The organism is Aminobacter sp. AP02 (assembly GCF_003148805.1).
Classification (GTDB): domain Bacteria; phylum Pseudomonadota; class Alphaproteobacteria; order Rhizobiales; family Rhizobiaceae; genus Aminobacter.
Window position 1 is genome coordinate 288,358 of sequence record NZ_QGGX01000004.1, and the last position, 55,133, is coordinate 343,490.

Annotated in this window: 52 protein-coding genes and 1 pseudogene (1 of these 53 running past the window's edge); 41 read left to right on the forward strand and 12 right to left on the reverse strand. The window is 62.2% G+C overall.

Annotated features, from left to right (window positions below; all coding sequences use genetic code 11):
• The 3 genes in view from C8K44_RS07035 to C8K44_RS07045 are tightly spaced (each overlapping or abutting the next) and all read right to left on the reverse strand, a layout consistent with a single transcriptional unit that may run on beyond the window.
• Positions 1 to 1,848 carry the 5' portion of a hypothetical protein gene (locus tag C8K44_RS07035; protein ID WP_245417392.1) on the reverse strand. Its footprint begins 672 nt before the window's first position, so 1,848 of the gene's 2,520 nt are visible here — the first part of the coding sequence; its start codon is at positions 1,846 to 1,848; its stop codon lies off the left edge, out of view.
• Positions 1,845 to 2,678: a 5-dehydro-4-deoxy-D-glucuronate isomerase gene (kduI, locus tag C8K44_RS07040; protein ID WP_109575041.1), complete on the reverse strand. Its 834-nt coding sequence runs from the start codon at positions 2,676 to 2,678 to the stop codon at positions 1,845 to 1,847. The genes C8K44_RS07035 and kduI (C8K44_RS07040) overlap by 4 nt, the downstream gene beginning before the upstream one ends.
• Positions 2,675 to 3,775: a glycoside hydrolase family 88 protein gene (locus C8K44_RS07045; RefSeq protein ID WP_199227036.1), complete on the reverse strand. Its 1,101-nt coding sequence runs from the start codon at positions 3,773 to 3,775 to the stop codon at positions 2,675 to 2,677. The genes kduI (C8K44_RS07040) and C8K44_RS07045 overlap by 4 nt, the downstream gene beginning before the upstream one ends.
• A gap of 75 nt (positions 3,776 to 3,850) precedes the next feature.
• Here C8K44_RS07045 and C8K44_RS07050 point away from each other — a divergent pair, with 75 nt between their 5' ends.
• Positions 3,851 to 4,945, forward strand: a complete 1,095-nt coding sequence (locus tag C8K44_RS07050; protein ID WP_109575042.1) for a LacI family DNA-binding transcriptional regulator — start codon at positions 3,851 to 3,853, stop codon at positions 4,943 to 4,945.
• Here C8K44_RS07050 and C8K44_RS07055 read toward each other — a convergent pair.
• Both C8K44_RS07055 and C8K44_RS07060 read right to left on the reverse strand, forming a co-directional pair.
• On the reverse strand, positions 4,918 to 5,457 hold the full coding sequence (locus C8K44_RS07055; protein WP_245417393.1) for a flavin reductase family protein: 540 nt from the start codon (positions 5,455 to 5,457) through the stop codon (positions 4,918 to 4,920). The genes C8K44_RS07050 and C8K44_RS07055 overlap by 28 nt on opposite strands.
• A 16-nt stretch (positions 5,458 to 5,473) precedes the next feature.
• Positions 5,474 to 6,631: an LLM class flavin-dependent oxidoreductase gene (locus C8K44_RS07060; protein ID WP_109575043.1), complete on the reverse strand. Its 1,158-nt coding sequence runs from the start codon at positions 6,629 to 6,631 to the stop codon at positions 5,474 to 5,476.
• A gap of 191 nt (positions 6,632 to 6,822) precedes the next feature.
• On the opposite strand from C8K44_RS07060, the gene C8K44_RS07065 reads away from it, so the two are divergent.
• Both C8K44_RS07065 and C8K44_RS07070 read left to right on the forward strand, forming a co-directional pair.
• A complete protein-coding gene (locus C8K44_RS07065) occupies positions 6,823 to 7,494 on the forward strand; it encodes a GntR family transcriptional regulator (RefSeq protein ID WP_245417405.1) in 672 nt (223 codons plus the stop codon).
• Positions 7,495 to 7,505: 11 nt separating this feature from the next.
• Positions 7,506 to 8,615, forward strand: coding sequence for a Gfo/Idh/MocA family oxidoreductase (locus tag C8K44_RS07070; protein ID WP_109575045.1), 1,110 nt, complete (start codon positions 7,506 to 7,508; stop codon positions 8,613 to 8,615).
• A 38-nt stretch (positions 8,616 to 8,653) separates the two neighbouring features.
• Here the strand turns inward: C8K44_RS07070 and C8K44_RS07075 are convergent, their stop codons facing one another.
• Genes C8K44_RS07075 through C8K44_RS07085 form a run of 3 tightly spaced genes read right to left on the reverse strand, consistent with a single transcriptional unit; the run spans position 8,654 to position 12,338 of the window.
• Positions 8,654 to 9,679 carry a Gfo/Idh/MocA family oxidoreductase gene (locus tag C8K44_RS07075; protein WP_109575046.1) on the reverse strand — a complete coding sequence of 342 codons (1,026 nt, stop codon included), beginning with the start codon at positions 9,677 to 9,679 and terminating at the stop codon, positions 8,654 to 8,656.
• Positions 9,679 to 10,869 carry a mannonate dehydratase gene (gene uxuA, locus C8K44_RS07080; RefSeq protein WP_109575047.1) on the reverse strand — a complete coding sequence of 397 codons (1,191 nt, stop codon included), beginning with the start codon at positions 10,867 to 10,869 and terminating at the stop codon, positions 9,679 to 9,681. The genes C8K44_RS07075 and uxuA overlap by 1 nt, the downstream gene beginning before the upstream one ends.
• Positions 10,866 to 12,338 (reverse strand): mannitol dehydrogenase family protein, encoded by a 1,473-nt coding sequence (locus C8K44_RS07085; RefSeq protein ID WP_109575048.1) that lies wholly within the window; start codon positions 12,336 to 12,338, stop codon positions 10,866 to 10,868. Before C8K44_RS07085 ends, uxuA begins: the two co-directional genes overlap by 4 nt.
• A 185-nt stretch (positions 12,339 to 12,523) precedes the next feature.
• Here C8K44_RS07085 and uxaC point away from each other — a divergent pair, with 185 nt between their 5' ends.
• From uxaC to C8K44_RS07130, 9 genes are all read left to right on the forward strand, one after another.
• The gene (gene uxaC / locus C8K44_RS07090) at positions 12,524 to 13,933 is read left to right on the forward strand and encodes a glucuronate isomerase (RefSeq protein WP_109575049.1); all 1,410 of its coding nucleotides are present in this window, start codon (positions 12,524 to 12,526) and stop codon (positions 13,931 to 13,933) included.
• Positions 13,934 to 13,984: 51 nt separating this feature from the next.
• Positions 13,985 to 14,962, forward strand: a complete 978-nt coding sequence (locus C8K44_RS07095) for a TRAP transporter substrate-binding protein (RefSeq protein WP_109575050.1) — start codon at positions 13,985 to 13,987, stop codon at positions 14,960 to 14,962.
• Positions 14,963 to 15,056: 94 nt separating this feature from the next.
• Entirely contained in the window at positions 15,057 to 15,647 is a 591-nt protein-coding gene (locus C8K44_RS07100; RefSeq protein ID WP_245417394.1) for a TRAP transporter small permease, read from the forward strand.
• Between the two features lie 58 nt (positions 15,648 to 15,705).
• Entirely contained in the window at positions 15,706 to 16,986 is a 1,281-nt protein-coding gene (locus tag C8K44_RS07105) for a TRAP transporter large permease (RefSeq protein ID WP_109575051.1), read from the forward strand.
• Positions 16,987 to 16,993: 7 nt separating this feature from the next.
• Positions 16,994 to 17,770: a FadR/GntR family transcriptional regulator gene (locus C8K44_RS07110; protein WP_109575052.1), complete on the forward strand. Its 777-nt coding sequence runs from the start codon at positions 16,994 to 16,996 to the stop codon at positions 17,768 to 17,770.
• Positions 17,771 to 17,792: 22 nt separating this feature from the next.
• Positions 17,793 to 18,632, forward strand: coding sequence for a 5-dehydro-4-deoxy-D-glucuronate isomerase (gene kduI / locus C8K44_RS07115; protein WP_109575053.1), 840 nt, complete (start codon positions 17,793 to 17,795; stop codon positions 18,630 to 18,632).
• Complete coding sequence (gene kduD, locus C8K44_RS07120) at positions 18,632 to 19,393, forward strand: 2-dehydro-3-deoxy-D-gluconate 5-dehydrogenase KduD (RefSeq protein WP_109575054.1); 762 nt, start codon at positions 18,632 to 18,634, stop codon at positions 19,391 to 19,393. The genes kduI (C8K44_RS07115) and kduD overlap by 1 nt, the downstream gene beginning before the upstream one ends.
• A 1-nt stretch (position 19,394) precedes the next feature.
• Positions 19,395 to 19,742: a cupin domain-containing protein gene (locus C8K44_RS07125; protein ID WP_109575120.1), complete on the forward strand. Its 348-nt coding sequence runs from the start codon at positions 19,395 to 19,397 to the stop codon at positions 19,740 to 19,742.
• 30 nt (positions 19,743 to 19,772) lie between these two features.
• On the forward strand, positions 19,773 to 21,284 hold the full coding sequence (locus C8K44_RS07130; RefSeq protein ID WP_109575055.1) for an altronate dehydratase family protein: 1,512 nt from the start codon (positions 19,773 to 19,775) through the stop codon (positions 21,282 to 21,284).
• 668 nt (positions 21,285 to 21,952) lie between these two features.
• Here C8K44_RS07130 and C8K44_RS07135 read toward each other — a convergent pair.
• Complete coding sequence (locus C8K44_RS07135; RefSeq protein WP_109575056.1) at positions 21,953 to 23,431, reverse strand: PLP-dependent aminotransferase family protein; 1,479 nt, start codon at positions 23,429 to 23,431, stop codon at positions 21,953 to 21,955.
• A 160-nt stretch (positions 23,432 to 23,591) separates the two neighbouring features.
• Between C8K44_RS07135 and tauA the strand changes: the two genes are divergently transcribed.
• The 8 genes from tauA to pta all read left to right on the forward strand — a co-directional run bounded on the left by tauA (position 23,592) and on the right by pta (position 32,203).
• Complete coding sequence (gene tauA / locus C8K44_RS07140; RefSeq protein WP_109575057.1) at positions 23,592 to 24,611, forward strand: taurine ABC transporter substrate-binding protein; 1,020 nt, start codon at positions 23,592 to 23,594, stop codon at positions 24,609 to 24,611.
• Between the two features lie 79 nt (positions 24,612 to 24,690).
• Positions 24,691 to 25,503, forward strand: a complete 813-nt coding sequence (locus tag C8K44_RS07145) for a taurine ABC transporter ATP-binding protein (protein WP_109575058.1) — start codon at positions 24,691 to 24,693, stop codon at positions 25,501 to 25,503.
• Positions 25,496 to 26,323 (forward strand): ABC transporter permease subunit, encoded by an 828-nt coding sequence (locus C8K44_RS07150; RefSeq protein ID WP_109575059.1) that lies wholly within the window; start codon positions 25,496 to 25,498, stop codon positions 26,321 to 26,323. Before C8K44_RS07145 ends, C8K44_RS07150 begins: the two co-directional genes overlap by 8 nt.
• 157 nt (positions 26,324 to 26,480) lie before the next feature.
• The gene (locus C8K44_RS07155) at positions 26,481 to 26,867 is read left to right on the forward strand and encodes a nuclear transport factor 2 family protein (protein ID WP_109575121.1); all 387 of its coding nucleotides are present in this window, start codon (positions 26,481 to 26,483) and stop codon (positions 26,865 to 26,867) included.
• 23 nt (positions 26,868 to 26,890) lie between these two features.
• Positions 26,891 to 28,291, forward strand: coding sequence for an FAD-binding oxidoreductase (locus C8K44_RS07160; RefSeq protein ID WP_109575060.1), 1,401 nt, complete (start codon positions 26,891 to 26,893; stop codon positions 28,289 to 28,291).
• A gap of 45 nt (positions 28,292 to 28,336) precedes the next feature.
• Positions 28,337 to 30,112, forward strand: a complete 1,776-nt coding sequence (gene xsc, locus C8K44_RS07165) for a sulfoacetaldehyde acetyltransferase (RefSeq protein WP_109575061.1) — start codon at positions 28,337 to 28,339, stop codon at positions 30,110 to 30,112.
• A 67-nt stretch (positions 30,113 to 30,179) separates the two neighbouring features.
• A complete protein-coding gene (locus C8K44_RS07170; RefSeq protein WP_109575062.1) occupies positions 30,180 to 31,211 on the forward strand; it encodes a YeiH family protein in 1,032 nt (343 codons plus the stop codon).
• On the forward strand, positions 31,211 to 32,203 hold the full coding sequence (gene pta / locus C8K44_RS07175; RefSeq protein WP_109575063.1) for a phosphate acetyltransferase: 993 nt from the start codon (positions 31,211 to 31,213) through the stop codon (positions 32,201 to 32,203). Before C8K44_RS07170 ends, pta begins: the two co-directional genes overlap by 1 nt.
• Before the next feature lie 402 nt (positions 32,204 to 32,605).
• Here the strand turns inward: pta and C8K44_RS07180 are convergent, their stop codons facing one another.
• A complete protein-coding gene (locus C8K44_RS07180) occupies positions 32,606 to 32,842 on the reverse strand; it encodes a hypothetical protein (protein WP_109575064.1) in 237 nt (78 codons plus the stop codon).
• Between the two features lie 17 nt (positions 32,843 to 32,859).
• Here C8K44_RS07180 and C8K44_RS07185 point away from each other — a divergent pair.
• From C8K44_RS07185 to C8K44_RS07280, 19 genes and pseudogenes are all read left to right on the forward strand, one after another.
• Positions 32,860 to 33,108, forward strand: a pseudogene (locus C8K44_RS07185) (transposase); the annotation flags it as partial.
• A 430-nt stretch (positions 33,109 to 33,538) separates the two neighbouring features.
• Entirely contained in the window at positions 33,539 to 34,510 is a 972-nt protein-coding gene (gene trbB / locus C8K44_RS07190; RefSeq protein ID WP_109575065.1) for a P-type conjugative transfer ATPase TrbB, read from the forward strand.
• Positions 34,500 to 34,877 carry a TrbC/VirB2 family protein gene (locus tag C8K44_RS07195; protein WP_109575066.1) on the forward strand — a complete coding sequence of 126 codons (378 nt, stop codon included), beginning with the start codon at positions 34,500 to 34,502 and terminating at the stop codon, positions 34,875 to 34,877. Before trbB ends, C8K44_RS07195 begins: the two co-directional genes overlap by 11 nt.
• Positions 34,870 to 35,169: a conjugal transfer protein TrbD gene (locus C8K44_RS07200; protein WP_109575067.1), complete on the forward strand. Its 300-nt coding sequence runs from the start codon at positions 34,870 to 34,872 to the stop codon at positions 35,167 to 35,169. The genes C8K44_RS07195 and C8K44_RS07200 overlap by 8 nt, the downstream gene beginning before the upstream one ends.
• A 12-nt stretch (positions 35,170 to 35,181) precedes the next feature.
• Positions 35,182 to 37,659 (forward strand): conjugal transfer protein TrbE, encoded by a 2,478-nt coding sequence (locus C8K44_RS07205; protein ID WP_109575068.1) that lies wholly within the window; start codon positions 35,182 to 35,184, stop codon positions 37,657 to 37,659.
• 25 nt (positions 37,660 to 37,684) lie between these two features.
• On the forward strand, positions 37,685 to 38,440 hold the full coding sequence (gene trbJ / locus C8K44_RS07210; protein ID WP_245417406.1) for a P-type conjugative transfer protein TrbJ: 756 nt from the start codon (positions 37,685 to 37,687) through the stop codon (positions 38,438 to 38,440).
• 8 nt (positions 38,441 to 38,448) lie between these two features.
• The gene (gene trbK / locus C8K44_RS07215) at positions 38,449 to 38,661 is read left to right on the forward strand and encodes an entry exclusion protein TrbK (RefSeq protein WP_109575070.1); all 213 of its coding nucleotides are present in this window, start codon (positions 38,449 to 38,451) and stop codon (positions 38,659 to 38,661) included.
• Positions 38,643 to 39,833 carry a P-type conjugative transfer protein TrbL gene (gene trbL, locus C8K44_RS07220; protein WP_109575071.1) on the forward strand — a complete coding sequence of 397 codons (1,191 nt, stop codon included), beginning with the start codon at positions 38,643 to 38,645 and terminating at the stop codon, positions 39,831 to 39,833. Before trbK ends, trbL begins: the two co-directional genes overlap by 19 nt.
• A 17-nt stretch (positions 39,834 to 39,850) precedes the next feature.
• Positions 39,851 to 40,513, forward strand: a complete 663-nt coding sequence (locus tag C8K44_RS07225; RefSeq protein WP_067969568.1) for a conjugal transfer protein TrbF — start codon at positions 39,851 to 39,853, stop codon at positions 40,511 to 40,513.
• Positions 40,510 to 41,382 (forward strand): P-type conjugative transfer protein TrbG, encoded by an 873-nt coding sequence (gene trbG, locus C8K44_RS07230; RefSeq protein ID WP_245417395.1) that lies wholly within the window; start codon positions 40,510 to 40,512, stop codon positions 41,380 to 41,382. Before C8K44_RS07225 ends, trbG begins: the two co-directional genes overlap by 4 nt.
• Position 41,383: 1 nt before the next feature.
• Positions 41,384 to 41,818 (forward strand): conjugal transfer protein TrbH, encoded by a 435-nt coding sequence (gene trbH / locus C8K44_RS07235; protein WP_109575072.1) that lies wholly within the window; start codon positions 41,384 to 41,386, stop codon positions 41,816 to 41,818.
• 25 nt (positions 41,819 to 41,843) lie between these two features.
• Complete coding sequence (gene trbI / locus C8K44_RS07240; RefSeq protein WP_245417396.1) at positions 41,844 to 43,127, forward strand: IncP-type conjugal transfer protein TrbI; 1,284 nt, start codon at positions 41,844 to 41,846, stop codon at positions 43,125 to 43,127.
• A gap of 448 nt (positions 43,128 to 43,575) precedes the next feature.
• Positions 43,576 to 44,277, forward strand: coding sequence for an autoinducer binding domain-containing protein (locus C8K44_RS07245; protein WP_109575073.1), 702 nt, complete (start codon positions 43,576 to 43,578; stop codon positions 44,275 to 44,277).
• A gap of 228 nt (positions 44,278 to 44,505) precedes the next feature.
• The gene (locus C8K44_RS07250; protein WP_109575074.1) at positions 44,506 to 44,985 is read left to right on the forward strand and encodes a transposase; all 480 of its coding nucleotides are present in this window, start codon (positions 44,506 to 44,508) and stop codon (positions 44,983 to 44,985) included.
• Between the two features lie 160 nt (positions 44,986 to 45,145).
• Positions 45,146 to 45,775 carry a hypothetical protein gene (locus C8K44_RS07255; protein WP_109575075.1) on the forward strand — a complete coding sequence of 210 codons (630 nt, stop codon included), beginning with the start codon at positions 45,146 to 45,148 and terminating at the stop codon, positions 45,773 to 45,775.
• Positions 45,776 to 46,354: 579 nt separating this feature from the next.
• Complete coding sequence (locus C8K44_RS07265; RefSeq protein ID WP_109575076.1) at positions 46,355 to 47,371, forward strand: YihY/virulence factor BrkB family protein; 1,017 nt, start codon at positions 46,355 to 46,357, stop codon at positions 47,369 to 47,371.
• 179 nt (positions 47,372 to 47,550) lie between these two features.
• On the forward strand, positions 47,551 to 48,372 hold the full coding sequence (locus C8K44_RS07270; protein ID WP_245417397.1) for an N-formylglutamate amidohydrolase: 822 nt from the start codon (positions 47,551 to 47,553) through the stop codon (positions 48,370 to 48,372).
• Positions 48,369 to 50,237, forward strand: coding sequence for a flavohemoglobin expression-modulating QEGLA motif protein (locus tag C8K44_RS07275; protein WP_109575078.1), 1,869 nt, complete (start codon positions 48,369 to 48,371; stop codon positions 50,235 to 50,237). Before C8K44_RS07270 ends, C8K44_RS07275 begins: the two co-directional genes overlap by 4 nt.
• A gap of 11 nt (positions 50,238 to 50,248) precedes the next feature.
• Positions 50,249 to 51,295, forward strand: coding sequence for a glutathione synthetase (locus C8K44_RS07280; protein ID WP_109575079.1), 1,047 nt, complete (start codon positions 50,249 to 50,251; stop codon positions 51,293 to 51,295).
• Positions 51,296 to 51,415: 120 nt separating this feature from the next.
• Here the strand turns inward: C8K44_RS07280 and C8K44_RS07285 are convergent, their stop codons facing one another.
• Positions 51,416 to 51,649 (reverse strand): hypothetical protein, encoded by a 234-nt coding sequence (locus tag C8K44_RS07285; RefSeq protein WP_109575124.1) that lies wholly within the window; start codon positions 51,647 to 51,649, stop codon positions 51,416 to 51,418.
• Positions 51,650 to 51,903: 254 nt separating this feature from the next.
• On the opposite strand from C8K44_RS07285, the gene C8K44_RS07290 reads away from it, so the two are divergent.
• On the forward strand, positions 51,904 to 52,158 hold the full coding sequence (locus C8K44_RS07290; protein WP_109575080.1) for a hypothetical protein: 255 nt from the start codon (positions 51,904 to 51,906) through the stop codon (positions 52,156 to 52,158).
• A gap of 857 nt (positions 52,159 to 53,015) precedes the next feature.
• Here the strand turns inward: C8K44_RS07290 and C8K44_RS07300 are convergent.
• The gene (locus C8K44_RS07300) at positions 53,016 to 53,870 is read right to left on the reverse strand and encodes a succinylglutamate desuccinylase/aspartoacylase family protein (RefSeq protein ID WP_158282715.1); all 855 of its coding nucleotides are present in this window, start codon (positions 53,868 to 53,870) and stop codon (positions 53,016 to 53,018) included.
• A 397-nt stretch (positions 53,871 to 54,267) separates the two neighbouring features.
• On the opposite strand from C8K44_RS07300, the gene C8K44_RS07305 reads away from it, so the two are divergent.
• A complete protein-coding gene (locus C8K44_RS07305) occupies positions 54,268 to 55,032 on the forward strand; it encodes a FadR/GntR family transcriptional regulator (RefSeq protein ID WP_158282716.1) in 765 nt (254 codons plus the stop codon).
• Positions 55,033 to 55,133 lie beyond the last annotated feature (101 nt).

Genomic DNA, 55,133 nt, shown 5'->3' on the forward strand with positions numbered 1-55,133 from the left:
ATAGAGCCGGGCGAAGCGATCCTGTCCCTGGGCGAATATCCATTCCCAGTGTTCGTCGCCCGCCACCGAGGCAATCGCGGCGAGTTCGCCGGGGATCTCCATGCCATGGTCGCGCAGGCAGAGCGCCAGCTGGGGCAGGGCATGGAAGCGCATGCCGTAATTGCCCGCGCCCCAGATCATGCGGCAAATGCCCGAAAGTTCCAGCGAGCGCGAAGCGCGTAGCGTGTGCTCGTAGGAGCGGCCCTGCGCACCGGTCATCTGGCCGTGGTGGGCGGAGCGGGCGATGATCTCGAGCAGGCGGACGATCGCCTTGCCGGCACGGCCGCGAATATCGGCGTCAGGGGCCAGTGCGTAGAGCGCGCAGAGGCCCTTCAGGTCGATGGGGAAATAGGGCGCCGAGTTGAACTCGGCCATTTCCCATTGCTCGAAATGATCGAGCCAAGCGCGCACGCGCTGCGCTCCGACGGCCGATTGCTGCGCGCCCGTCCGGCCCGAGCGCTCGAACCGCGCCTCGGGAAGGATGTACCCGGCAAGATAGGCCGCGGTGTGGAAGAGCAGGGCGTGGTTTTCTGAGAAGTACCACTGCACGTCGTTGCCCGGCTCATCCATCCAGTAACGATAGCCGAGGATGGCGGCATCAATGCGTTCGACCAGCGCGGGGTCGATGTCGCGCGCATATGCTGCGCGCGACCACAGCAGCGGCACAAGGATGAAGTCGGCGCAGTCGTGGCAATCCTCGATGGCCGGCAGCGAGGCGGCGATCATCCTGTCGGTCTTGTCGCCGCCACGTCCGGTCGAAAGGCGCGCGAGCGCGCAGACCGTGTCCATCTCGGCGTGCTCGGCGACCTGGTTCAGCGCCTCGTCGATCCGCGCCGCAAGATCCGCGGGCGCAGTGCCCTGTTGCGTTGCGTGGCAGATTTCGACGCCGAAGACGCGCGATACGGCAAAACCGCCGATCTCGAGCGTGACCTTAAAATGGCGAAAATCCGCCGGCAGGTCGTTGGCGTTCGCGATCGGCAAGCGCGTCGCGCCCGCTTTCAGCGTGAATTCGCGGCGCAGCGGTTCGTCGATGGACATGAAGTCGCCTTCGATCACCGCGGTGACACGGGCATCGGCAGGCAGAGCGACGCCCGAGACGAGAGCGACCTCGCCATCGTCATAGGTCGCCCGCTCGAAGCGCATGGAATCGAGGGCCGCCTCCATTCGGTCGGCGACCGGTGCGTCTACGGGGAGGGGCAGTGCGTGCGTCGCCGCGGGGCCAGAAACATAGTCGAGCTGGAAATAGTAGCGCGCGTCGCGCTCGGCCAGGTCGTCGAACCAGATGCGGATGTCGTTGCGGCCGGCCTCAAGCTGTGTGGCGAAATGCTCGGCGGTTTCGAGGTTGCGGCCGTAGGGAGCCATCCAGCCGATTTCCCGGCCGTTGACGAACAGGATGGCGCCACCGCAGGTGCGCAGGCGCAAGGTGGCGTCGCCGGACGCGGCACAGTCGATGCTCGTCTCGGCCCATGTGCCGATCACGGTTGGCCTGAACCAGAAGCCGGACAGGTCGACGCGCGGCGAGGCGAATGGCAGCCAGACCCGCTCCATGTCCGCTTCAGAGCCCGGCTGCGGACGCTTGCCGCGTCGCTCGGCCGCGAACTGCGTGCGGCAGGGATATTCGTGCGGAATGAAGTTCTTGTGCTTGGTCAGGAAGAAGAAGGGATCCATTTCCCCCTTCATCGGCTGATCGGGCACGTCGTAGCGCGCCTCCGAGGTTCCGCTCAGCCGCCAATAGGTCACCGGTTCGCCCGCCGCCAGGGGCCGGTGGAGGACATGACCCGGATGGGTGGACTTCGCGGGAGCCGTCATTTCAGCTCCTTGAGCGCGACCGGGCTGACGTCGTTGTATGCCTGGTTTTCGCCGGTCATGCCCCACACAAATGCGTAAGGTCCGGTGCCGGCGCCCATGTGGATCGACCAGGCGGGAGAGAGCACCGCATTGCCGTTGGCAATGATCAGGTTGCGGGTCTGGTCGGGCCGGCCCATCAGATGGATCACGCGGTCGTCGTCGGAAAGGTCGAAATAGCAATAGGCCTCCATGCGCCGCTCGTGCAGGTGCGGCGGCATGGTGTTCCAGACGCTGCCGGGCGCGAGGTCCGTGATGCCCATCAGGAGCAGGCACGAGGGCGCCACTTCCGGATGGATGTACATCACCAGGCGGCGCTTGTTCGACCGGGCCGCGTCGCCGAGATCGAGCGGCTTGCCCTCCGCGCGCGGAATGAGGCGATGGGGGATGTCGGCCCCGGCGGGAACGGAGTTCATGTAGAACCGCGCCGGCGTCGCCGCATCGTCGCTCGTCAGCGTGACGGAGCGCGCGCCGCGCCCGACATAGACGATATCGCGATTGGCGACAGGAAAGCGCCGGCCGTCGATCTCGACGATGCCCGCCCCGCCGAGGTTGGCTATGCCCATTTCGCGCGCGGTGAAGAAGTACTCGGTTCCGACGTCGGCACCGTCGCCGAAGCGCAGCGGGGTCGACAGGGGCATCGCGCCCCCAAGGATCATGCGGTCGACATGGGTGTAGACGAAACTGATCTCGCCCGGGGCAAACAAATCCTCGACAAGGTACTCGGACCGCAGGCGGTCGGTATCCATGGCTGCGACTTCGCTGGGGGATGTACCGTAGAGCACGCGCATCATGTGGCCTCCCGCATTTTACCGAGCGTTTCCAGCCCTTCGGTCAGACACAGGATGGCCAAGGCCTGGCCGTAGCCGGTCGGCTGGATCGGAATGTCACGGTAGAACTGCAAATCATGCCCCATGCGAGTGCCGTATGAAACATTCGAGACGACGCCGTCGGCGCTGATGTTCGACACGACGGCGTCCAGTGCGCGCAGGCCGGCCTGGCGGTGCTCGGGGCCGACGAGGCCAAGCCTTGCCGCCTTCATCAGGCCGTAGCCAAAACCGGCGGTGGCTGAAATCTCTTCATAGGACGACGGATCGTCGAGCAGCGTATGCCATGCGCCCGAGGGCGCCTGCAGCTTCAGCAGCGCATCCATCTGCGCACCCAGCACGCCGAGCAGGAAGTCGCGCACCGACGGTGAAATCTCAGCCAGTTCGATCAGGTCCAGAATACCGACGGTGATCCAGCAGTTGCCGCGGCCCCACAGGGCGCGGGCGAAGTTGTGGCGTCCGGCGAATGTCCAGCCGTGAAACCAGAGGCCGGTCGTGGGATCGGCGAGGTAGCGCGCATGGACGAGGAACTGCCGTTCGGCTTCATCGACAAATCGACGCTGGCCCGACGCCTGGCCGAAGGATGCCAGGAACAAGGCGACCATGAACAGCGTGTCGTCCCAGAGCTCGTCGTCGTTGATCTTGTCGGAGACGTTGTGCTGGAAGCCGCCTTCGGGCGTGCGCGGCATCGTGTCGGTTACGCGCGTGGCCCAGTCCTGCAGGATCGACTCGAAACGCGGCTGGCGCTTTCGCTGCCAGATGCGGCTCAAGGCCAGCAAAGGTGCTGTGGTGTTGACGTTCATCTCGGGCAGGCCGGCCGCGACGCGGCGGTCGTACCAATCCTCTATGGTGGCGAGCAGCCTTTCGTCTCCGCTGCCCTCGCAAAGGCGTGAAAGACCGTAAAGGCCCACGCCCTGTGGCCATTCCCAGCTGTCGAAGCTGACGTAGTCTCCGGGCGTGCCGTCGAGGTTCGGCTCGTGGAAGCGCCCATCGGCGCGCAGGCCGGTCATGCCTTTAACAAGGCTGGCCAGCGCCGTCTCAACCTGCTGCATGGAAAGCGGCATGGCTCCTCCCAAGGGCTTCCTTGCAAGAAGGTTCCACACGGCAACTTCTTGCGCAATCTGAAAACTTTTTGCAGAATGCGCAAAGGAGCAGAGGTGTCTATGGAAGGCAAACGCGGAAGGCCGAACCGCAGGGTGCGGCTTGAAGAAGTCGCCAAGCGTTGCGGCGTTTCGGTCAGCACGGCCTCCCGGGCCCTGACCGGTGCCGCAGGCGTGCGCGAGCCCATGCGCGCCGCGATCATCGAGGCCGCGCGCTCCCTCAGCTATACGATTCCCACCTCCGTGGTCGGGCGCAAAGTGATCGTAGCGGCGAGCAGCGCTGCCATGATCGACAATTCGCGCGCCCAGTTCACCTTCCACGTGCTCGACGGTCTCAACGAACGCGCCCGCGTGCTCGGCGTGGAGCTTGCGACGCGGCCGGTCGCCGGCGCCGAAGACGAACTTGCCCTGTTGCGCGAAGCGGAAGCCGATCCCTCCGTTGCCGGCTGCCTGTTCCTCACGCTCGAGGACGACATGCTGCCGCTGACTGAAGGGTTCTCCAAACCCATCGTGCTCATCAATGGCGACGATCCGACCATGCGCCATTCGAGCGTCACGCCCTGCAACAGAGCGGCGGCGCAATTTGCGACGACCCGCCTCCTGCAACTCGGCCATCGTCGCATCCTCTTCCTGATGCGACGCGGGCGGCGCACAATCGAGCGGCGGTTCGAGGGCTGGCGCGACGCGCTGACAGCCAGCGCTGAAGGCCGTGTCGAAGACCTCGTGGTGGAGGTGGACGACTGGCTGCCCGAACTTGCTGCGGCGGCGATCGCGCGGCGCATCGATGCCCGCGGCGTCGATTTCACCGCCGTTCTCACGGCGGGCGACAGCCTGGCCTATGGCGCCATCATCGGGCTGGAACAGAAGGGCGTCGCAGTGCCCGAGCAGGTTTCGGTCATCGGCATGGACGACCTGCCGCAATCGGCCTTCTGCAATCCGCCGCTGACGACCATGCACATCCCCATGCGCGAACTGGGGTCGGCGGCGCTCACCTTGCTGCTGGAGCATCTGAGCGGCGGCCCCTGGCTGGCGCGGCGCGTCGAACTGGCGTGCAGGCTGGTCGAGAGGCAGTCGACGGCACCGGTGCGCGCGCATCGCCTCGACCTTCAGGCGTCAGGTGCGAAGAGCCGGTAGCGTCCGGCCGAAAACACCATCGGCTCGCCCTCGCGCGAGGTCATGCGCAACACCTGGCCGAGCAGCATCTCGTGATCGCCGCCGGTGAACCGGTTGGCCGTCCTGCATTCGAAACGCGCCAGCGCACCCGGCAGCAGCGGCGCACCCTCATTGCTGTAGGCGAGATCGACTCCCGTGAAGTCATGGCCGGAGCGGGCGAAGCGCCAGCACAGGTCGTGCTGCTCCACGGCAAGGACATGGATCGCAAAATGCTCGCATTCGGCAAAGGCGGCAAATCGGCTGGAATGGCGCCCGATACCCCAGATGACCAGGGGCGGGTCGAGAGACACTGAAGAGAAGCTGTTGGCTGTGATGCCAAGCGGGCCTTTCGGCGTTTGTGTGGTGACGATTGTCACCCCCGTCGTGAAGCGCCCGAATGCACTCCTCAGCGGCCGCGGATCGTCCGGCTGGGGGACAAGCACGGGCGGCATGTGGCAAGTGCCGGCAGTAGTTCCCGTCAGTTCGGTGTGCATTACGGAATTTCCCTCCTCATTGACGGATTCCGGTTCCCAGCGGCGTTGCCGGCACCGTCGCCGGAACGCGGCCGTAGACATGCGGCAACGAACAGGTCTTGAGGTGCGGCAGGACCTTCGTCCCGAAATGGCGGCACTCGTCGAGATGCGGGTAGCCGGAGAAGATGAAGGCGCGGATGCCCATCTTCTGGTAAGCCTCGATCTCGCTCATCACCTGATCGACCGAGCCGACGATGGCTGCGCCGCAGCCCGAGCGCGCGCGACCGATGCCGGTCCACAAATGCGGTTCGATGTAGCCTTCCTGGTCGGCCAGGTCGCGGTTGCGCGCCTGTTGCGCCACGCCCAGCGACCTGGCGTCGAGCGCACGTGCGCGGATCGCGTCGCCCTGGTCGGCGTCCAGTTTCGAGACCAGCTCGCGGGCGTATTCGCGCGCCTCAACCTCGGTGTCGCGAACGATCATGTGGACGCGCAGGCCGTAGTCCAGCGTGCGGCCATGGCGCGCTGCCCGATCATGCACGGCCTTCATGTGCTGCGCCAGCTCATCCTTCGTCTCTGGCCACATCAAGTAGACGTCGCATTGTTCGGCGCAGAGCTCGAGTGCGTCGGGCGAATAGCCGCCGAAATAGAGCAGGGGGCCGCCGTTCTGCTGAAAGGGCTTGGCCGGCGCGGTGGTCAGGCCCTTGAACCGATAGATCTCGCCCTCATGGTCGAAGGCGTCCTGGGTCCAGGCCTGCCGCAATATCTGCACGACCTCGCGCGAGCGCCGGTAGCGATAGGCACTATCGGCCGTTTCGCCGGGAAAGTCCGACGAGATGATGTTGACCGTCAGGCGCCCCTGCAACATGTGGTCGAGGGTAGCGACGGTGCGCGCCAGCATGATCGGGTGCATCTCGCCGCATCGCACCGCCGCCAGCATGTTGATGGCCGAGGTGATGGGTGCGCAGCCGGCGACGAAGCTCAACGTATCCTGCCCGACCTGATAGGACGAAGGGCACAGGATGTTGCGGAAGCCGAGTTCCTCCGACAGCTTCACGATGTCCGAGCAGTGCTCCCAATTGGAACGCAGCGCGCCATCCGGCACGCCGAGATACCTGTAGTCGTCCGAGCAGAGAGCCGCGAACCACGACACTTCGGCGGCGTCGAGATCGGCGGAGGTGATTGGCACGATGGTCATGGGTGGCCTCTGTGCAGAGCGCCGGTCGCGACGCCAATTCCCCTATTGCTTATCACTCGGAATGTTGTAGATCAATACTGTATCAATTTGCTGGCGCGATGGGCAAAGTGGCTGGAGCGAATAAGGGTGATGCCAAGGGACGCGCCCAGCCCGGCGCGGCTGCAACCCTTCGCGGTGCGCTGCCGGCGCACATGCAGATAAGCGAGATGCTGATCCGCGAGATCATGGCCGGCCGCCTGGCGAATGGCGCTCGCCTGCCGCCGGAGCGCGAAATGGCGGCGAGCCTCCAGGTCGCCGTCGGCACGTTGCGGCGCGCGCTGCAGGATCTTCAGGACAAGGGCCTTCTCGAGCGCATCCAGGGTTCGGGAAACTATGTGCGCGCCCGCGAGAAACTGCTCGGCGTCTACGCCTTCTTCCGGCTCGAACTGGTCGAGGGAGGGGGGCTGCCCAGTGCTGCGATCCTGTCCGTCGAGACCATGCCCAAGGCGGCGGACCTGCCGCCGTTCGGACCCTCCGCTCATGGCCATCGCATCCGCCGCCTGCGGCGGTTGGGTGGAAAACCGGCAGCGGTGGAGGAGATCTGGGTCGATGGCGCACGCACGCAGGGCCTGCGGGCCGAGGACCTCTCCGAATCGCTCTATCTGCACTATCGGCTGGCCCTGGGGTTCACCGTCACGCAGGCCGAGGACCGCGTCGGCATCGGCCTCACCCCCGATTGGTCGCCGCCGGAATTCGCGCCCGGGTCGGGTGCGACGGTCGGCTACATAGAACGCTTCGCCACCGCCGATGACGGCCAGGGCGTGGAGTACTCGCAAACTTGGTTTGACACTGACGTGGCGCGATACGTCACGCGGTTTCGTTGAGGAGAGGCTGGATGGCGAGGTCGATCGGCTACGGGATCATCGGCTGCGGCATGATGGGCCAGGAGCACATCCGCAACATCAACCTGCTCGGCGATGCTCATGTGGCGGCGATCTACGAACCCGATGCCGGAATGATGGCGAAGGCGCTGGCGCTCGCCCCACTTGCGAAGCCGGCGGCCTCGATCGCCGAACTGCTTGCCAGGCCAGACATCGATTGCCTGCTGATCGCCAGCCCGAACTTCCTCCATGTCGAGCACCTGGAACAGATCGCCGCGACACGCCCGCTTCCGGTAATCGTCGAAAAGCCGCTGTTCACCGACCTTGGCGATGCCGATAAGCTGGCGGGGATTGCAGGGCGTCTGCCGCTCGTCTGGGTGGCGATGGAATATCGCTACATGCCCCCCGTGGCGGCGCTCATCGCCGATGCCGAGAGCGCCACTGGCGGAATTCGCATGCTCACCATACGCGAGCACCGTTTTCCCTTCCTGTCCAAGGTTGGCGACTGGAACCGCTTCAACCGCAACACCGGCGGCACCCTGGTCGAGAAATGCTGTCATTTCTTCGACCTGATGCGGCTCATCCTGCAATCTAATCCGGTGCGCGTGATGGCGAGCGCGGGGCAGGCGGTGAACCATCTGGACGAACGCTACGATGGCGAGACGCCGGACATCTGGGACCATGGCTACGTGCTGGTCGATTTCGCAAGCGGGGCCCGCGCCATGCTGGAGCTCTGCATGTTCGCCGAAGGCAGCCGCTATCAGGAGGAGATTTCGGCGGTTGGAGCAAACGGCAAGATCGAGTGCCGGGTTCCGGGGCCGACCCGGTTCTGGCCGGCGCATCTCGGTGCACCGCCGACCCCCCAGGTGATCGTCAGCCCACGCAATCCGCCCGGTCCGCGCGCACTCGACATTCCCGTCGAACAGGCGCTGCTCGCCGCGGGAGACCACAACGGATCGACCTTCTTCCAGCACCGCAAGTTCGTGGACGCAGTCCGCGCCAATGGTGCGGCGGAGGTGTCGTTGGCAGACGGCTGGTGGGCAGTGGCGATGGGCAAGGCGGCGCAGGTTTCGGCCCAGGAGGGGCGCGTCATCACGCTGGATGACGGTCCGCGCCTGAGATAATCTTGCTGCGCGCCGTCCGACGCCGCGCAGGCTGCCGCTCACAAGGTGACGCGCGACCCGGTCTCCGACGAACGCAGGATCGCATCGATCAGCCTGTGCGCCTCCAGCGCCTCGCGGCCGGAAACCTTCGGGTCGCGGCGGTCGCGCAGGGCGGCCAGAAAGTCCGCCAGAACGGCTCGGTGGTTGTCGTTCGAGAAGGCCATCGGGTCGGCTCCGGCGCCGCTGCCGCGGGTGCCGTCGGACACCGTCCGCTCCGTGCCGTCGAGAAAGCTCAGCAAAGCCCCGGATGGGCCGAGCCGCGCCGAACCCTTCGTCCCGAGTATGTCGATCCCGTCGGGAAATCCGGGATAGGCGGCGGTGGTGGCGCTGATCGCGCCGATCGCGCCATTGGCGAAGCGCATTACCGCATGCGCCACGTCCTCCGTCTCCATGCGATGCGCCTTGCTGGTTGCCGCATACGCGGCAACCTCGCTCGGCAGGCCGGTCAGGGCGATCATCTGGTCGAGCGTGTGGATCGCCTGGGTGAGCAGCACCCCGCCGCCGTCGCGAGCCTTGGTGCCCCGCCCGGGCTGGTCGTAATAACTCTGAGGCCGCCAATTGTTGAGCCTGGCCGAAACGCTGACGATCTCGCCGAGTTGGCCTTCATCCAGAAGGCGCCTGACTTCGGCGATCGACTTGCGAAAGCGCAGTTGCAGGACGACCCCGAGCCGGATGCCGGCGTGCTCGGCAACATCCACGAGTTCGCGCGACCGCTCGTGCGTGATCTCCAGTGGCTTTTCGAGAAGCACGTGCTTGCCGGCGGCGGCGGCCCGGCGGACCAGGTCGAGGTGACTGGAAGGGGGCGTCAGCACGAGAACGGCCGCGATGGACCCGTCGTCCAGGATCGTGTCGATGCTGCCGGCGACTGGAAAGAAATACTTGCCGCCGAAGGCCGCTCGGCGCTCCGGCGACGGGCTGAACACGGCGGCCACCTCGACCTCGTCGCGCAGGTCGATGAGGCTCTTCGCATGTGGCGCCGCCGCCATGCCGAGGCCGATCATTCCGATACGCAGGCGTTCGGCCATCAGGCGTCCTCCGGGATGCCGTAGGTTTCGAGCGTGCGCGTGATGCCGCGGAGTTCGGCCAGCCCCTTGAGCCGGCCGATGCAACTGTACCCCGGGTTCACCTTCTTGCCGATGTCGTCGACGATCGCATGCCCGTGGTCGGGCCGCATCGGAATCTGCCAGTCGGCGCGGCCGCTTTCGCGCCTGCGCCATTCCTCGCTCATCAGCGCGGCGACCACGCGCACCATGTCGGTGTCGCCGCCGAGATGCTCGGCCTCGTGGAACGATCCGTCCTCTTCCTTGGTCACGTTGCGCAGATGGGCGAAATGGATGTGGGGGGCGAGTTCGCGCGCCATCCCGACAAGGTCATTGGCGCCGTTCGAGCCAAAGGAACCGGTGCATAGCGTCAGGCCGTTCGCAGGCGATGGCACCCCCTCGACGATGGCGCGGGCGTCCTCAGACAGCGACACCGCGCGCGGCAGGCCGAAGATGGGAAAGGCGGGATCGTCGGGGTGGATGGCGAGCCGCACCCCGCACTCTTCGGCGACCGGGACAATCTCCTTGAGGAAATCGAGCAGGTTTGCGCGCAGGCCTTCCTTGCTCAGTTCCCGGTAGCCGTCGAGCGCCTTGCGGAAGCTGTCGCGGTCGAAGATGAATTCGCGTGCCGGCACCCATCCGATCAGGTTCTGTTCGAGCCGGGCGAGTTCGCTCTCGCTCATTGCGGCGAGGCGCCTTTCCGCAGCCCGAACGCGTTCCGGCGGATGGTCGGACTCGGCGCCCTCGCGCTTGAGAACGAGCACGTCATAGGCGCAGAAATCGACGATGTCGAAGCGCAGCGCCGTGCCGCCGTGCGGCATCGGCGCATCGAGATCGGTGCGGGTCCAGTCGGTGATCGCCATGAAATTGTAGCAGATTGTGCGAACCCCGGCGCCGGCGACGGCACGGATCGACTGCCTGTAGTTGTCGGTCAGCTCGCGGTAGCGGCCGCTGCGGGTCTTGACGTCTTCGTGCACGATGATGCTCTCGACGACATCCCAGGTCAGGCCGGCGGCCTCGATCTCGGCCTTGCGCCTGGCGGCCTCGTCGACAGGCCAGGCGCGACCGTCGTTGAGGTGGTGAAGCGCGGTGACCACACCGCTGGCGCCTGCCTGACGCACATGCGAGAGCCGGACCGGATCGTCCGGGCCGAACCACCGCCAGGTTTCCTTCATGAGCCAAGCTCCTGCAGGGTGGCCGCGGCTCCGTTGCGCCGCAGCGACGCGAGATGGCGGGCTGCCGTTCGCTTGAGCGTGGCTAGGTTGTCGGAGCCGGCGGCGAACCCCGCGGCCCCGAAGACCTCGTCGACGGTCTCGGCCGCACCGAGGGATTTTGCAAAGATTGCGCCCAGCGCCGCATCGAGTGGGTCGGTGAAATGGCCGGCCGGCAGCGAATTGCCGCGCGCCTCGCAGGCGGCGATCCAGGCCGCGGGCGCAAGCATCAGGTGGTCGGCGCCGGCACCGGTGCGGAGCCGGTCGATTGCGGTGGCGATGATGCGCTGCGGTAGCTTCTGGCTGCCGTCATTGGCGATCTGCGCGGTGCGGTGCTTGAGGGCGGGATTGTCGAACCGCTTGGCGAGTTCATCGATGTAGGCCTCGGGCCGCAACCCGGCATCGGTGGGCAAGGTCGGGATCGCCTCGCTCCAGAGCCTGCCGACGAAGGATCGGATCGCCGGATCGCCAAAAGCTGCCGCGACGGTTTCATGGCCGCTCAGCAGTCCGAGATAGGCGATGGCCGAATGCGAGCCGTTGAGCAACCGCAACTTCATGTCCTCGAAGGGGGCGACGTCCTTGACCATCTCGACTCCGAAGCGCTCCAAGGCAGGCCGGCCGCCAGGAAAACGGTCTTCGATCACCCATTGACGGAACGGTTCGGTCGTCACCGGCCAGGCGTCGGTCGCGCCGAGGGCGGCTGATATACGCTCGCGGTCTGAATCGGTCGTCGCCGGCACGATGCGGTCAACCATGCTCGAAGGGAAGGCGATGTCCTCCGCGACGTAGCGCCCTAGCTCGCGATCCCGCATGCCGGCGAAGGCGACCAGTAATTTCCTCAAGGTCGCGCCGTTGGCCGGCAGGTTGTCGCAGGAGAGGATCGTGAACGGGACTGTTCCGGCTGCCCTGCGGCGTGCAATCGCTTCGGCGAGAAAACCGTAGAGGCTCTTCGGTCGGTCCGGATTGGCGAGATCCCAGACGACCTCCGGATGGCGTTCGTCCAAATTGCCGGCTGAATTGCGCAGGTACGCCTTCTCCGTCACCGTTAGCGTGACGATGCGCGTGCGCGGGTCGCACAGGGCGTCGAGCAATGCCCCGGGGTTCTCGGGTGCGACGAGCGTGGACAGGATCGAGCCGACGACGCGCAACCGTTCGCCGGAGCCGTCGACGACGGACAGGGTGTAGAGCCCGTCCTGGGGCGCAAGGGCGTTGCGCGTATCGGCGCTGCGCAGCGACGCCCCGACGATGCCCCACGTGCTTTCTCCGGCGTTCAGGCAGTCGTCGACGAACACGGCCTGGTGGGCGCGGTGGAAGGCGCCGAGCCCGAGATGGACGATGCCCGGAGCGACTGCGGAGCGATCGAAGCCAGGGGTCTCGACGGCAGAAGGCAGCCGCGGGAGAAGGGCATCTGCCAGACGCGGTCCGGCGGTCATGTCAGCCACATGATCTCGACCAGTCATGTCTCCTCCATCACGCGGTTCCCGACATACTTCCTGCCCGACCCTGCAGGTCCCGGTCAAGGCATAGTCATCATACAAGTGATGTTTTTTCGTATGTTGACATTATCACTTTCGGAGCTTAGCGATAGTTGAAGACCGAAGGAGGAGCGGTCCGGAGCATGTCCAAGCTGGTTGCGGACGATCTGCTGTTCCCCGTCGATGCGTCGGCACGCCAGGTGGCGCGCGATCTGTTCGCTGCCGTCGAGCACCTGCCCATCATCAGCCCGCACGGGCACACCGAGCCGCGCTGGTATGCCGAGAACAGCCATTTTCCGGATCCGGCCCAGCTTCTGGTCGTGCCCGACCACTACATTTTCCGGATGCTGTTCAGCCAGGGCGTGCGCCTCGAGGAACTCGGCGTTCCGACGCTCGATGGTTCGGCCGTGGAGACCGACGGCCGCAAGATCTGGCGGCTCTTCGCCGACCGCTACTACCTGTTTCGCGGCACGCCCACGCGGCTGTGGCTGGACTATACCTTCCTGAACCTGTTCGGCCTGTCCGAACCGCTCGGACCCGCCACCGCCGACTTCTACTACGACACGATCGCCGAATTGCTGCATCGTGACGACTATCGTCCGCGAGCCCTGTACGAGCGCTTCAACATCGAAGCGATCTCGACCACGGACGGTGCGCTCGACGACCTCAAGTGGCATGCCAAGATCCGCGAGAGCGGCTGGAAGGGCAGGGTAGTGCCGGCCTACCGGCCGGATGCGGTGGTCGATCCCGATTTCGACGGCTTCGCCGGAAGCCTGGACAGGCTGGGCCAAGTGAGCGGTTGCGACACCGTCAACTGGCAGGGCTACCTCGATGCGCATCGGGCGCGCCGCGCCTATTTCAAGTCGTTTGGCGCGACGTCGACGGACCACGGCCACGCAACGGCCAATACCGCAAACCTGTCCGGCTCCGAGGCCGCCGCCCTCTATGACAGGGTGCGGGGCGGAACGGCCGACGCTTCGCAGCGCAAGCTGTTCCGTGCCCAGATGCTCACCGAATTTGCCAGGATGAGCGTCGACGACGGCCTTGTGATGCAGATCCATCCCGGCTCCTGGCGCAATCACTCCGGGCCCGTCCACAAGCGGTTCGGCTGCGACAAGGGCTTCGACATACCGACGCGGACCGACTATGTCGGCGCGCTGAAGCCGCTGCTCGACGCGGTTGGAACCGCGCCGGGGCTCAGCGTCATCGTCTTCACTCTGGACGAGACCAGCTATGCGCGGGAACTAGCGCCGCTGGCAGGCGTCTACCCCGCGTTGAAGCTCGGCCCGGCCTGGTGGTTCCACGATAGTCCGGAAGGCATGCGGCGCTTCCGCGAAATGACCACCGAGACGGCAGGCTTCTACAACACCGTCGGCTTCAACGACGACACCCGAGCGTTCCCATCCATACCGGCCCGCCACGACGTGGCGCGTCGCGTCGACTGCGCTTTCCTGGCCGGCCTGGTCTGCGAGCATCGCCTCAGGGAGGACGAGGCCCATGAGCTGGCGCACGACCTGGCCTACGGGCTGGCCAAGAGAGCTTACCGACTTTGATTTTCGAAAGGGCATAAGCGGGGCCAATGGCCCATCAACTGGGAGGAACTGATGTTGCATATTGCGAAATTCCTGACCGGCATTGCACTGGCGTCGTCGCTGATGGTGGGCGCAGCGGCCGCGCAGACCGTTCTCAAGTCGTCCGATACCCATCCCGACGGGTATCCGACCGTCGAGGGCGTCAAGTATTTCGGGGAACTCATCAAGGAGCGCACCAAGGGTCGCTACGCGCTCGAGGTCTATCACTCCGCGCAGCTCGGCGAGGAGAAGGACACGATCGAGCAGGTGCGCTCAGGCGTGATCGAGCTCAACCGCGTCTCGATGGCGCCCTTCAACGGCACCGTGAAGGAAACGATCGTGCCGGCGCTGCCCTATCTGTTCCGCTCGGAAGATCACATGCACAAGGTGATGGACGGCCCCATCGGCGACCAGATCAAGAAGGCTTTCGAGCCCGCCGGCCTGGTGGCGCTCGCCTTCTACGACGCCGGCGCGCGTTCCTTCTACAACAAGACCAAGCCGATCAACTCGGTGGCCGACATGCAGGGCCTGAAGTTCCGCGTCATCCAGTCCGACATCTTCGTCGACATGGTGGCAGCGCTGGGGGCCAATGCGACGCCGATGCCCTATGGCGAGGTCTATTCGTCCATCGAGACCGGCGTCATCGACGGCGCGGAAAACAATTTCCCGAGCTACGATACGGCCAAGCATTTCGAGGTGGCCAAGAACTACGCCCTCGACGAGCACACGATCCTTCCGGAGGTCTTCGTGATGAACAAGGCGGCCTTCGACAAGCTGACCCCGGAAGACCAGGAGATATTCAAGCAGGCCGCCAAGGACAGCGTCGCCAAGCAGCGTGAGCTGTGGGCCGCCAAGGTGGCGGAGTCGCGCAAGATCGTCGAGGCCGCAGGCGCGCAGATCACTACGCCGGACAAGCAGGGTTTCATCGACGCCATGAAGCCCGTCTACGACAAGCACGTCACCGACGAGGTGCTGAAGAAGATGGTCGCGGACGTGCAGGCGGTGCAGTGACCTTGCGCTGATCGGCGCCCCTCTCGTCCAGCATCGCCTGTCCCCGGGGGGCGGGCGGTGGAGAGGGGCCACCTCGCCAATTGCGGAGGAAATCGTGTCGAGCACCCCAGACATAGGCGTTCCGTTCCTGTCTCGCCTCAACACCGCCGCCCTCTACCTGGCGGGATTCGGCCTTGTGCTGATGACGGCCTTCGTCGCCTGGCAGGTCTTCTGCCGCTATGTCCTGAACGACTCGCCGTCGTGGACCGAGCCAGGCGCGGTCATGCTGATGAGCTGGTTCATCTTCCTCGGCGCGGCCGTGGGCGTGCGCGAAAACAACCACATGGGCTTCGACGTGCTGCTCTACGTGCTGCCGCCCTCTGCCAAGAAATGGCTCAGGATGATCTCGGACATCGTCATCCTTGCCTTTGGCGCCGGCATGGTCTGGTACGGCGGAGCGCTGGTCAGCCTGACCTGGAACACGACGCTGCCCGCTTTGAACATCTCGGGCGGCTGGGACTACGTCCCGATCGTCGCCGGCGGGCTGCTCGTGATGCTCTTCGCGCTCGAGCGCATCGTGTTGCGCCTGCTGGGCCTGCCGATCGACGAGGCACTGGACGAGTTGCCGCCACCCGAAACAGCCGTCGAACTCGCCAACGTCGAAGCGGTCCGCAAGGACGCGGCGGAACTGGGAATGAAGGGATGAGGCCGATGTCCCCTCAGGCCGGCAATTCCGGCAGCGTGAAGTCTGGAAAGGCGATCTGATGGAACTCTGGGTCCTGTTCGGTTCCTTCACCCTGCTGATGCTGATCGGCACGCCGATCGCGTTCTGCCTCGGCGTGGCCAGTTTCGCCACCGTCCTCTACATGGGCCTGCCGCCGCTGGTCGTGTTCCAGCGGCTGAACTCCGGCATGAGCGTGTTTTCGCTGCTCGCCATCCCCTTCTTCATCTACTCCGGCGACCTCATGGTGCGCGGCGGCATCGCGCAGCGCATTGTCGCCTTCGCGGCGTCCTTGGTCGGCCACATCAGGGGCGGTCTGGGCCAGGTCAATATCGTGACCGCCACGCTGTTCGGCGGCATTTCCGGCTCGGCCGTGGCCGAAGCCGCTGCGGTGGGCGGCCTGATGATCCCGCAGATGAAGGCGAGAGGATACGGCGCCGACTACGCCGTCAACGTCACCTCGATGGCGGCACTCATCGCGCTTTTGCTGCCGCCGTCGCACAACATGATCATCTATTCGATCTCTGCGGGCGGCAAGATTTCGATCGCCGATCTGTTCACGGCGGGCGTCATCCCGGGCCTCCTGCTGGCCGGTTCGTTGATGGTCACCGCCTATCTGGTGGCACGCAAGCGCGGCTATCCGACCGAAGCGTTCCCCGGGCTCATGGCGGTAGCGCACCTCCTCGCCGTGGCAGTGCCCGGCCTGCTGCTGATCGCCATCATCTTCGGCGGGGTGCGCTCGGGTATCTTCACAGCCACCGAAAGCTCCTGCATCGCTGTGATCTACGCGCTTTTGGTGACGCTTTTCGTCTATCGGCAGCTGAGCTGGAGCGATTTCGTCCACGCCACGATGGGGGCGGTGCGAACCACCGCGATGGTGCTTCTCATCATCGGCACGGCCGCCGCCTTCTCCTGGCTCATGGCGTTCCTGCGCGTGCCGGCGAGCCTGGTCGCATGGATGCAGACGATTTCGGACAACCCGATCATCATCCTGCTGCTGCTCAACCTGATCATGCTGCTGCTCGGCACCTTCATGGACATGGGGCCGACCATCATCATCACCACCCCGATCTTCCTGCCGATCGCGCAGGCCTACGGCATCGACCCCGTGCATTTCGGTGTCATCATGATTCTGAACTACGGTATCGGCCTGAACACGCCGCCGGTGGGAGGGGTGCAGTTCGTCGCCTGTGCGGTGGGCAAGATCAGCGTCTGGGAAGCGATGCGATCCATCTGGCCGTTCTATGGTGCCGGCCTCGTGGTGCTGCTACTCGTGACCTATATCCCGGCGATATCGCTCTGGCTTCCGAACGCATTCAGGTAGGCGCCCTATGGCATCCGAGACATCCACCACCTTCAAGATGGAACGCCGGCCAAAATTGGCTGACCGGATCGTCGCGACCGTACGAGACCAGATCATCGGCGGCCAGGTTGCGCCGGGCCAGAAGCTGCCGACAGAGAGCCAGCTCACCGAAACCTTCGGTGTGTCGCGCACCGTTATCCGAGAGGCGATGGCGACGCTGGCCGCCGACGGATTTGTCGAGCCGCGGCAGGGCGCTGGTGTCTTCGTGATGGAGCGTCCCACCCAGGCCTTCGCGGCGATCAGCGCGGAGAACGGTACCAGCATCTCCAATGCGCTCAACGTCCTTGAGGTGCGCATGGGGATCGAGATCGAGAGCGCCGGATTGGCCGCGATCAGGCGCAACAGCGCCCAGGAAGCGAAGATCCAGGAAGCTTTCTTCGAATTTGAACGCTTGCTGGGCATCGGCCAGCCGACTGGCAAGACCGACTTCGCCTTCCACCGCGCCATTGCAGCCGCGACCAACAATCCGTTCTATGTCGAGGTGCTGGATGCCTTGGGCAGCCGCACCATCCCGTGCGACGTCACCTCGCCCTGGGGGACCGACAGCGTGCTGACGCGAGAATATCAAGAAGGGCTGCAGCGGGAGCATCTCGTCATCCTGCAGGCGATCTCCCGCGGCGACGCCGACGCCGCGCGCGACGGCATGCGCGCGCATCTGTCGGCAAGCCAGCAGCGCTACCGCGAGCGCCTGGACGGCCGCTACGAGGAATATCTCGCGGTCATGAGCAAGAACCAAGGATCATAGGCCTTCGCCAATTGGATTTCAGATGACCGATCACCAGCATTTCGCATCCCGCTTCGCCATCGACCCCCACGCCGCCGCCGCCATGGGCACGGAGCAGTTGCGTGAGAACTTTCACCTCGGCAGCCTTTTCGAACCCGGAAGGATCAGTCTCACCTACACCCACTACGACCGCATGGTCGTCGGCGGCGCGGTGCCGCTGGGAGGCGCGCTGAAGCTAGAGACGATCAAGCCGGCCGGAACGAAATCCTTCCTCGAGCGCCGCGAGTTGGTCGCGGTCAATATCGGCGGCGCTGGCACGGTTACCGTCGGCGACGAAATCCACCAACTCGGCGCGCGCGATATGATCTATGTCGGCATGGGCAACGAGATGTCCTTCTCGTCGGCGAACAATGAAGACCCTGCCAAGTTCTACCTGCTTTCCGCGCCCGCGCACCGCACCCTGCCCACCAGGCTACTCACAATCGCCAATGCCAAGCAGCTCGATCTCGGCAGCCAGGAGACATCCAACGAACGTTCGATCTTCCAGTTCACGACCACCATCGAGACCTGCCAGATCGTCGTCGGCATGACCCAACTGGCTACAGGCTCGGTGTGGAACACCATGCCGGCGCACGTGCACGACAGGCGCATGGAGGCCTATCTCTATTTCGACCTGCCAGAGACGGCCCGCGTCTTCCACTTCATGGGCGAGCCCCGCGAGACGCGGCACATCGTCATGGCCAACGAGGAGGCGGTGCTCTCGCCGGCATGGTCCATCCACTCCGGCTGCGGAACCTCCAACTACGCCTTCATCTGGGCCATGGCCGGCGATAATGTCGACTATACCGACGTTGATCCGGTAGCTATCGGAGACATGCGCTGATGGATCTCTCCGCCTTCAGCCTCAAGGGCAAGCGCATCGCCGTGACTGGCGCCAACACCGGCATCGGCCAGGGCATCGCGGTCTCTGCGGCGCGTGCGGGCGCCGACATCGTTGCCATTGGACGTTCGGCGATGGGCGAAACGGCACAGCTGGTCGCGCCATACGGCGCCGAGTTCACTCCGGTCCTCTGCGATCTGGGTGACGTGAAGGCATCGGCTGCGATGATCGACGGGCTGTTTGCCGACGGGCGGCCGCTCGACGGGCTGGTCAACAATGCGGGCATCATCCGCCGGGACGCCGCCCTCGATTTCACCGAGCAGGACTGGGACGACGTCATGGATGTCAACCTCAAGTCGCTGTTCTTCCTGTGTCAGGCCTATGCCCGCAACACGCTTTCGGCCGGCAGGACAGGCCGCATCGTCAATGTAGCCTCCCTGCTTTCCCTGCAGGGCGGCATCCGCGTCGCCTCATACACCGCCTCAAAGCACGGAGTCCTGGGCATCACCCGGCTGCTTGCGAACGAGTGGGCGGGGAAGGGCATCAACGTGAACGCCCTTGCGCCCGGCTACATCGTCACCAACAATACTGAGGCGTTGCGCAACGACCCCGAGCGCTCCGAGGCCATTCTCGCGCGCATTCCCGCCGAACGGTGGGGAACGCCCGACGACATCGGGGACGCGGCGGTATTCCTGCTTGCGCCGGCGTCGAGCTACATGCACGGCGCCGTCGTCCCGGTCGATGGCGGCTGGCTCGCGAGGTGACATGGCAAGCGATATCTTCGTTCGAGCGGGCGAGGGGGCGTGGGAGCCCACCCCGGACGGCAACAAACGCCGCATCGTCGCCTATACCGAGGAACTGATGATGGTCGAGTTCGCCTTCGAGGAGGGCGGCGAGGGCTGGGTCCATTCGCACCCGCACGTGCAGTCGAGCTATGTCGCCGAGGGCAGCTTCGAGGTCACCATCGACGGCCGCACCGAAAGGCTGGACCAGGGCGACAGCTACATCGTGCCGTCCGGCCTCAAGCATGGGGTCAAGGCCCTCAGCAAGGGACGGCTGGTCGACTGCTTCACGCCGCACCGCGCCGATTTCCTCAAATCCGGCGGCGATTGAAATGGGTCCACGCAGGGAGGCCGCCAGAGCATGCCCCGGTCGATAAGGCTCCAGCCCGCGGACAACGTCGTGCTGGCGATCGACGCGTTCGCCAAGGGCGACGACGTGCTCGGCGTTCGGACCGCCGAGCGCATCCCCCGCGGCCACAAGATGGCACTGGCGGACATCGCCGAAGGCGACAAGGTGGTGAAATACGGCCAGGTCATAGGCTTTGCATCCCAGCCCATCGCCGCCGGCGACTGGGTTCACGAACACAACGTCGCGATGCACGACTTCGCGCGCGACTACCAGTTCTGCGCCGGCCGCGCCGACAGCGAGCCCGTGCCCGCCGCCCAGCGCCGGACCTTCCAAGGATACCGCCGCGCCAATGGCAAGGTCGGCACACGCAACTACGTGGCAGTCCTCACTTCGGTGAACTGCTCGGCGACTGCCGCCCGCCATATCGCTGGCGAGGTCGAGAGGAGCGGCGACCTCGACGACTACCCCGAGGTCGATGGAGTGATCTCGCTGGTACACGGCACCGGCTGCGCGATCGACGCCAGGGGCGAGGCCTACGAGGTCCTGGCGCGCACGCAGTTGGGATATGCGACCAACCCGAATGTCGGGGGCGTTCTGATGCTCGGCCTGGGCTGCGAGGCGTTCCAGATACCGCGTTGGAAGGAAACCTACGGCCTCGTCGACAACGACGCCTTTCGCACGCTGACGATCCAGGAGGTCGGCGGTACGCGCAAGACCGTCGAGGCCGGCGTCCGCGCGGTGCTAGAGATGCTGCCTATGGTCAATCGCGCCAGGCGCGAGACCGTTCCTGCTTCCGAACTGATGCTGGCGCTGCAGTGCGGCGGTTCCGACGGCTATTCTGGCATCACCGCCAATCCGGCGCTCGGGGTGGCGGTCGACCTGCTCGTTGCCCAGGGCGGGACCGCGGTGCTTTCGGAAACGCCGGAAATCTATGGCGCGGAACACCTGCTGACGCGCCGCGCGCGGTCTAGGACGGTCGGCGAGAAGCTCGTCGAGCGGATCCGCTGGTGGGAGGACTACACCGCGCGCAACCACATGCAAATGAACAACAACCCGTCGCCGGGAAACAAGGCCGGCGGACTTACGACGATCCTGGAAAAGGCGCTCGGTGCCGCCGCCAAGGGCGGTTCGACCACCCTGATGGAGGTGTTCGACTACGCCGAGCCGGTCACCGGGCGTGGCCTGGTCTTCATGGATACCCCCGGCTACGACCCGGTATCGGCCACCGGTCAGGTCGCGGGCGGTGCGAACATTCTCTGCTTCACCACCGGTCGCGGCTCGGCCTTCGGCTGCAAGCCGACGCCATCGATCAAGCTCGCGTCCAATAATTTCCTCTACGACAGCATGCGCGAGGACATGGACATCAACTGCGGCGACGTCCTCGACGGCGTATCGCTCGAGGCGAAGGGGCAGGAGATCTTCGACGAGATTCTCCGGGTCGCCTCCGGCGCACGGACCAAATCCGAGCAACTCGGCTACGGTGACAACGAATTCGTGCCCTGGTCGATCGGCGCAACTATGTAGTGGGCATGGCTTGTCGCCAACGCGAATCGAGATAAGGCGCACGACCGTTGCCGCCGTGCTATAGAACGAACTGTCGCATGCAGCTGCACACGTAGTGTGGCGGCCATGTTGAAATGTCCGTGGTGGCGCAAAGTAGAATGTCACTTGCTGCTATGGCGCACGAAAGTCAACCTCGATCTGACCGGCTGGTCCGGGTTGCAAGGGCAGAGCGGGGGTGAGGGACACCTTCCCAGATCAATTGCCTGACATCGGCGCTCTCGGACAACTCGACCTTCCGCTCCTCTACTCGCTCCGGCAAGGCCGACGGCCCATTCCCAAGCGGCGCTGACACAAGCGCAATGAGGCAAATGTAGCATTGGCGGGTCGCGCAGCGTCGGACCCAGGGAGGGTGCCAGCCCGCTAGGCGACGGGCGATCATGATTTTTATGCATGCCCCGTCCGATGTCGTACGCCCATATCCCAGCTTGTCGGCAGTTCGTTCGGGCGACCAACCGTGCTTGATCCGTTCGATAACACCTACGTCCTGAAGCTACAGATGACGAGGCGCCGAAGACTTCAGCTGCGCGGTTGGTCCAAGGCAAGATGTTGGCCCACACTGAGGTGGAGCATGGATTCAGAGCATGGCCATTCTTGGCAGGTGGGCCAACCGATCGACACCACAACTCCAGTCATACCACTAGTTGCCTGACGCGCGCTGCGGTCCGCGTCACTCCCTCATCGATGTTGTTGCGCGGGATTGATGAGTAACCCATGCGGAAGAAACGGCATTGCCCGGTGGCTTCGGGGAAGAAGGGGGAGCCGGATTCGATCAACACGCCATCTTGCTTGAGTTCCGACATCAGAAGATCTGCATCAAGACTTTCCGGTCCTTCGATCCAGAACGATGTGCCTCCAAAGCTTGACGATCCGGCGATGGTGAAGCCCTCGCGGCGCAACGCTTCCGCCATGACGATGTGGCGACGGTGATATTCTCCGCGCATGCGGTGCAGGACCGCGTCGTGGTGTCCTAGAGCCAGGAAGTAGGCTGCCGTACGCTGCAGGTGGCCGGGCGGATGGCGCAGCATCAGCGCCCGCAGCGCCCGCGCCTCGCGGATAACGGGCGCCGGAGCGACCAGATAGCCGAGCCTCAGCCCGGGAAACAGCGACTTGGAGAAGCTGCCGATGTAAAACACCCGACCGCTGCGGTCGAACGCCTTGAGGGCCGGTGACGGCGGCGCCAGAAAGCTCATCTCGAACTCGTAGTCGTCTTCGATGATGACAAAATCCTGTTCGGCGGCAGCCGTGAGCAGGCGCGTTCGGCGCTCGATAGGCATCGTCGCCCCGGTCGGGGAATGGTGACTGGGCGTGACGAACACCGCATCGACGCCGGCAGGTATCGTCTCCGGTGGCAAACCTTCCTTGTCGACGTCGATCGCGCTGACCCTTGCCCCGCTCAGGCGCAGCGAGGCGCTCATGTCGGGATGACAGGGGTTTTCGCAGACGGCATGCGCGCCCTGGCGCAGCAGAAGCTGAGTGACGATCCAGAGCGCGTTCTGCGCTCCCACTGTCACCAGGATCTCGTCTGGACTGGCACGGATGCCTCGGCTTGGCAGGGTGCGCGAGCAGATGTAGCTGACTAGCTGGACATCGTCGGCGGCGGCGAAATCGCCGGCCATCTGCTCGAAGTCCTCGCGCGCCAGGGCCCGCCGGGCGCAATCGCGCCAGGCGCCAAGATCAAACAGCGAAGGGTCCATCTGGCCGTAGAGAAACGGATAGGGATAGCGCCGCCAGTCCAGCGGCTTACGCATCTGCTTAGCGACGATGAAGCTCGCGCGCAGCTTTGACGACCAGTCGATCTCGTCGCTTCCGGCCTCGTCGGCACTTGGCTCGAGCCCGCTCGTCGGCGGGTTGCCTGCGACCCGATAGGAGCTGCGGCTGGCGGTCTCGACATAGCCTTGCGATGCTAGCTCCTGATAGGCCAGCGTGACGGTAATGCGTGAAATGTTGAGGTACTGAGCCAGCTTGCGCGTCGAGGGCAGCTGCGCGCCCGGATGAAGCCGGCCCGACAAGACAGCGGAGACCACCGTCTCGCGAATTTGCGCCTGCAGACCGATGCGGCTCGCCCTGTCGAGAAAGAAGATCGTTTCCGAAACCGTCGCCAGCGCCATGCTCCTCCGCACCACACTCCAAACTGGAATCATTCAACTTCCAATCTGGATATAAGGCAATTGGCGTGTCTAATTTAACCCTGTTAGTCAGAACCAAGACCGGCACTAAAGCCGGCAAGTTCCCGGGAAAACCGGTGGCTAACAAAACAAGAGGGTAACGATGATACACTTTAAGCATTTCAAGTATTTGGCTGGTGCCGCAACAGTTGCTGCCAGTGTCTTCACTTCCTGCCTCGCCTACGCTGAAACATCGGTGGTGGTTGGCTACCAACAGATCGTCGGGCCGTTCGTGACGGCCATCGCAGACGGTCGCTTCGACGCCGCCGCGAAAGAGGCCGGCTACACCATCGACTGGCGCCAATTCAGTTCGGGCGGCGATATCTCGACCGCCCTTGCTTCGGGCAACGTGCCGATCGGCGTCATCGGCTCCACCGGCACCACCGCCGCCGCGACCCGTGGCGTCGACCTCGAACTGTTCTGGATCCTCGACAACATCGGCAAATCCGAAGCGCTGGCCGTGCGCAATGGCTCGGGCATCGAAAAGCCCGAGGACCTGAAGGGCAAGAATGTCGGCGTGCCATTCGTCTCGACCTCGCATTTCCATCTGCTCGTCGGCCTCGAACAGGTGTGGAAGGTCGATCCGCGCGAAGTCAATATCCTCAACATGAAGCCGCCGCAGATCATCGCGGCCTGGCAGCGCGGCGACATCGACGCCGCCTATGTCTGGCCGCCGGCACTCTCAGAACTGCTCAAGAGCGGCAAGGTGATCTCGGATTCCGAAGTGATCGGAGCAGCGTCAGTGCCGACCTTTGACGGCCTTGTTGCCGACAAGAAGTGGGCCGCCGAAAATCCGAAGTTCATGGCTGCTTTCACCAAGGTGCTCGCCGAATCCTATGCCGACTACAACAAGAACAAGGCGGCCTGGACAGCGGACTCGCCGCAGGTACAGGGCATCGTCAAGCTGATCGGCGGCGACGGCGCGGGTGCTGTCGAAGCGCTCAACCTGCTGGCGTTTCCGAATGCCGACGAACAGGCTTCGGACACCTGGCTCGGCGGTGGCGCTGTACGCGCCCTTAACGAAAGCGCCAAGTTCCTCGTCGCCCAGAAGCAGATCGACAAAGCGCTCGACGACTACGCGCCCTTCGTCAACAGTAGCTACGCCAAGGAAGCGTCCAAGTAACATTGGCATGTCGCTGGCCGCATGCCGGCCGGCGACATCTCCGGATACCTGCTGCATCTGTTGTGAAAGGCTCGACGCGATGGAAACCCTCAACGTCAGCAATGTCAGCCTGACCTATCCAGGCCTCTATTCCGACCAGGCGGTGATCGCCCTCAAGGGCGTCAACCTGGAGGTCAAGAGCGGCGATTTCGTCGTCGCGCTCGGCGCGTCCGGCTGTGGCAAGACAACTTTGCTCAACCTCATGGCCGGCTTCATGGCGCCTTCGGCCGGCGACATCACGCTTGGCGGACGCCAGGTGGTCGGCCCGGGCGCCGACCGAGGCGTGGTCTTCCAGAAGCATGCGCTGCTGCCCTGGCTCAACGTCATCGACAACACCGAATTCGGGCTCAAGCTGCGTGGCGTCGACAAGGCGACCCGGCGCGAACTCGCCACCAAGAACCTGGCTCTTGTCGGATTGCAGGACTTTCACCGCCACATGATCTACCACCTGTCGGGCGGCATGCAGCAACGCGTGGGCATTGCTCGAGCGCTGACCTGCGATCCGGCGATGCTGTTGATGGACGAGCCGATGGCGGCACTCGACGCGCTGACCCGCGAGACCATCCAGGAGCTCTTGCTCAAGGTCTGGCAACTCACCAACAAGATGTTCTTCTTCATCACCCACAGCGTCGAAGAAGCGCTGTTTCTTGGCTCCCGGCTGATCGTCATGTCGCCGCGTCCGGGCCGCATCACCCACACCTACGAGCTCGATTTCAATCGGCGCTTCCTCGAGGAGGGCAACGCACGTGCAATCAAGTCCAGCCGCGATTTCATCGACATGCGCGAACAAATCCTCGGCATCATCTATGGCGACGAGCGCCAGTCCGGCAATCCGGAACTCATCCATGCTTGAGAGCATTTCCCGAGCCAAATCCGCGCGTCCCGGCAAGATCTACGGCGCGCCCGGCGAAGGCATGAGCGGGCACATCAGCCTCATCACCGCGCTCGTTCTCTTCGGCCTGTGGCTGATGGTCACCGAAATGGGCTGGGTCAAACCCCTGTTCCTGCCTTCCCCGCTTGCCGTCTGGGACAAGTTTATCGTCGCGATGACCGAAGGCGTGTCCAATTCGACGCTGGTCCAGCACACGCTCGCCAGCCTTGGCCGCGTGCTCGGCGCCTTCTTCCTGGCGCTGGTGACCGCGGTTCCGGTCGGCATCCTGATGGGCGTCAACCGTACCGTACGCGGGCTGTTCGACCCGATCATCGAGTTCTACCGCCCGCTGCCGCCGCTCGCCTACCTGCCGCTGATCATCATCTGGCTCGGCATCGGCGAATTCCCCAAGGTGTTCCTGATCTATCTGGCGATCTTCGCGCCGATGGCGATCGCCGCCCGCGCCGGTGTGCGTTCGGTATCGACTGAACAGATACATGCCGCCTACGCCATGGGTGCCACCCGCTTGCAGGTCATCACGCATGTGATCCTGAAGGCAGCGCTGCCCGAGATATTCACCGGCATGCGCATCGGCATCGGTGTAGGCTGGACCACGCTGGTGGCAGCCGAAATGGTCGCCGCACACCGGGGGCTCGGCTTCATGGTACTAAACGCCGCCGAATATCTCGCCAGCGACACGGTTATCATGGGCATCATCGTCATAGGCATCTTCGCCTTCGCCTTCGACCTGCTGCTCCGCTACCTGGAGAAGATCCTGATCCCCTGGAAAGGCAAGATCTGATGGCAGAAAGCGCTCATCTGGCGACCTCGCCACCCGGCTAGGCCTGCCCTCACGATCAACCTGAACGACTTGAGAAAAATCAGCCGGCTTGTCCGGCAACGGCGGAGCCATGACCACAAGGCAATGCCGCCCGACATACGAGGACCACGATATGGCGATCACTGCCGACGACCTTGCCAGCCTGTTCGACGCCTTCAACCGACACGATATCGACGGTGTGATGCGCTTCTTCGCCAAGGACTGCGTGTTCAACGGCGTCGCCGGCCCGGAGGTGTATGGAACACGCTTCATCGGCGCAGAGCAGATCGCCGCAGCCTTTACCGGCGTGTGGACCACCATGCCCGACGCACACTGGGCCCATCACAGCCACTTCGTCCACGGCGACCGCGCCGTCTCTGAGTGGACCTTCTCGGGCACCAATGCCGACGGTAGTCACGTCGAAGCGGAAGGCTGCGATCTGTTTACGCTGGAAGGTGCCAAGATTGTGCGCAAGCAGGCATTCCGCAAGACACGGCCGCTGATTCCCTCGCGGGCCAAGAGCTGAACGCGGGTCGAAAGGATCGGCAGATGGAACATCAGCTTACGCGGCCCACCGCCGCTGCACAGCCCTTTGATCCGGCCTATGATCCGGTTCACGCGGCCAATCCGGGCGCCGGCAAGAATTACGCGCCGACCTACTGGATCGCCACCGCCGAAACCCCGCCCGAGGATGACGGCCCGGTCAATCACGACATCGACGTCGATGTGGCGATCATTGGTTCGGGCTACACCGGTCTGTCCTGCGCCATCCACCTCGCCAGGGAACACGGCATCAAGGCGACAGTGCTTGAAGCCAACGGCGTTGCCTGGGGCTGTTCGACGCGCAATGGCGGACAGGCGCAGATTTCGGCCGGGCGGCTCAAGCGGTCGCAATGGATCGAGCGCTGGGGCGTCGATGTCGCCAAGAAGATGCACAAAGAGGTCGCCGAAGCCTTCGATCTGTTTCGCGATCTGATAAAATCGCCCGAGATCGACTGTGACCCGCAGGATGGTGGCCATCTCTACATTGCGCATCGCGACAAGGTGATGCCTTCGCTGGAGAAGGAGTCCCGCCTTCTGAACGAGGTTTTCGGCTATGCTACCCGCGTCGTTGGGAGAGACGAGATCCACCGCGATTTCGTCCGCGACGCAGAAGCCAAGGGCGCGATGTACGAGCCCGACGGCATGGGCGTGCATGCCGCGAAACTGGCTTTCGGCTACCTCAAGCTGGCGCGCCGGCTTGGCGCCAAGGTGCACACCGCAAGCCCGGTGCTCGGTTGCGAGCACAAAGGCGACGCCTATCTGCTGCGCACGCCCGGCGGAACCGTGCGGGCACGCGCCGTCTGCATCGCGACCGCCGGCTACACCTCGCCCGGCTTGCATGACCTGACGAAACACCGGCTGATGCCGATCCTGTCCAATTCGATCGTGACGCGTCCGCTTTCAAGCAGCGAGCAGGACGCGCTCAATTTCCAGACGCGCATTCCGCTGACCGATACACGCACGCTTCGCCACTATTACCGCATGTTGCCCGACGGCCGGGTGCAGATTGGCAGCCGCAGTGCCATCACCGGGCGCGACGCTGTCAACTCTAGACATCTCGATCGCCTGGTCGAGGGCCTCTACCGCAAGTTCCCGATCTTGCGAGGCATCGAGGTCGACTACTCCTGGTGGGGATGGGTCGACGTCAGCCACGACATGATGCCACGCGTGTTCCGCCCCGACCACAACCAGCAGTTGTTCTACGCCATGGGGTATGGCGGCAACGGCGTCATGTATTCTGCCCAGGCCGGCCGACGCATGGCCCAGATGGTCGCCGGCAAGGGCGGCGCCCTCGACCTGCCAATCTTCACTTCACCACTACCCAGCCACGGCCTCCTGACCCCGTTCAGGCGGCTTGGCCAGTGGGGGATGTACCGCTGGTACTACCTCAAGGATGAAATTCTCTAGCCCAACCAGGCCGGAGCCCGACCCGATATTGAAAGGAACAAGATTATGAAGATGACGACCGAAGAAGCGTTCGTGAAGGTTCTCCAGATGCATGGCATCGAGCATGCATTCGGCATCATCGGCTCCGCCATGATGCCTGTATCCGACCTGTTCCCCAAGGCAGGAATCAGCTTCTGGGACTGCGCCCATGAAACCAATGCAGGCATGATGTGCGACGGCTTCAGCCGCGCTACCGGCACCATGGCCATGGCTATCGGCCAGAACGGCCCTGGCGTGACTGGCTTCATCACCGCCATGAAGACCGCCTACTGGAACCACACCCCAATGCTGATGGTGACGCCGCAGGCCGCCAACAAGACCATAGGGCAGGGCGGCTTCCAGGAAGTCGACCAGATGGCGATGTTCGAGGAGATGGTCTGCTACCAGGAGGAGGTCCGCGACCCCATGCGCATTCCAGAAGTGCTCAACCGGGTCATTGAAAAGGCATGGCGGGGCTCGGCACCAGCGCAGATCAACATCCCTCGCGACTACTGGACCCATGTCATCGACGTCGACCTGCCAAGTATCGTGCGCCTGGAACGGCCCTCGGGCGGTCAAAAGGCGATCGCGGAGGCGGCGCAACTTCTTTCGGAAGCCAAGTTCCCCGTCATCCTCAATGGCGCCGGCGTCGTCATCGGCGAAGCCATCCCGGTCTCGATGGCGCTTGCCGAGCGGCTCGACGCCCCGGTGTGCTGCGGTTACCAGCACAATGACGCCTTCCCCGGCAGCCATCGCCTTGCTGCCGGTCCGCTCGGCTACAACGGTTCCAAGGCCGCGATGGAACTGATCGCCAAGGCTGACGTGGTGCTGGCGCTCGGCACCCGCCTCAATCCCTTCTCCACCCTGCCGGGCTACGGCATCGATTACTGGCCGAAGAACGCCGCGATCATCCAGGTTGACATCAATGCCGACCGCATCGGCCTGACCAAGAAGGTTTCGGTCGGCATCTGCGGCGACGCCAAGCAGGTGGCACGCCAGATCCTCGAACAGTTGGCCCCCTCCGCCGGCAATGCCGGCCGCGAGGAGCGCAAGGCGGCCATCCATCAGACCCGTTCGGCCTGGCTGCAGCAGCTGTCGTCGATGGACCATGAGGACGACGACCAAGGCACCGAGTGGAATGCCTCTGTGCGCCGCCGGGAGGCCGATCGCATGTCGCCGCGCCAGGCCTGGCGGGCGATCCAGGCGGCGCTGCCCAAGGAGGCCATCATCTCGACTGACATCGGCAACAACTGCGCTATCGGCAACGCCTATCCAAGCTTCGAACAGGGACGTAAATATCTCGCGCCTGGAATGTTCGGACCTTGCGGCTACGGCTTCCCATCGATCGTTGGCGCCAAGATCGGCCGTCCTGACGTACCGGTGGTCGGCTTTGCCGGCGACGGCGCCTTCGGCATCTCGATGAACGAGATGGGCGCGATCGGCCGCAAGGGCTGGCCAGCGATCACCATGGTGATCTTCCGCAACTACCAGTGGGGTGCCGAAAAGCGCAACACGACACTGTGGTACGACAACAACTTCGTCGGCACCGAGCTCAACCCCAATCTCAGCTACGCCAAGGTTGCCGAGGGTTGCGGCCTGAAGGGCGTCGTCGCCGACACGCCCGCCGCGCTGACCGCTGCCCTCAACAAGGCGATCTACGACCAGGCCAACGGCGTTACCACCTTCGTCGAGGTCATCCTTAACCAGGAACTCGGCGAGCCCTTCCGGCGCGACGCGATGAAGAAGCCTGTGGCTGTCGCGGGCATCGAGCGTTCCGACATGCGCCCGCAACAGCGCGCCTGACCTGAAAGTCGGCCTGCCTGCTTCGCCAGGCAGGCCGAGGCTTGCAGCACATGACGGGAATGACAAGATGAACACCGCTGCCGCGACCCAACGCTTCAACGGCATGCCCTCCGCGCTCGCCACCTGCTGGCCGGGCCTCGCAGTGACTGGAGCCGTCGCCATCGCGGCCCAGTTCCTTTCGGATCACTACGGCGCGCCGGCGATGCTGATGGCGCTGCTGCTGGGCATAGCCTTCAACTTTCTGTCCGAGGAGGGCCGCTGCGTTGCCGGCATTGACCTCAGCGCCAAGAAGGTGTTGCGCATCGGCGTGGCACTGCTTGGAATGCGCATCAGCGTTGACCTGCTCGTCGGGCTTGGTGCCGGCACCATCTTGTTGCTGGTTTCGGCGATCGTCGCCACCATCCTGTTTGGACTGGTCGCGGCGAAATTGCTCGGCCGTGGCTGGCGCCTTGCCCTGATCACCAGCGGCTCAGTGGCCATTTGTGGCGCATCGGCCGCCATGGCGATCGCTGCGGTGCTTCCCAAGAACGAATTCTCCGAGCGCAACCTGATCTTCACCGTGCTGTCGGTAACGGTGCTCTCGACGCTCGCCATGATCTTCTACCCGATGCTCGCCCAGGCCATCGGCCTCGACGCACGCACCACCGGCATCTTCTTCGGCGGCACCATCCACGACGTCGCCCAGGTCGTCGGCGCGGGCTTCTCCGTGTCCCCAGAGGCGGGCGAGACCGCGACGCTGGTCAAGTTGATCCGCGTCACCATGCTGGCCCCTGTCGTGCTCATCTTTTCGCTAGCCACCCGCAATGTCGGCCCTGCAGGCGAAACCGGCGAGCGCCCGCCCTTGCTACCCGGCTTCGTCGTTGCTTTTCTCATCCTCGCCGCCGCCAATTCCTTCGGCCTCGTTCCAGAAGCGGTGTCGAAAATCGGCATGGAGGCATCCCGCTGGGCGCTGCTCGCCGGTATCGTCGCCGTCGGCATGAAGACCTCGCTGCGCCGTGTGCTCGACGTTGGAGGCGATGCTGTTGCACTCATCGTCGCCGAGACCGTGTTTATCGGCCTCTTCATCCTTGCCGGCATCTACTATCTGGGACACGCCTGATGAAACCGCTCGAGCGCATCCTCTTTGCCGCCAAGGCTTCGCCACGCCGCATCGTGCTGCCAGAGGGCGAGGACCCACGCATCGTCGAGGCCGCGATCCGGGCGAGACGCGAGGACATCGCCGCGATCACGCTGATCGGCAATCGCCAGATCATCGAGCGGGCTCTCGTCAACGCAGGTGCGGACCCGCTGGATTTCCGTATCGAGGACCCCGCTTCCTCTCCGCTCTCGCACCGCCTGGCCTCAGCCTATTTCGAACTGCGCAAGGCCAAGGGCGTCGACCGCGCGGCCGCTGTTGAAGCGCTCCGATCGCCACTGATCTTTGCTGCCATGATGGTGCGGGAGGGCGAGGCCGACGGCACAGTCGGCGGCGCCGGCGCCACCACGGCCGACACTGTGCGCGCAGCACTGCAAACCATCGGCCGGGCGCCAGGCGTCGGGCTGGTGTCGAGCTTCTTCCTGATGATGCTGTGCCAGCCCCATCACGCCAAGAAGGGCGCCTTCGTCTTCGCCGACTGCGGGCTGGTGGTCGACCCGGATGCCGCCGGTCTCGCCGACATCGCCCGCATGTCCGCCCGCTCCTACCAGGCGCTCGCAGGTGCGCCGGCCAAGGTGGCGATGCTGTCGTTCTCGACCAATGGCAGCGCCGCCCACGAGCGCGTCTCGAAGGTGGTCGAGGCGACCCGGCTGGCGCATGCCGCCGATCCTGAGCTCGTCATCGACGGCGAACTGCAGTTCGACACCGCCTTCGTCGAAGCCGTCAGCGCCTCCAAGGCACCCCACTCGGCACTGCATGGCGAAGCCAACGTCTTCGTCTTCCCCAATCTCGACGCCGCCAACATCGGCTACAAGATCGCCCAGCGCATCGGCGGCGCGGAGGCAATCGGCCCGATCTTGCAGGGTCTCGCAAAACCAGCCAATGACCTGTCGCGCGGGTGCAGCGCCGACGACATCTTCCACATGATCGCGGTCACGGTGCTTCAGGCGAACTGAAGCTGCAAGGCTCTTAAACAAAAGGCGCTCCTTGATTTGGGCGCGGAAACCGCACCAGTTTGCGATATCGGCTGCGGCGCTCATACTGTCGGCCGTGGCACAGAAATAGCCGGTCAGATCCGCCAAGCGTTGTGCATTGGTCAGAACTTCGACAACGACATCCTTGAGCGTATCCAAGAGCGTATGAACGGCGGCGGCTACCGCGCGACTCCTCGCGGTTTGCTGCCTGGCAGCGACGATGTCCCTGACGATCCTGGCCGACTGGGAGGTGAGGACGCAGGGCTGTGAGCAGCCCTGCGTGCCGACGATGTTGGACCGCCAGCCGATGTCGCCGTCACCAGAGGAGTATACACATCGGAACCCTGCCCGGCCGCAATAGACCGGGCGGGCAGGATGAAGTCTTCAGCCTGCGACGAGCTCGATATGGCGGCGAGCCTGACGCAGCGCGGATATCAGCCGGTTCTGGCCACGAACGAGCTGGGTCTTGGCGAAGCCGAGTGTCGTCGCGTCAAGGCCGTCGAGGTCGGCAGCAGCGGCGATCGAAGGCAGGGGCGGAATCGTCAGCGCCGGGTCGTGCCGGAAGCGGGATACGCGAGTGAAGTTGATCGGCACCAGTATGCGGGCCAGATCCTGGATCACCGTGTTTGCCTGCCCTGCTGCGACCGTCTTCGCCTCGATGCGAGCGTAGAAGCCCTCGAGCGCCTCGGCCAGTTCGGACGGATTTGACGGATAAGGAGTGGCGGCTGATCGAGCCTCACCTTCCCGCTGCCAGGAAGACTGGGCGGCGGCGCGTCTGGTCCATGCGGGAGATCGTCAACGGAATTTTCCATGTGTTGCGCGGCGACATCGCCTGGCGGCTGCAGCCGGTGAATTTTCCACCCTGGTCGACCGTCTATCGCTGGTTTGCAGCCCTCCGCCTCTAGCTGCCCCCTCATATTAGAGAAAGCTAAAAGTGGGCGTCGAGCAAGAGCTTTAGTTAAGCAACGGTTAACGAGATAAGCGCGTCGGCTTGTAGTCGGCACACCCGGCTGACTACGTTATCCGGCTGTAGAATTCTACACTCACCGCATACCGCGATCTGTGATGACTTCGCGTCCATACAGCACCACAGGCGCGAAGGGGTGGTAGCGCATGCAAAACATGGTTCTACTGGCGGCACGGCCCGCCAGTCCCGTCGCTAACTTGCTTGGACGCGCAACGCTAGCACGAACAGGAGCGATGCCGGCTGGACGAGACAGTGCCAACCCGACCAATCCCATGGCGTCGTGGCCACGTCCTGTCAGGTTCAAACCGCCCCAAGGTCGGGGTATCCGCAAGCAACATGAGGTATTCGACATGGCGCAACTTCGCTCCCATCCGCGTCTCATAGGTAAACTCCGTGATGCTTTCGGCCAGGGCCTCTGCGCAGCACTCGAAGACCAATCAGTCGTCGAGATCATGCTGAACCCCGATGGGCGGCTGTTCATCGAAAGGCTTGGACATGGGATTTCGCCAGCCGGCGAGATGAAGCCGACCACCGCCGAGATCGTCATTGGAAGTGTCGCGCACGCGCTCCGTTCCGAGGCTCATGAGGACCGCCCCATCATCTCAGGCGAGCTGCCGATCGGCGGTCATCGGTTTGAAGGTCTGCTGCCTCCCGTAGTCTCGGCCCCGACATTCACCATCCGGCGTCGCGCTTCGCGGCTGATCCCGCTTGTGGACTATGTGTCGTTCAACATCATGACCGAGCAGCAGGCAGCGGTAATCCGCAACGCGATCTCGTCGCGGCTGAACATCGTCATCTCCGGTGGGACAGGTTCAGGCAAGACGACCTTGGCGAATGCAGTCATCGCCGAGATTGTCGAAACGTCGCCGCAGGATAGGTTGCTCATTCTTGAGGACACGGCGGAGATCCAATGTGCCGCAGAGAATGCGGTGGCTCTGCATACCAGCGACACAATCGATATGGCCCGTCTGCTCAGAAGCACGATGCGGCTGAGACCTGATCGCATAATTGTCGGCGAGGTCCGAGATGGTGCTGCCCTGACGCTCCTGAAGGCCTGGAACACCGGCCATCCCGGCGGCGTAACAACGATCCACTCCAATACGGCGATGTCGGCGCTACGACGCCTCGAACAACTGACCGCCGAGGTCAGCCAGCAGCCGATGCGTGAGGTGATTGGAGAAGCGGTCGATCTCGTCGTGTCCATCGAGCGAACGCCGAAAGGTCGACGGGTACGAGATGTCATCCTTGTCGAGCGTTTCGCCGGCACTCAGTACCAAACAGAGATTTACGCTCATATCGAGGACCAGCGCCATGTCGCATGACCGTCACACCGTTTTCGTCATCGGCGCTTTCGCGCTGTCTCTTTCACTTATCCTGGCCGATCCGGCGCTTGCCAGTTCTGGAGGTGGCCTGCCTTGGGAAGGCCCGCTGCAAAGGATCCAGCAATCGATTACCGGACCCGTGGCGGGTTTTATTGCGCTGGCCGCTGTTGCTGTCGCCGGTGGCATGCTGATCTTCGGCGGCGAGCTCAACGATTTCGCGCGCAGGCTCATGTATGTGGTGCTGGTTGCGGGCATTCTGCTCGGCGCCACTCAAATCGTCGCGCTATTCGGTGCAACAGGCGCCTCCATCGGCGATGTCGACGCCTCCGCTGCTTCTTCCGAGACAGGGGAGGGGGATCATGACTGACATAGGGTCCAATCTCCAGCGTAACCGCATCCATCGTGCTCTGTCGCGTCCAAACCTGCTGATGGGGGCGGACCGGGAACTGGTCCTCGTCACCGGTCTTGCTGCAGCGATCTTGATCTTCGTGGTGCTGACGCTCCATTCGGCGGTGTTTGGGATCGCCGTGTGGATCGGGGTGGTTGCCGCACTTCGAACGATGGCGAAGGCCGACCCGATGATGCGCCGCGTCTATATCAGACACATCTGCTATCGGTCGCACTACCGGCCCACCTCTACGCCCTGGCACCGCTACTGAGGGTGATGAACCATGGCCGCACTTCGTCCCTTTCGACATTCCGGCCCGTCCTTTGCTGATCTTGTTCCGTATGCGGGACTGATCGCCAATGGCGTCATCCTGCTTAAGGACGGGAGCCTGATGGCAGGCTGGTACTTCGCAGGCCCGGATTCGGAGAGCTCGACCGATGCCGAGCGCAACGAGATTTCGCGTCAGATCAACGCCATCCTTTCGCGCCTTGGCTCGGGCTGGATGGTCCAGGTCGAGGCCGTGCGATTGCCGACCGTAGCTTATCCTGCAACTGCGGAGTGCCATTTTCCCGATCCCGTCACGCGTGCCATCGACGCTGAGCGACGTGCGCATTTCGAGCGGGAGAAGGGGCACTATGAGAGCCGGCATGCGCTGATCCTGACCTATCATCCTCCGACGAGGCAACGATCGGGGTTGACCCGCTATCTTTATTCGGACCCGGAGAGCCATGCCGCAACCTATGCCGACAAGGTGCTTGAAACGTTTCAGACCGCGATCCGCGAACTCGAGCAATATCTCGCCAACGTCTTGTCCATCAGGCGAATGGAAACGCGATCGGCCGAGGAGCGCGGCGGTTTTCTGACCTCACATTACGACGAACTGTTCCAGTTCATCCGCTTTTGCATCACGGGAGAAAACCACCCTGTGCGCCTGCCAGACATCCCGATGTATCTCGACTGGCTGGTGACGGCAGAGCTCCAGCACGGCCTGACGCCGATCGTCGAAAGCCGCTTTCTTGGCGTTGTTGCGATCGACGGGCTTCCGGCCGAAAGTTGGCCTGGCATCCTGAACTCGCTTGACCTGATGCCGCTGACCTATCGCTGGTCGTCGCGCTTCATGTTCCTCGATGACCAGGAAGCCCGCCAAAAGCTCGAACGCACCCGCAGGAAGTGGCAGCAGAAGGTCCGGCCCTTTTTCGACCAGCTGTTCCAGACGCAGTCGCGCTCGATCGACCAGGACGCCATGACGATGGTGGCGGAGACGGAGGATGCGATCGCACAAGCCTCCTCGCAGCTTGTCGCCTATGGTTACTACACGCCTGTCATCGTGCTGTTTGACGAAAGCAGCACTCGTCTTCGCGAGAACTGTGAGGCCGTGCGTCGTCTGATCCAGGCTGAGGGCTTCGGGGCGAGAATCGAGACGCTGAATGCGACCGAGGCATTCCTGGGTTCGCTGCCCGGCAACTGGTACGCCAATGTTCGCGAGCCGCTGATCCACACACGTAACCTTTCCGATCTCATTCCACTGAATTCGGTCTGGTCCGGCAGTGCTATTGCCCCTTGCCCGTTTTATCCGCCGGCCTCTCCACCACTGATGCAGGTTGCGTCGGGCTCGACACCGTTTCGGCTGAACCTGCATGTCGAAGATGTCGGCCACACCCTCATCTTCGGGCCGACCGGATCGGGCAAGTCGACACTACTGGCGCTGATTGTGGCCCAGTTCCGGCGCTACCCCAGAGCCCAGATATTCGCCTTCGACAAGGGCCGATCGATGCTGCCGCTCACACTGGCCGCCGGCGGCGACCACTACGAGATCGGGGCCGACAGCGATGTTTCGACAGGGGAGGGGGCAAGTTCAGTTTCGGCGCTCGCCTTCTGTCCGCTTTCGGACCTCGTCACCGACGCTGACAGGGCCTTTGCGTCCGAATGGATAGAGACGCTCGTGGCGCTGCAAGGCATTTCGATCACACCTGATCATCGCAACGCGATCTCAAGGCAAGTCGCACTTTTGGCGGACGCCCGCGGACGCTCGCTCTCTGATTTCGTCTCGGGCGTTCAGATGCGCGAAATCAAGGAAGCTCTCCACCACTACACCGTCGACGGCCCGATGGGGCAATTGCTCGACGCCGAGAGCGATGGCCTGTCGCTCGGATCGCTGCAGACCTTCGAGATCGAGCAGTTGATGAATATGGGCGAGCGCAATCTCGTGCCCGTCCTGACCCACCTTTTCCGCAAGATCGAGAAACGCTTGACTGGCGCACCGAGCCTGATCGTTCTCGACGAGGCATGGCTAATGCTGGGCCATTCGACGTTTCGCGACAAGATCAGGGAATGGCTGAAGGTGCTGCGCAAGGCCAATTGCGCCGTGGTGCTCGCCACCCAGTCGATTTCCGATGCCGAGCGCTCCGGCATCATCGATGTGCTGAAGGAATCCTGTCCAACTAAGATCTGCCTGCCTAATGGGGCTGCGCGCGAGGCAGGCACGCGTGAGTTTTACCAGCGTATCGGCTTTAACGAACGCCAGATCGAAATCGTCGCAACGGCAGTTCCCAAACGTGAATACTACGTCGCCTCGCCGGAAGGCCGCCGACTGTTCGACATGTCGCTGGGACCGCTCGCCCTGTCCTTCCTCGGCGCCACTGGCAAGCAAGATCTCCAACGCATTCTGGCCCTGAAGCGCGAACACGGCGCGGACTGGCCGATCTATTGGCTCGAAATGAGAGGAATTGGCCATGCCGCGGCATTTTTTCCATCCACATAGTCTGCAAATGGCCGGTACCGCGGTCATGTTCAGTGTCACCATGGTAGCGCCGGTCACAGGTCATGCCGGCGGCGTAACGGGCCAGGCGACCGAATGGACACAGCTCGCCAACAATGCCGAGTTGATCGCGCTCGTCGGCAAGTCGGCCGATCAGGTCAACAACCAGGTCAAGCAGATCACGCAATTGGCCGAGCAGATCCAGAACCAGCTCAACATCTACAACAACCTGCTCCAAAACACCGCCCGGCTGCCAAAGCATATGTGGGGACAGGTCGAAGGCGACCTTCGGAAGCTGCAATCCATCGTCGGGCAAGGACAGGGCATCGCGTTCTCGATGGGAAACATCGATGACGTGCTGAAGCAGCGCTTCCAGAGCTTTGCCGATTTCAAGACCGGCCTCGCCGATGGCCAGACATTTTCCGACAACTACCAGACCTGGTCGACCACGAACCGCGACACCATCGCTGGTACGCTGAAGGCGGCAGGGCTTACGGCTGACCAGTTCACCTCCGAGGAAGCGACAATGAGCTCTCTCCGCGCCATGTCGGAGACATCGGACGGCCAGATGAAAGCGCTTCAGGTAGGCCACCAGATAGCGGCCCAGCAGGTAGCGCAATTCCAGAAGCTGCGCGGGCTGGTCTCGCAACAGACCACAATGATGGGGACCTGGTTCCAGTCCAGACAGGCTGACAAGGACCTCGCCCAAGCACGGCGCGAGAACTTCTTCAATTCGCCGCTGCCCAATGTGCGGGGCGGCCAAATGATGGAGCCGCGCTGGTGAACGCTTCCATGCTCATTGGAATATCGATCGGCATCGCAATCAGCCTCTGCGCAGGCAGCGCCCTCTGGATGCTGCAGCAACCCTCTCCGGTGGATGAGGCACCCGCACCCATCTCGGAAAGGGCACGCAGGGAGCATGCTGAAAGGTTGTTCGGCGGAGTTCCCGATCGGAACGTGCGCGGCGGCCAGGAGATGAGGCCGCGATGGCAACCGTCAAGCTAGTCGGCAGGCATCAACTCGCTTTCGCGGTGATCGGTGCACTCCTCATCGCCTGCGCACCTGCGCTCGCGCAACAAGGATCTGTACTGACGACCCTGGAGAACCAGGTCGTGACGGCCGCGCGGGGTTGGCAAACAACGGTCATGAATGCCGCCCGTTCGCTATTCTGGATCCTCGCCGGCATCGAGGTTGCGATTGCAGCGGTCTGGCTTGCGATCAATACAGCCTCGCTCGACAGCTGGTTTGCGGAGCTCGTGCGCCGGATCATGTTCATCGGCTTGTTCGCATTCATCCTCGATCAGGGCCCGAGCTTCGCAAGAGCGGTCGTCGACAGCCTGTTTCAGATCGGCGCCAGTGGCGGATCGGCGTCACCCGCCAATATCTTCGACGCCGGCATCCGCGTTGCCTCGAAGATGTCTGAACAGGCAAAATTCGGCCTGTTCGAAGACAATGCGCTGGCGATAGCCGCCGTCTTCGCAATGGTCGTGGTGGTCGTCTGTTTCAGCCTGGTCGCGGCGATCTTCGTCGCGGTGCTCGTCGAGATGTATGTCGGCCTTCTCGCTGGCATGATCATGCTCGGCCTTGGCGGGTCGTCCTTCACCAAGGATTTTGCCGTGCGCTACCTCATCTATGCCTTCTCGGTCGGGATGAAGCTCATGGCGCTGGTGATGATCGCCCGGATCGGCTCGGAAGTGCTGATCGGCCTGGCAGAAGCACCGACGGCAAAGTCAGAACAGTTTGTCACCACGCTGGCCATCGCCGGAATAGCCGTCGTGGTGTTCATCATCGCCATGTACGTCCCCGCCATCCTTCAGGGTGTTGTGCAAGGAGTTTCCGTTTCCGGCGGCATGGAAGCGATACGTCATGGTGGGCACGCAGCGACTTTCGCCGCTGGCGGTGCCGTTCTTGGCGCAGGTGCCGTTGCGAGCGGCGCTACGGCGGCAAGTGCGGCCCGGGCGGGCGGCGCTTCCATGGCCGGAGCAGCCATGCGCGGCATGGCATCCGGGATCGGTAGTGCCGGATGGGCTGCGGCATCGGCGGCCAAGGAAAAAGCAATTGCAGCACCGGGAGCCCATGCCGGGTCTCTGCTCGGGCTCGCCAACGCCAAACTCGACCAGGGCCGGCCGTCCGGCAGGACCATCCCTGCACCACAGCCGCTCGATGAGAAGAACTAGCCCGGAAAGAACCCCTCATGGCCGAGCGCAAACCGCCCGAAAATCCCTATCTCGCAGCACGCCAGGAATGGAACGAGCGCTATGGCTCATATGTGAAGGCGGCCGCCGGCTGGCGTATCGTCGGCATCACGGGAATGCTCATGGCGGTGATCGGATTCGCCTATGCGCTGTTCCAGAGCACTCAAGTCAAACTAATCCCCTACATCGTTGAAGTCGACAAGCTTGGAACCTCGGCACATGCGGGCTACCCGCAGCAGATCGAATATGCCGACACACGTGTCGTCCGCGCCGCCCTGGGCAGCTTCGTCTCCAATTTCCGCAGCGTGACCCCGGATGCGGTCGTGCAGAAGCAGTACATCGACCGTACGTACGCGCTCTTGAGGACGTCAGACCCCGCGACCGAGAAGGTCAATGCGTGGTTCCGCTCAAGTTCGCCCTTCGACAAGGCCAGGACCGCAACCGTTGCCATCGAGGTCAACAACATCGTTGCTCTGTCACCGCAGTCGTTCCAGCTCGACTGGACCGAGTTCGAACGCGACCGCAAGGGCAAGGAGACGGCCGTGCGCCGCTTCCGCGGCATCGCGACCGTCACACTGACCCCACCACAGGATGAGGGCGTCATCCGGCTCAACCCTATCGGTCTCTACCTCCGCGACTTCGACTGGACCGCGCAGCTATGAAAGGCATAGCCCAACTCATGATCATTGCCACCAGACCCGTCGGTGCAACTCTCACCCTCGTGACCACGTTTGTCGCCGCACTCGCCGCCGCCGCTCCAGTCTTCATTCCGAAAGCCTATGCCGAGGGCATGAGTGCCAACGAGCAAAGGGGGACCGGAATTTCCGGGCAATGGCGCGGAAAGAAAGGCCTCGTCACCAAGGGCGCCGACGGCAAGGTGGTCTTCCTCTATGGTGAGATACAGCCCTCAGTCGTCTGTTCGCCGCTGCAGGTTTGCGACATCGAGCTTCAGGCAGGCGAAGCGGTGCGTGACGTATTGGTCGGCGATACGGTGCGCTGGAAGGTAGAACCAGCGACCTCCGGCGCCATCGGCGGGCAGGCGATCCACCTGATCGTCAAGCCGTCCGAACCGGATCTTGTTACGTCGATGGTGGTGACGACCTCGCGGCGAACCTACCACATCCAGCTGAAGTCGCATGAGCACCAATATATGGCGCGTGTCGGGTTTGAGTATCCGGAAGATGTGAGTGCGAAACTTGCCGACATGAACGCACGGCTTGAGGCAAGCCTTATTCCGGGCGCCGGTGTTCCAGCCGAGCAGTTGAACTTTGCCTACTCAATCTCCGGCAATGCGCGCTGGCGCCCGACGCGGGTCTATTCCGACGGAACCAAGACCTACATCCAGTTTCCGCGATCAGTCTCCGGTCAGGATGCACCGGTACTGTTCGTTGTCTCAGGGGGTGAGAACCGCGTCGTCAACTATCGGATGAAAGCCGACATGATGGTGGTTGACTATCATGTGGAGCGCGCCGTCCTTGTCTCAGGCGTCGGCTGGAAACAGGAGAAGATCACCATCAGGCGAGGGCGTTAGGATGCGCCGCACCTTTGCCGTTCTGCTTCTCACGTGCGCAGTTGCCGGTTGTCAGACGTCCACCGGCAACGGCTTGGTGGCCAGTTCAGCGCCGCCTGAGATTACAGGATCCGCTGCCAGCGCCATTGCGGGCGACATGGTGACCAAGCTTGCCGAGCAGATCGGCCCGGCCAACGGCACTATCATCATGAAACCTGACAGCTCGCCCTTCGGCCAGGCGCTTGAAGCTTCACTGAAAAGTTGGGGGTATGCTGTCGCCACGGACCAGAAAACGGACGGCCAGAAAGAGATCGCGCTTGCCTATGTCGTCGACAGCCACGAGGGGCAGGTACTGGTGCGCATGTCGACCAGCACGGTTGAACTCGGACGTGCATACCGAACGACAATGTCGGGTGCATCTCCTGCAAGTCCGCTCTCGGTCATGCGCCGCGGATAGGGGAGGGGAAGCATGGTTCAAATCCTTGAAGCTTGGCGGTGCGCCAAACGAGGAGAGCGGTATCCGCCGCATCAACCGCTTGCCGGTCGTCATCGCAGCCGTGCTTGTGATGCTGGTCCTCGCCCTGATCATCTTTGGCCTGACATCGCGCGGCCTGTTCTTTCGGGGCAACGAGGGCATTGACCCAGCCTCAAGCAATTCGGCGTCGACATATGCCGACCAGCTGAAACGGGGCGTGTCGGACGGCATCATCGGTGAGCCGATAGAAGCAGTCGTGCTCCAACCTGTGCCGGCTGGACCAGCGGAGACGCAGAAAGTGGCCGACGATCCTTTCGTACACCGACCACAAGGCGAAGAGCAATCTGCCGAGCAGGGCGAAGCCGAGACGGTCTGGAAGGCCCGTCTCGAGCGCGAGCAGCGCGAACAGTACATTCGCGAGCGCCATCGCCAGAAGATGGCGCGCATGCAGGCCAATGATGCCGCCTACGACTCGCCGCTCACCATCAGCCTAAACAAGCTGGAACAACCCACGGAGGAAGAGCAGCCAAGCGGTCCCGCAAATGCATCCGCAACCGCTCCCTCGACTACCAATTTTTACGCTGCCGCACTTAGGGCAGGCATCGGGGGGCAGAACCACGATCCGAATGGCCAGCGCGCCAAGGCAGACTTTTTCAACGCCGACATGAGGGAACTTGGCTACCTGCCAAACAAGCTCGTGCCGCAGCAATCGCCCTATGAACTGAAGCGCGGTTCGGTAATACCGGCGACGCTGATCACCGGCATCAATTCGGATTTGCCCGGCCGCATCACCGGCCAGGTCAGTCAAAACGTCTATGACAGCGCCACCGGTCATCGTCTGCTCATTCCCCAGGGCACCAAGCTCTTTGGCCGTTACGATGCCGAGGTTTCATTCGGCCAATCGCGCGTACTGGTGATCTGGACCGATATCGTCTTTCCGAATGGGGCGACTTTGCAGATCGACGGCATGGCTGGCACCGACGCGCAAGGCAATGGCGGCTTCAGGGACAAGGTTGACAACCACTACTTCAAGACATTCGGCTCGGCGATCCTGCTCGGGATCATTGGGACAGGCATCGACATGGCCGTCCCGAAATCCTCCACGCGCGCTAACCATGACAGCGCATCAGACGCTGCCCGGCGGAACTTCGCTGAGACCTTCGGGCGCGTGGCAGAGCGTACCATCAGCAAGAACCTCGACGTCCAACCGACCCTCGAAATCCGACCCGGCTACAAGTTTAACGTTCTCGTCGACCAGGACATTATCTTTCCGAGTGCTTATCGAGGTTAAGGCTATGGGCTGAGGTCAAGATGGCCCTCCATCCTGGCCTCAGCCTCGCAGCCACCTTGGAAAATGGCGCGATCAGGCTTTACTGGCGGACACTGTCATCGCTGTTCAGCCCCGAACTCCTCCAAAGGTTCGCCGCAATTGCCGACAGGCGCGGTCATCCAACATTTTTGCTACGCCCGTTGGTTATAAGAAAATTGCGGAAATCGTATAGCTTGCTTCGCAGGGGCGCTTCAGCACGTCTCGATCACGAAAAAGCTGCGTCCAGAAAGCCCTATCGCGATTTAGGCCGGCGACCGGGCAGGCTCATGCACATCGCCTGCCGCGTCCGGCGCCTTCATGAATGATTAGAGCTGTCAATCGCCAAATCATGCGATTGCGTGTCATTGCCCGTTCGATACCTCAGACATTGTGAAGTCTTTACAACAATTTCTGAGACCGGAGGCAGACCTTGGACGGACAGATAACGTCACTCATTGATGCTCTGGACACATCGAACGACCAACGATCGATCCGCAATGCGTTGAAATCATTCTCGCTTGCCTGCGGCTTCGAACGCTTCGCCTATTTCGAGATGACGTCGAAAGAGATTTCAACGATCAACAGCTTTCCACTCGAGTGGCAGCATGACTACCTGCGAAGCCAGTTTGCGCGTATCGACCCGGTCATTACGATGGCAAAGCGTCTCATGCAGATGTTCACCTGGACTGCCAAGGATTGGCCTAGCCGCCATCTCTCGAGTGAAGAAAAGCGGTTTCGCTCCATGGCCAAGCAATACGGCCTCTGCTCCGGGGTCTCTATTCCGGTGCATGGCAGCTATGGCAGCTTACTGATGCTGTCACTGACGTCTGCCCAGGCAACAAATCCGACGCTTGGCAGTGTGGCACGCGCAGAACAGGCCGTCCTCTACATACACCATCGACTGCGGGCTATCGCAGACTCCGAACTCATGAATTGCTCGCTTACACTGTCGTCTCAAGAGGCCGTATGTTTGAAATGGGCGGCGAAGGGAAAGTACATGCGTGAGATCTCGCTCATTACAAATCTTCAGTACCGAACCGTCCAATTCTATCTGGACAACGCCCGCAAGAAACTTGACGCGACCAATTTGGTGGAGGCCGTTTCGATCGCAAAAGACAAAGGAATTATCTGACGAAATGTAGCATGCGTCTGAATGTATTCACCTATGCTATCTACGCTGCATACCAACGCGCTGGACCGCATGGGTTGAAAAGCAGATACGGGATTGATGGTGCTGGCCACTGCACCAAGGGCGCAGCGTTACATTAGTGGCCACTGCTTCAATGGGCGATTTCCTGACGTGTTGACTCTGTTTGCTACTCGTTCGAGTAATGGCGTCTATCAAACGAGGGCGACACATATGGATGACGAAAACAACGCATCGGTTGTAACCGGCGAATCGGGTGAAGGAATTACCGCCAAGAAGCAGAAATCGCCGAAGCGCAAGAAGGCAGCAGCGATAACCGCTAGCAATGCGTCAGAACCTGCGCCTGTAGAAATGCCTGGTGCCAAACGCAAGACATACAGCGAAAGCGAGAAAGCCGAAAAGCTCAAGCTGATCGCCAAGAAAGTTGCCGAGGGCAAGACCCCACTGCAGGAGGTGGTCAAGAGCACTGGGATATCGGTGCAGACCTACTATCAGTGGAAGCGTAACGAAAAGCCGGCCGCCAAGAAGAATGATGCACCGCGCGCCCGGAAGGTCGAGAGGGCAGCCACTGGCGGCAATGAGTTGGCCGAGCTCGTTCAGCTGGAAGCGGAAAACAATCGACTTCGTAGCCTGCTGGCGGAAAAATTGCGGGCAGAAAACCTCGAGCTGCGCAAGAGACTGGGGCTGAACTAGCAATCGCATGCAAACGCTCCAAGCTGCGCGGAGTAAGAATGCTGGCCAGCAATGCCATTGCGCTGTCCGTTGTCGCGGACAGCTGCATGCGGTATGCGCAGCTCACGCGAAGTGACGCTGGCACGCGCGTGCCACGTTCAAGAATTACCTGGAATTGACCATGAAGACGCCACAGCGGAAATTTGTCGTTGAGTTCAAATCGCCGCGCCGCCAGCAAAAGGCGCGGACGAACTCAATCTGGGGGGACACCGACCTCAAGGCGTTGGCCCGGGAAGTCGAAGAGCAGGCCACCGATTTGACCTATTCCCCCAAGACAGAAATTTTGCTCGGTACAAATACGGTCGTTCTGTCGCCGGTCGACAGGGGCTCTGTGGCCGAAACAGCCGGCATTGTCGACGCCGCTCAAATAGAGCAGCTTTCAGGCGACGATCTGAAAACTGATGAGCTGCCTCGCAGGAGCTCTGAACATACCGACGTAGACCCTGAAGTAGTCGCAGCCGAGGCTCTCAACATACAAGCGCCTCTCGACACACCAGAGCCTCTCGGCAGACCAGAGCCACAAACGATATCGAAGCTCGCTGCTATCAAACCCAGCGGACGCAGGCAGCGCTCGACGTCGCCCGGGACCCTTGCGCAAACGGCTCCTGCGGCGGTTTACACTGAACCAGGTCTCGACGAGATCGCCGCGCTCGACGCAGAAAACAAGCGGCTCAAGCTACTATTGGTCGAACACCTCCGTGATCAGAACATGCGGCTCGAGCAAATGCTTGAGCGATTTGCTCTCAGCTAGGCGTCAGGGACGGAGCATCATCGTTTCGACCTGCACGGTTGCGATGGGGGCTGACGGCAAACCACGCTTTTCCGAGTGGACATCCGATCGACATTGACCGGCCTCTGCGATGCCTTCAACGCGCACGATCTTGATCCATCATGGAGTTCTTTTCCGATGACTGCGTCTTGGAAATGCCAAGGGGAAAGAGCAGTGGGGCTCGCGGTGCGAGGGCAAACCGAATGTGCGAAAAGTGCTGAGCACACGCTTTCGAGGGGCTGCCTGACGTCCCCTATGGCAATGCGGAGCATTTTTGAGGACTGGGCTGCCGACACCGGGATCTCAAAATGGACACTGACGGGCACCACGCGCGCGGGGAAAAGCGTGGAGGTGCAAGGGTGCGACTTTTACACATCCCGCGCCGGCAAGGTGATCCGTTAAAGATTCCTACTGGAAGATCATCGACTAGGGGTACGTTGAAGCAGGCCTCTTGCGTCACCAACCTTACACGGCGATCACTTCACAATTCCATCCACGCTGCCCTTCTTTTTCTCGACCCTTGTAGACACGGACCTATGTCATGAGCAAGGGAGGTGCCTGATGCGAATTGTGGATGCGTGGGCTTTGATCAAGGAAAGCGCGTTTGCTTTCATCAATGACAATGCCTTCAGCCACGGCGCGGCGATGGCATTTTATGCAGCGACCTCGCTGGCGCCAATCCTTCTCATCGTTGTGGCCATTGCCGGAGTTGCGTTTGGCCACGAAGCCGCACAACTGGCGCTGTCGGCCCAGATATCCGGATTGATGGGGCCGCAAAGTGCCGATCTGCTGCAGGTGGCGCTCGAAAGTGCCTCGGCAAGAACAGCTGGGGCATGGGCCACGTCGATCGGACTGGTAACCCTGGTCGTAGGTGCCTCGGGCGTGTTTGGCGAAATGCAAACGGCGCTGAACTCGATCTGGAAAGTCGAACCCGCCGGCAGCTCGGTCTCCCGACTGGTGCGGGCACGTGCCGCGAGCCTGGGCCTTGTCGCAGCACTGGGGTTCCTGCTTCTCGTTTCCCTTGTCGCCAGCACGGCGATCACAGCCATGAGCGACATCATCAACGCAAATCTTCCCTTTGGAGCCTTGATCCTTGGAGTGATCAATACCCTTGTCTCGCTCGCGCTTATCACCGCCATGTTCGCCGCTATCTACAAGGTGCTGCCGGATCGCAGGCTCGGTTGGCGCGACGTGATGACGGGCGCTCTCGTGACGGCAGCGCTCTTCACCGCGGGAAAATCGCTCATAGGCTGGTACATTGGTACCAGCGCTACAGCATCCTCATATGGAGCGGCAGGCGGTCTTCTGGTCATCCTGCTATGGGTTTTCTACTCCTCGCAGATATTTCTCTTCGGAGCGGAGCTGACCCGGGCTTACTCGGTAAGGCATGGCACAAGGTCCGACCTTGAGCCGGTGTTCGATGCAGACTTGGCTTCATCGTCGTCCATACGCGGACACGGCATTCCTGCCCGCGCCCAATCGATAGATCTACTAACCATGTCACTGATGGCGATGGCAGTTGGCGCAGGAATGCTGGCAGCTCGACTGCTGGTGCCGAGAAGTTCTCGCAAACGGTGACCACGCAGTACCGGTCGCATGCGAACACGAGGAGAGGGCCCAACCTCACCGCGATGCCGAGGACCGATTTGGACAGCCGGTTTCCGAAATCGCCTCTTTTGAGGCAGGCCCAGCCGCTACAACACCCTTTGCTTCGCGACGACGGGGAACCGTCTAACCCCTCCGCGCATTTCGATGACGTGAACAAGCCAGTTTCAACGAAAGATCCGGATGGATCACCGGAAGGCTGGACCATCAAGCTGGGAGATTCACCAGTTGTTGGCACTGCGATCCACAACGGTACGGACGTGAGCGCTACCTGCCGATCGCTGATGTGTCTCCCCGACCCGGAACGCCTGCGCGAAGAAGACCCTTTTACCGAGCACTTCATTGCGGATTTCCCGACCCAGATCATCGTTCATCGCTCGCGTTTTCAAGTTGACCTGAACCGCGCGCGTGAAGCCGCGATCTATCTGTCGCCAGAACAGTCCTGGGGCCTCAAGGTCTGGGGCCAGCCCCCCTCCGAAGACGTTGTGACGGAGGCTCTCGCTTTCCATGATGCCTACTACGCCGAGCTGAAGCGTGTGCTTTCGGCAATCGAGAACCGATATGGCAGGTTCGTACTGATTGATGTCCACAGCTACAATCACCGGCGCGCCGGGCCGGAGGCAGTACCAGCAGCGCAGGAGGAAGCGCCCGACATCAACATCGGGACATTCTCGATGGACCGGAAGCGCTGGGCACCCATCGTCGACAGCTTCATTGAGACGCTGCGCGGCCACACTCTCGACGGCGAGCCGATCGACATACGCGAGAATGTGTCTTTCCAGGGAAAGGGTGAACAAACACGCTTCGTTCATGCCAACTTTCCCGGCAGTGGGTGTGCTATTGCTGTCGAATTCAAGAAGGTTTTCATGGACGAATGGAGCGGTGAACCCGATCGAGCCACGATCGACAGGTTGCGTGGCATGCTGGCGTCCACAGTGCCCGTACTGGAGGCTGCGCTGCGAGGCATGGGATGAAGCCTAAGCTCGTTGAAGCGTTGTCTCTGCTAGCCCCAATCGAAGCAGGACTGGATGCGCTGCTGAAAGAGGGCAAGCCCATACGTCACGATTTCGCCGATGGCAGCCGATTGCACATAGACCGGCCGCTGCCCTTTCTCTGCATCTACGTGGGTCCCGCCCAAGGGGCGGCATTCGATGCCGTCTCCGCCAATGCCTCTTACCTGATCGCAACCGGTTCCGAACTCGCCGGCGAAATAGCCCGGCTCGTGGCAACAACGATGCATGATCGCTGCGGCGCGTTTTTGGTCATCGACATCGGCGAACTGGCCGAAGACCGCTTCCTGACCGACGATGCGCCTTTCCTGCCACCTTTCGAGATCGCACTGGCGAGCGGCGACACGACGGAAGAAAAGGCTGCCCTCAAGCGATTTGCGACGGCTGCCTCCAGGCGAGATGCAAAGTATCGCACCCCACGCGTCGGCGACCTCAATCCTGCTGCATGCGAAGAGCCACAGCTTTCGGATATTCTCGGCGACATCCGATGCCTGACCGTACGTTTTGCGCCGATCTATCGGATACCTGGCGGCAAGGGCACATACCCCGCGTTACGCGACCTTGTCGTGGCCAACATGGTCGACTCTGCATTGCAGGCAGTCAGCGCTTTCCTCAAGGCATCGCAACTCGAACCGCCGGCAACCCATCGTTCACTGGGGCGCCGTGTCTTCATTGACGCAGTCGCACGCGCCGATCGGGACATGGACAAGATTGCATCGACTTTCGACTTCCTGCTGGCGGTTACGCCTATCAACGCAGAGCAAGCCTGGCTGGAGTTCGAGGCAGGTGGCTTCGAGCGCGCGCCGCTGCTGCTCTATCGGCCGCACGAATTCGAGGTCACTGATCAGAAGCGGAAGCTCTATTCCGTCGCGCTCGATCATCTTGAAGATCCGCTCCTTGCGGGCTTGCTCTCCGAAAAACAGCAGGAACTTGACCTCCAGCTGTCGATGCTGGCGGCGCGCGAAACGCCCCGCTTCGCCGAACTCGGGCGTGCCCTTTATGGAGGCGTCGAGCCGGAGCTCGCCTCAAGGGCACGCGGCATTCTCGACAAGGCAACAGACCTTGAACCCAAGGCCAGGCAGAAGTGCCTCGGCGCGGATGTCGTTGCTGCCGCGGCGAGAGAAATGATCGCTCGATATCGCGCTGCATATCCCGACTTCGAGGCCTCTGTGGAAATCCGCTCGGATTTGCCGGCCGGCCTGCTGGTATCGAGAAACCGGCTGCTCATCTCGCGTGATACCAAACTCGCACCGGAGCGTCTTCTGGCGCTGCTGAGTCACGAGATCGGTGTTCACCTGCTGACCTACTTCAACGGTGACATGCAGGGGCTCACAATCCTGCGCAGTGGCCTTGCCGGCTATGAGGGAATGCAAGAAGGTCTGGCGGTATTGGCGGAGTATCTCGTCGGCGGCATGACTGAGGCACGGTTGCGGCTGATTGCGGCAAGGGTCCTTGCATGCCAGGCAATGCTTGATGGCGCGACGTTCGAGGACACTTTCCGCGTCGTGCACATCGATTTCGGTCTCGACCGCCGTAGCGCCTTCAACGTGGTGTTGCGTGTCTTCCGAGGCGGCGGATTTGCCAAGGACGCCATCTATTTGCGCGGCGTGGTGCAAGTGCTGGAACATCTGAAGAATGGCGGCAGCCTGACACCGTTCTGGATCGGCAAGATCTCCGCGCACCATTTCGGCATCATCCAGGAACTGAGCGCGCGCGGTCTGCTACGCGCCCCGAAGCTCGAACCTGCGTTCCTGTCGTCCGAAGTGGCGCGACCGCGTCTCAAGAAGGCGATGGCCGGCATGGATCCGGTCGACATGATTGAAACATGAACGGAGCCCCGATGCGCATTGCCCTCTTTGTCAATTCCGTTGAGAAAGAAACTGCAGGCTACACCACGACCACGCTTGCCCTGACAGCGGCACAGCGCGGCCATTCGGTTGTCTATGTCGAACCAGGCGACTTTATCCTCCGGCCGGATGACAGCCTTGCCGTCAGCGGTGTGGTTCTGCCGGCTGGCTCCTACAAGACCACTGAAAAGCTGTACAACGCCTTACAGGAGGCCAATTCCCAGAAGAAAACCTTCGCCGCAAGCGATATCGACCTATTGTTTCTGCGCAACGACCCCTCGCTGGACGCTACCGACCGACCATGGGCCGCCAATGCCGGCATCATGTTTGGGCGGCTTGCCGCGGAGCGCGGAATGATGGTGGTCAATGATCCGGACGGACTGGCCCAAGCGCAGAACAAGCTCTACCTCCAGGCATTCCCCGAAATAGTCAGGCCCGAAACACTTATTTCGCGCAGCATCACCGAAATACGCGCTTTCATCGACAACCAGCCGAAGGGCTGTATCGTCAAGCCACTACAGGGATCGGGTGGTAAGAATGTCTTCCATATCGCTACCGCCGATGATTTCAATCTGAACCAGATATTCGAGGCAGCGAGCGGTAATGGCTATCTGATCGCCCAGGCCTATATTCCCGAGGCTAAAGCAGGTGACGTGCGTCTGTTCCTCCTTAACGGCCGCCCGCTGATGCGGGATGGCAGCTATGCGGCCTTTCGCCGAGTGCCAGCCAAAGGCGACGTTCGGTCCAATATCCATGCCGCAGGGACTGCGCGGAAGGTCAAGGTAACGGACAAGATGTTGGCTCTGGCCGAAATTGTGCGCCCGAAGTTGGTGAACGACGGCTTGTTTCTCGTCGGGCTCGACATTGTCGGCGACAAACTCCTTGAGATCAACGTCTTCACGCCAGGCGGACTGACAAGGCTCGCCACCATGTACAAAGCGGATTTTGCCGCAACTGTGATTGATGCGCTGGAAGAAAAGTTCGCGCTCAGACAAGCCTATGGAATGGCAATGTCCAATGCCCGCCTGGCGACGCTTTGAAACTGCAGACACGAGTCAACTGACCACGAGTTCCCCGAAAAACGGACTCGATACCGACCTTTGGCGCCTGACCGTGGCTGCGCGCGAAGATTTCGCAACTCTGCCACGCGACGCGACGTTTCACGCGCTGTCCGGGTCGGCGTTTCCATTTTGATCAATAACGCCAAAATCTTGCGACTTCGCTCCAACAGTCGCCTCCACGAAGCCTTCTGCGGCCAGTCCTCGACGTAGCAGCTCGCGAACTGCGGAAGCCCGGCTCGGCATTCTTCGTTGGAAACGGAAGTCTTCGACAGCCGCCAGCTCTTCTGCATTGAGCATAATCTGCAGGCGTTCGCCTCTCTCAAGCTCAGGCATCGCGACACCCCATCTTTCGGTACAAAGGTGCTGAATGAGTAAGTAGCTCAAATATGGTGTTTACCTCAAATCCAGTCAATACCGCTGACGTCTAATTCTGTGCAGCAATTTCATTTGGCAGCCAAGCCTAATTCTGGCTTCTCTACCAACTTGCATGATATTGCTAACTATATGATTTCATTTTATAATTTATACCTTTTGCTTGCCAAAAACTTGCTCTGGGGCGATAATCCAGCTTTAGAGGAGACACCCAAATGCGCCCGCTATCCCCAGAGCTGAAGGCAAGGATATCGGCGGCCGTCGCTGCCGCCAGAACTGCAAGCCCGATCAACGTCGTGGAGATCGCGCAGCTCGTTCAGAGCCAGAACCCACAGGAGAATGTGGCCTTCGAGGATATTTTGAGCTGCGTCCTGGATGTCGCGCAATGCACGGGAGAGCCAATATTGTTTGAGAGGCAGCCCAGCACCGCGGACGTGGCCCAGATGAACGGTGCGAGTTTGATAAGCTAGCCCTGCGCGGCTTGACGTGACCGGAGATTTGGCGCGCCATTTATGCTGAGCACCTAGCCCAAGGCGGAGCACTGCTGCCTGTTCATCTCGATTGACGTTCTCGCTGCACAATTTGCTGCAGAGGGCCCGGCTGCACACGAAAGCGGCATGATCAGGCTCCTTGTTGAAGAAGCCCGTCATGCTCTGCCGCTGCCGAACGACGCTCAATGCAAGCGCAACGAACGGCTCGTGCCCTTTACCTCACCGCGCGCGCTCTCCCGCGCAGCGGGTTAGTTCAACGGCCCCGACATCGCCATATTCAGCAAGGAGCGCTCCGCGACATCTTGAAGTTCAAGGCGCCCGGCGTCTCGACCGGCAAGCATATCGGCGACCTATGGGGATATGCGCAGTTTTTCGCCGCGAGGCCGGGCGGCAGGCTCAAGAAATTCCAATCATCGACGACGAGGTCAACATACTCCACACCCGCTCGCTGACCGCGCCGAGGTTACGTGATCATTGGAATAAGACCTGCGTTCCGACGCCTCCAGTGAGCTAGCTGAATTCGTGAAGTTCTATCTTCGTCGTTATTTCGTTCATCGCGCAATTGCACGAACTGCCGTCCTAGATCTGTGAGTTCGTATGGCTCAACCTCGTCGAAGGCTGACTTCGCCGTGCGTTGCACCTGTCCCGGAGGTGTTCGACGTGCTAGCCTCTTCAGTAGGAAATTGCCCCTGGCCATCAATCTCTTTGTGTTGGCTGATGACTCCGCCGGTGCTGAGGTCGCGGATCAGCATTTTGAACAGATCCGCTTCGGCGGAGTCTTTCGGAGGAAGGACCAGGCGCTGACAGCAGAAGAGATTCTCCCGGCGGCGAAATGGCTATTGTATATCGCCAGCCAATTGAGCGATGCAGTCGCCGCGTTCCACGAGCGCAGGATGGCGCAAGCAGACGACGATTCCGTCGTTCAGCGCGAGTTGAGTAGATGGCTTTGCTGAAAGATCATCCAACGCCAGAATGTCGCCAAGGGGGTCGCCGGACCGGACCTCCGCGCCAAGAGCTACTCGTGGTTCAAAGACACCCGTGCTGGATGCGTATATATTATCGTCGCGGTGCCGGACTATGAGTTTGCGGGTCGTGGTCGGGGGCGAGACAGGGATTGCGTCAGCGTCAAGCACGCCAAATGAAACCAGGGCCCGGACGGTGCCTTCATAACAGAGCCGAAGACCATCAAGATTGACGGAGCCGCCGCCTCCGAATTCACTTGCGACATAAACGATGCCATTTCGCTCGGCGCAACTCTTGCCCATGCGCGGTTCGTCGAAGAAGTTCCATACCAACGCAAGCGGCACGCCAAACGAATCCAAAATTGGACCTGCTTTTCGGTTGATCGCCTCGTCACGGAACAGGTGCGTCGCTACAAGAGGAAGATAGTTGAGCGAACTCCCGCCCGAATGAAAGTCAAACCAGACGTCCGATATCGGAGCAAGCACATTCTCAACAAAATAGGCAATCTGCTCGGAGGGGGTTCCGTCGGCATCGCCGGGGAAAATCCGATTGAGGTTCTGGCCATCCAGCGGCGAGGTTCTGGTGCTGGCAAGCGCAGCTGGCAAGTTGATGCTGGGGACCAAGATGAGTCGGCCGCGGACCATCGACGGCTCGATTCCCCGGCAAAGACGACCAAGGGCGATTTGTCCTTCATATTCGTCGCCGTGGACACCTCCCGTCAGAAGCACAGTCGGCCCGCTGCCGTTAGCTATAATGCAACAAGGGATCGCGATCGTTCCATAAGCGGACCGGTGAACGGAGTTAGGCAGGTGAATGTGCCCCGTCTGCTTTCCTTGTCCCTCAAGGTCAAGTCGGCTCCAAATACGTGAACCGTTTCGCATGGTTGGGCCTCGCGCTGTGTTTTGTGCCCCACGGCGGGTTTGCACATTTGGATGACGGCGCCGCTTGGAGCGAAAGCCCACTAAGCCTCGAGACCAGCGAGCGGGCCAACCTGCCAGAACTCCAGCTGCGCGGTTGTCTGTGTAATTGTCTGATGATATGCCGTCAAGAAAATTCGAAGTTGCGTTTCAAGCGACTTCGCGGAATATGCACCTTGGTTCGCAAGACACAGCATCGGCTCGAAACATGGATCAACGTTCGGCAAGGAAGAGAGTGAAGGATGGGGAACGCAATGCGCGCGCACATCCAGAAGGCGACACGCCTGCGATCTTGTCCCAGGTGAAACGAACCTCCATAGTCGACACCGTTACCGAGAAACTGATCGCCTTGATCGAGACAGGGGCAGTCAAACCCGGTGAAACGGTCCCGAAAGAGACCGACTTGATGGAACAGCTAGGGGTCGGCCGTTCGACAGTTCGGGAAGCGGTCCGAAGCCTGGTTGTAATGGGGGTGCTGGAATCCCGAGCACGTCGGGGGACCATCGTCGTTTCTCCGACGATTAACAACTATGCCGACAAGGTTCAGAGTTCTGTTCTGACGTGGGCGCTGAGGGATCTCTACGAGGTGCGGGCACTACTTGAGGGCGAGGCGGCCGCCAAGGCCGCGAGCCACGTCACAGAAGTTCAAACGGAAAACCTCCGCAAGCTGTGCGCGATCATCGAAAAACGGATAGAATCGGGAAAACCATACTTCGAAGAAAACCGACGCTTTCATTTGGCGGTGGCGGACGCTTCACGGAATTCGGTGCTTATTTCTACGATCAAAAGCATAATCGGCGTGATGCGTGAGCATCGCGAACGCATAATGCGCGAAGATCCGGCGGTGCAGCCGCAAGATACTATCGACCATCGGGAGATCGTGGATGCTATCGCTGCCGGTGACAGCGATGGCGCCCGCGACGCCATGCGCCGACATCTGTATTTCGCTGCACAAAGCGTCCCCGACAACTAGGGCCCAGACTTCGGTAACGAGGCCGTCCCAGTCAAGCGGTTTTGCGCATGGGAGGGCGGCCGCTAAGGTGCGGTTATGAACCTGCTCCTTCTGATCCGTCC

Excerpts from the sequence above, each read along its gene's own strand:
- kduI (WP_109575041.1), bottom strand. The coding sequence starts at position 2,678 with ATGATGCGCGTGCTCTACGGTACATCCCCCAGCGAAGTCGCAGCCATG.
- C8K44_RS07045 (WP_199227036.1), bottom strand. The coding sequence starts at position 3,775 with ATGCCGCTTTCCATGCAGCAGGTTGAGACGGCGCTGGCCAGCCTTGTT.
- C8K44_RS07050 (WP_109575042.1), top strand. The coding sequence starts at position 3,851 with ATGCGCAAAGGAGCAGAGGTGTCTATGGAAGGCAAACGCGGAAGGCCG.
- C8K44_RS07055 (WP_245417393.1), bottom strand. The coding sequence starts at position 5,457 with ATGCACACCGAACTGACGGGAACTACTGCCGGCACTTGCCACATGCCG.
- C8K44_RS07060 (WP_109575043.1), bottom strand. The coding sequence starts at position 6,631 with ATGACCATCGTGCCAATCACCTCCGCCGATCTCGACGCCGCCGAAGTG.
- C8K44_RS07065 (WP_245417405.1), top strand. The coding sequence starts at position 6,823 with ATGCAGATAAGCGAGATGCTGATCCGCGAGATCATGGCCGGCCGCCTG.
- C8K44_RS07070 (WP_109575045.1), top strand. The coding sequence starts at position 7,506 with ATGGCGAGGTCGATCGGCTACGGGATCATCGGCTGCGGCATGATGGGC.
- C8K44_RS07075 (WP_109575046.1), bottom strand. The coding sequence starts at position 9,679 with ATGGCCGAACGCCTGCGTATCGGAATGATCGGCCTCGGCATGGCGGCG.
- uxuA (WP_109575047.1), bottom strand. The coding sequence starts at position 10,869 with ATGAAGGAAACCTGGCGGTGGTTCGGCCCGGACGATCCGGTCCGGCTC.
- C8K44_RS07085 (WP_109575048.1), bottom strand. The coding sequence starts at position 12,338 with ATGACCGCCGGACCGCGTCTGGCAGATGCCCTTCTCCCGCGGCTGCCT.
- uxaC (WP_109575049.1), top strand. The coding sequence starts at position 12,524 with ATGTCCAAGCTGGTTGCGGACGATCTGCTGTTCCCCGTCGATGCGTCG.
- C8K44_RS07095 (WP_109575050.1), top strand. The coding sequence starts at position 13,985 with ATGTTGCATATTGCGAAATTCCTGACCGGCATTGCACTGGCGTCGTCG.
- C8K44_RS07105 (WP_109575051.1), top strand. The coding sequence starts at position 15,706 with ATGGAACTCTGGGTCCTGTTCGGTTCCTTCACCCTGCTGATGCTGATC.
- C8K44_RS07110 (WP_109575052.1), top strand. The coding sequence starts at position 16,994 with ATGGCATCCGAGACATCCACCACCTTCAAGATGGAACGCCGGCCAAAA.
- kduI (WP_109575053.1), top strand. The coding sequence starts at position 17,793 with ATGACCGATCACCAGCATTTCGCATCCCGCTTCGCCATCGACCCCCAC.
- kduD (WP_109575054.1), top strand. The coding sequence starts at position 18,632 with ATGGATCTCTCCGCCTTCAGCCTCAAGGGCAAGCGCATCGCCGTGACT.
- C8K44_RS07125 (WP_109575120.1), top strand. The coding sequence starts at position 19,395 with ATGGCAAGCGATATCTTCGTTCGAGCGGGCGAGGGGGCGTGGGAGCCC.
- C8K44_RS07130 (WP_109575055.1), top strand. The coding sequence starts at position 19,773 with ATGCCCCGGTCGATAAGGCTCCAGCCCGCGGACAACGTCGTGCTGGCG.
- C8K44_RS07135 (WP_109575056.1), bottom strand. The coding sequence starts at position 23,431 with ATGGCGCTGGCGACGGTTTCGGAAACGATCTTCTTTCTCGACAGGGCG.
- tauA (WP_109575057.1), top strand. The coding sequence starts at position 23,592 with ATGATACACTTTAAGCATTTCAAGTATTTGGCTGGTGCCGCAACAGTT.
- C8K44_RS07145 (WP_109575058.1), top strand. The coding sequence starts at position 24,691 with ATGGAAACCCTCAACGTCAGCAATGTCAGCCTGACCTATCCAGGCCTC.
- C8K44_RS07150 (WP_109575059.1), top strand. The coding sequence starts at position 25,496 with ATGCTTGAGAGCATTTCCCGAGCCAAATCCGCGCGTCCCGGCAAGATC.
- C8K44_RS07160 (WP_109575060.1), top strand. The coding sequence starts at position 26,891 with ATGGAACATCAGCTTACGCGGCCCACCGCCGCTGCACAGCCCTTTGAT.
- xsc (WP_109575061.1), top strand. The coding sequence starts at position 28,337 with ATGAAGATGACGACCGAAGAAGCGTTCGTGAAGGTTCTCCAGATGCAT.
- C8K44_RS07170 (WP_109575062.1), top strand. The coding sequence starts at position 30,180 with ATGAACACCGCTGCCGCGACCCAACGCTTCAACGGCATGCCCTCCGCG.
- pta (WP_109575063.1), top strand. The coding sequence starts at position 31,211 with ATGAAACCGCTCGAGCGCATCCTCTTTGCCGCCAAGGCTTCGCCACGC.
- trbB (WP_109575065.1), top strand. The coding sequence starts at position 33,539 with ATGGCGCAACTTCGCTCCCATCCGCGTCTCATAGGTAAACTCCGTGAT.
- C8K44_RS07195 (WP_109575066.1), top strand. The coding sequence starts at position 34,500 with ATGTCGCATGACCGTCACACCGTTTTCGTCATCGGCGCTTTCGCGCTG.
- C8K44_RS07200 (WP_109575067.1), top strand. The coding sequence starts at position 34,870 with ATGACTGACATAGGGTCCAATCTCCAGCGTAACCGCATCCATCGTGCT.
- C8K44_RS07205 (WP_109575068.1), top strand. The coding sequence starts at position 35,182 with ATGGCCGCACTTCGTCCCTTTCGACATTCCGGCCCGTCCTTTGCTGAT.
- trbJ (WP_245417406.1), top strand. The coding sequence starts at position 37,685 with ATGTTCAGTGTCACCATGGTAGCGCCGGTCACAGGTCATGCCGGCGGC.
- trbK (WP_109575070.1), top strand. The coding sequence starts at position 38,449 with ATGCTCATTGGAATATCGATCGGCATCGCAATCAGCCTCTGCGCAGGC.
- trbL (WP_109575071.1), top strand. The coding sequence starts at position 38,643 with ATGGCAACCGTCAAGCTAGTCGGCAGGCATCAACTCGCTTTCGCGGTG.
- C8K44_RS07225 (WP_067969568.1), top strand. The coding sequence starts at position 39,851 with ATGGCCGAGCGCAAACCGCCCGAAAATCCCTATCTCGCAGCACGCCAG.
- trbG (WP_245417395.1), top strand. The coding sequence starts at position 40,510 with ATGAAAGGCATAGCCCAACTCATGATCATTGCCACCAGACCCGTCGGT.
- trbH (WP_109575072.1), top strand. The coding sequence starts at position 41,384 with ATGCGCCGCACCTTTGCCGTTCTGCTTCTCACGTGCGCAGTTGCCGGT.
- C8K44_RS07250 (WP_109575074.1), top strand. The coding sequence starts at position 44,506 with ATGGATGACGAAAACAACGCATCGGTTGTAACCGGCGAATCGGGTGAA.
- C8K44_RS07255 (WP_109575075.1), top strand. The coding sequence starts at position 45,146 with ATGAAGACGCCACAGCGGAAATTTGTCGTTGAGTTCAAATCGCCGCGC.
- C8K44_RS07265 (WP_109575076.1), top strand. The coding sequence starts at position 46,355 with ATGCGAATTGTGGATGCGTGGGCTTTGATCAAGGAAAGCGCGTTTGCT.
- C8K44_RS07275 (WP_109575078.1), top strand. The coding sequence starts at position 48,369 with ATGAAGCCTAAGCTCGTTGAAGCGTTGTCTCTGCTAGCCCCAATCGAA.
- C8K44_RS07280 (WP_109575079.1), top strand. The coding sequence starts at position 50,249 with ATGCGCATTGCCCTCTTTGTCAATTCCGTTGAGAAAGAAACTGCAGGC.
- C8K44_RS07285 (WP_109575124.1), bottom strand. The coding sequence starts at position 51,649 with ATGCCTGAGCTTGAGAGAGGCGAACGCCTGCAGATTATGCTCAATGCA.
- C8K44_RS07290 (WP_109575080.1), top strand. The coding sequence starts at position 51,904 with ATGCGCCCGCTATCCCCAGAGCTGAAGGCAAGGATATCGGCGGCCGTC.
- C8K44_RS07305 (WP_158282716.1), top strand. The coding sequence starts at position 54,268 with ATGGATCAACGTTCGGCAAGGAAGAGAGTGAAGGATGGGGAACGCAAT.